This is a genomic window from Aliterella sp. E5.1, from assembly GCF_057473825.1.
The window spans coordinates 1-57,323 of sequence record NZ_JBYCCV010000021.1; the positions used below are offsets into that span (position 1 = coordinate 1).

The window sequence follows — 57,323 nt, forward strand, 5'->3', positions numbered from 1 at the left end:
TCCCACAACTACAGCAGAAGTTAACTGATGCACTCCTTGCCATCACTCCTGAGACGATTGCTTCTCTCACTTCTTACAATTTCATCCTTGAAGCTTTATTTAGCGCAGCTTCATAAAGAATTGGTATTAGTTATTCCTGAACGAGCTTTTGTATATAACCCTTTGACATCTCTTTGTTCGCATACTTCCAAAGGGGCATTAACATACACCTCAATAAAGTTGCCGATGCACTGGCGGATTTCATTGCGAATTTCTCTGTAAGCTAAAACAATTACCTGATTGCTAGGCAATAAGTTGGCAACAAACCCAATGCGCCAGATATTTTCATTGTCGTCTTCTCGACTAAGTTCTAAGCCTTTAGTCAAGTTTTGGCGTACTACGTCTCCATCCAAAGTTTCAACTTTATAACTCGGCGCGATCGCAGTTCTTTTTCTACTGCTTGACTAATTGTAGTTTTACCTGCACCACTTAAGCCTGTAAACCACAATGTCACACCAATTTGTCCCCGACTCATTGAAAAACTCTTAGTTATATATTTGAACATTACAATTATCAGTCAAATAATTATGCTTTATGGCAGTGGAGAAAATAAATTAATAGCAAATTTATTTAGATAACTTTTTGGTGAAAAGGGGAACTAATTGTATAAACAAATCATCCAAATTAGTTAGATACATTGTGTAATTAGCTATGAAACCCTACTTAAAAATAAAAGCACTCTTAGTTTCTTTGGCTTTCTGTGGTGCAGTGCAATTTATGGCAACAGCCGAAGCTCATGAAGCCTCTGTAAGTAAAGGTGATTACTTAACTACAAGCGCAACAACCTTGTTAGCGCAAACCCGCTTAAATCGCTTGCGCGGAATCTGAAGTAAGAAATTTGTTAAATCGACTAGAGGCAAATACTCGTGATTTTTAAAAAAGTGTCGATCGCTCTCTAGATAACAGTCGTTTGAATGACTCCAACCGAGAAGATAAAATTAACGATTACCTCAAAGATTTTAGAAATTCTACCAAACGCCTGCGCGATCGCTATTCCCGCAACGATACTCTCTCTAGGGAAGATGTTCGAGAAGTCCTCAGTCGCGCTGCTAAAATAGATAATCTTCTTAGCAGAGGTAGAGGTCGCAATATTCATAGAAATAACAACAGAAATAATAACGAAAATTTAAGACAGCAGTGGCAGGATATTCGCGCCGATCTCAATATTTTAGCCCGTAGTTCTTACGGTAGAAGCTCAAATTACAATCGCCGCCAACAGTAATCACTACCAAATATAAAACTTGAGGAGAACTATAACTTAATAGTTCTCCTCAAGTTTTAGCCTACCAAAGACCGATAAGCTTTCAAAGTTTCTTTAGCCGTCCTTTCCCAAGAATACAATTTTGCTCGCTCTTTGCCTTTAATAATTAGCTCGTTACGCAACTTGCGATCGCTAATTACATTCAAAATCGCTTCAGCTAAACTGATAACATCGTTAGGATCGACCAAAATGGCAGCATCTCCAGCAACTTCAGGTAAAGATGAGGTGTTAGAAGTTACTACAGGAGCGCCTAACGTCATTGCTTCTAGTACGGGTAAGCCAAAGCCTTCGTAATAGGAAGGGTAAACAAAAACGTCGGCTTTTGAGTAAAATAAGGCGACTAATTCATCGGATAAGTAGTCTAAATGGTGAATGAAGTCTTGGTAAGGGGAAGATGCGATCGCCTGAAATATTGGTTCGTACTTCCAACCTTTTTGACCAATTAAAACTAGATTATGACTAATTTCATACTTCTGTTTTAAGTAGTTAAAGGCAGCAATTAGAGTAGTAATATTTTTTCTTGGCTCTAAAGTGCTGACAAAAAGTAGATAAGGATGGGAGAAATTATAATTAACTTCTTGTTTTAGTTGTTCGCCTAATTCACAATCTAAGCGATCGTTAACATAGCGACTAGCTAGAGGCGTAACATAAACTTTCTCTGGTTCTACATTTAAGTACTCGACAATATCTTTTTTAGAGCTTTCTGAAATAGTTAAAACTAAATCGGTCCATTGCAAACAATGCTTAACGCGATTTGTATAAGTTTGAACTACTGAATCAATATAGTCAGGATATTTGATGAAAGTTAGATCGTAAAGACTGATAACTTTCAAACTTTTTCTACATGGATACACTGTGTAATTAGTACCATGAAGTAAGTTAGGACATCCAAAGCATTTTTCAAAATAAGATAAACATAGTTGAAAATTACTATCTATTAATAAATTAGAAATTCTTACAGGAATTGGCAACAGATGAACTGGAGAATATTGTTGAAGAGACACAGGAACACTCCAGTCACACATCAACCATTTTTTCATTCCTGGTTGATAGACAACTCCTAACTCAAACTTTTCTTGTTCTTGTAGTAGAAATAAGGAAGAAATTAGATTATTGACATACAAACCAACACCACTTGGTTTTGGAGATACTGGAGTAGCATCAACTACAAACTTTAGCATAAAGTGAATTCTTAGGCTTTTTATATCATATAATTTAGTCGAAAGTTATTTTTATTGCTAAAATATTGGCATTGCCTAGCAAAAAATTTACTTTTGAACGTACTAATTTTTAGGTTTAACATTATTTTTTACAATTCAAACTTCCTCTTATTTGGAAGACAAACAACATCTATCCATTGAAAGTTTGTATTGTCGAATATTGCTTGTAGATCGTTAATCCCTTTCAATTTATTTAGACTATTGTCTAATTTAAGCCAATACATTGAATAGTCTAAATCACTAATAATTTGGTATAATTCTTGGTAATTTGCTGAGAAAAAGCGTTTGATAGTAACGGGATTGATTTCTAAAAAAATAACTGGCAAATGCTTCTTAATTGTTTTTATAGCACCTCTTAATACATGAAGTTCAGCACCTTCACAATCAATTTTTATCGCTGATATTTGCTGCTTTGGTGGATAATTTGATGTCAGACTATCAAGAGGTTTACAAGCAATAATTTGCTTTTCTCCCTCTCGAATTCCAGTAGTTGAAAAAAATGAACATCCAGCAACTTCCTCCACATAGGAAAATTCTAGTTCAGTATGTTCATCCCACAAGCCCACTTGTTCTGTCTTAACATTGGTACAATTATTAAGTTTGAGATTTTGCTTTAAATAAGAATGATTATTAGGAGATGCTTCATAGCAGTAAACTTGCCCAGATGCTCCTACTAGCTTAGACATTAATATACTATGTACGCCTATATTTGCTCCTATGTCTATGCATACATCTCCATCGGATATAAATTTCATTAAAGATATTTGTAAATGTGGCTCGTATGAACTGTTTACTTTAATATGCTGTATTAAGCTTTTATCAAATTTTGAGCCTATTATTTCAAAATTTAATTGTTCAATCTTCACAGCAACTGCTTTGGGAAGCTTTAAAGTTACTGATTCTCGTTTGTTTAATTTATTATCTAGCATTATTCTGCTAATTATTTCGGCGTATAAATTAGCTGTCATTTCATAGGAAGAATAATTAGCGGTAAAAAAAGCTGCATTTTTACCTAGCTGCTTACGTGCTGCGGGATTACGCATTAATTCTTCTAAATAAGCTATTAATTGTGGTACTTCCAAATCATTTATGTCTGCTTTCCAACAGACAGAATTTGATAATTCAGCAAATTGTTGATAGTTACTCACAATACAAGCTTTACCATAGCTCAATGCTTTCATTAATGCACCAGAAGATTCTCCTAAGCTTGGGTATCTGAGATTGAGAACAATATCGCTCATTTTAATGCACTGCTCGAAATCTTCATCGCTCAAATAACCACTGATGATGATATTGTTTGCAATTCCTAACGATTTAATTCTCTCTTCTATTTTTAGTGATGAATCTATTAGCTCTCCACCTATAAAAAACTGTATGGGGTAGCCGCGCTCGATGAGCGTACTCATAGCTTCTAAAATAGTAGGTATGCGTTTAAGTACATTAACAAAACCAAAAGTAGAAACTAAAAAATGATTATCTAAAATTCCAAATCGCTTTTTCAACGCGCTTAAATCGCTATCTACATTTACCGATGTCTTGTCAACAGAGCCATGAGGAACAACAAAAACATTATTATTTTCTTGCAGTTGACTTTTTACCCACTGACTATGAACGATAATAGCAAGACTTCGCTTTACCAAAGCATGGGACATAGGAAATTTCCATATTTCAGGAGGAATGCTTTTATCTTTTATATCTTTGTAGCTTGTTACTCCTTGCTCTTGATACCCCTTCTTTAAAGCATCTGCATATAAATATTCATTTTCGGTATTTAAAAATGATTCTGCTAAAAACGGATGAATATTAAACTCGTGAAGTACAACAATACCTGGATATTGCCATGCTATTTTATAAATTTCTTTATGGAATTTAATATTATTTCCGATGTGGTAAATAATACAATCATATTTTTTTATTTCTTCCGGTAATACAGAAAGATTCTTAATTACTAAGTTAAAACTATCCTGACTACAGTCTTTAAAACTTTCTACATAAAGAGTAATATCTACATACTCTTTGAGATAACTAACAATTTCATAGCTATAGTTAGCTATACCCGATCGCTGAGGTAACCAAGGCGATACATAAGCAATTTTATAACGATTTAGATGTTTTGAATTATGCGCATTGCATAGCGTATTAGTAAATACCCTAAAATAGTTTGCACCAGTTTTAGCCCATGTAAATTCTCTAGCGCGCGAGATATATTCTTGTCGCCTGATACGACCGCTAATTCCATCGCCAAGCGCTTTTCTCAAAGCAGTAGCCATATCTTTAGGATCGTCGGACGAACAGTAATAGGCTAAATCTCCTACAATTTCTGGAATTGATGAAACTTTTGTAGTAACAACGGGTAATCCACAAGCCAAAGCCTCTAATACAGGTAATCCGAAGCCTTCATAGCGTGAGGGGAAGAAAAAGACACTAGCTCCACGATAAAGAGAAACTAGTTTATCCTCGTCTACATAACCTGTGAGTACAAGTCGATCTAAAACGCCTAGTTTAGCCGCTAAGTTTTCATAGTTTTGTCTGTCTTCATCAGCACAGGCACATATTACATAAAACTTAAGATTGGCAACTTCTTGAGATTTGTCTTTGACTAGATATGCAAATGCTTCTAGAGCCGCATTCATATTTTTTCTGGGATCGAAACCGCCAGTAAATAAAATATAAGGCTCTTGAGAATTGTTTTTAGGGGCGAGTAATGACCAGAATTTTGTATGGTCTACTGCTAAAGGGATGGCTACTGATTTACTAGCGACGCGAGGCTCTATTTTTTCAAAATCACGTTTAGCACTTTCAGAAATAAATATTAATTTGTCTGCCCAAATAGGAAGTATTTCAATCCGCCGCTTGTACTCTACTTTAATAGGTTCTGACCATTTAGCAAGATAGAGATTGGGCATTAATAGCGGTATCAGATCATATACAGTTGCAAAGATAGTAACGTTACATAAGTCTGTTGGCAAAACAACATTCATCATTAACGGATTGGGCATCCAGTAAGCATCAACTTCTAATTCAGTTACTACTTTGTTTAATAATTGACTGTAAGATTGTGTTTGTTTAATATAAGTATCTTGAGCCAAAGCTTCGCCAACTAAAATAGGTACAAGTCGAGTTCGTACTTCTGAACTTAAGTACCTCAAGTCTGAAATATCGCGAATAGCAATAAACCACTCTTTACTAATATCGTTAAGGACTAATTCTGCTAAAACACGCTGAAAAACTACGCCAATCCCACGATTAATCTCTGGTGTAGATAAAGTTTGCCCATCAATCAAAAATTTCATCTTTGATACACGCCTTTCAAAAAACGCTCTATGACACAATCCCAAGAATAGTTAGACTGGACGTAATCATTGCCATGTTTAGCTAATATTTTGTTGCTATTTTTATTTTTTAAAATATTTAAAGCTGCTTGGAACTCTTCACTTGAGGTAATAGGAATTCCTCCCTGGCTATCTAAACAATGTCTAGTAGTAACTGGGCATTCTTGATGAACGATAACAGGTATTTCGCACAGCCAAGCTTCCATCAATACTATAGAGAAGCTTTCATTTTTTGATAAGTTAATTAATCCCTGTGATTGGGCAACGATCGCATATTTATCTTCTTCTGGCAAAAATCCTAAATCGATGAATCCATCTTCCTTTGGTACGAGATTAGGATCTCCACCTCCTAAAAAGACTAGGCTATTTTGGCTTTCGTTAGCACGATATTCTTTGAAGTAATCGATTAAAGCTACAATATTTTTGCCAACATCTTTTCGTCCAACGTACACAAAATAATTTTTTGGAAGTTGATATTGAAGCCTAATATCTTTTGTTTGCGTTGTATTATTCCAGTCGAGTAAATTTTTAATATTATCGGGCAATTCCACTCCAACCCCAATTGATTGGCTTTCTACGAGGTTGCGACCGAGTAAGCGCCCAAAATGTTTAATTGCTAAAGTTTTTTCTTCTTCGGTCAAAAAGAAAATTTGCCGACTGAGAGCAAACATCTCTGCTGTAGTTATCCATTTAAGTTGACGCTCATCATGTAGACAAGGCATAATACCTGCTTTGTAACCTAAAGCTTGAACTAAGGAATAAGTTAAACCTTGAATATATGGTAGAGCAATAACCAGATGCCCTTCTGTATGAGCGCAGGCATAATCGATTAGTGCTTGACTGTTGATGCTATTTTCAACAAATTGGCGCTGATGTTTTTCCTCTATTTCCATCCCATAAACAAGTCGATAGTTAGCTTCATGATAGAGCGCTTCGCCTTGAGTGTTGACAGGAAAACGTCGCACTATTATGCCGTTGATGTCCTCGACACCTGACGGCAGAGTATTTTGCCACCAATTATCAAAAGGAGAGCGGCAACAAGTTGTTAAAACTTGAACGAAAAATCCTCTTTTGACTAATTGTTCAGCTAGCGATCGCGCTGCTACTTCTGCTCCCCCTGCAAAGTAACCGTACCAGGGAATTACAAAGGTAATTTGAATATCACTCATTAAGCTTTTTTTGCAATCACTGCAAAGTCTGGGGCTGCATAGAAGTTGAATTTGGCTATTTCAATTAAGGGATTCAGTTTAGACGCTATAGGATCGTCTGATTCAATCAATTGCAGTGGGTCTTCAAGTCTATGTTCTCTAAGACGCAATAATTGTACGTCCAAAAATCCCCTTTGCTCAAATAAAAACTGGATTGTTAGCGGATATAGTGGATTGCGATGAGTAGGATCTGAGTAAAAATTACACGCACCAACAATTAGGTTTTCTGGGTTCGGTGACTCAAATATTGCTAAACCATCCTTGCTAAGGACTCTGAAGGTTTCATCAATTAGGTTAATTAAATCAGAAAATGGCAAATGTTCAATAATATGAAAACCAGTCACGGCTCCTAGACTAGAATCTGGTAGAGATTTTAGATGAGCGATAACATCTGACTCGATCGCCTCAAGCCCTTGAGCGTGACATTGCTCTAGCATTACTCTGTTGATATCTATTCCTCTGGCTGTAAAACCCGAATCTCTTAGTAACTCCAGCCACTCTCCACGCCCACAACCCACATCTAGTATCGGAGAGTCGGCTGTACCTACCTTTGCTGCCTCAAGGGAGGGCAGGTACACTTTTAATCTAGCGCGGATACCTTCGCGGCTGCCTCGAAACCGATCTTCAAATGCGACATAAAAAGCATCGAGTGAATGTTTCCCTTCTTCAACAAAAGTTTGTAACTGTTCCGAGTTAAACGGTTCTGGCAATCTTTGTTGTGCCTGTTCAATAAATAAATTAATCAAACGTTTTTGCTGAATTAGGTCGTTTTTGAGGTAACTGTCGTTTCTAATATGACGATCGTCTATTTCTTGTACTTGTTTTTTTAGGACTCCCCAGTGTTCTTGCACCTCAGTTGTCCAACCACTTATTTGCGGCTCGATGATATTAAGCTTTTCAGCCAACGCTTGGATGCGATTATCCATAACCTTAAGACGTTCGTTTTCCTCTCGAACGCTTTCTACTTGGCTATCTATATCAACTAAACTCTTTTCTAGTTTGGTTTCTAAAGTTTCTATTTGCGATCGCAAAGTTGTTATTTCTGTAGTTAGCTCTCGATTGAGCGTTAAAGATTCTTTTAAAGAACTGATTAGATTTAGATTAACTTCGCGTTGATCCTTAAACATAAAATTTATTAATTCTAAAGCTAGTTTTTGTACTCCTTTGCTTAAATTAAAAGGAAATCGATTTAATTTATCGGGCCATTTAGTACGAATATAAGCTCTAGCTTCTGCATTTTTAAGCAACGCATCAATATGATTAATCGTCAAATTCTTTGTTAATGGTTCAGTTTTGGAGTTTGAAAAGAATGATGGCTGAGATTGATTGTTGCGTTTAGCCACTTCCTCTCGGATCTTTTGCATTAATTCATTAACATTAATTTCTGGATTATTAGCTTCAATCATAATTAACTTATATTTCTTGAGTTATTGCATAACATTTTTATTCACCAATTTTGATCGCAGATTGTAAATCTACTATTCCTTCACAAAGTATACTATTATTTACTTCAAAAACAATTAGCTCATCTATCCAGTCATAGCTGATACCTTCTTCTGAGTGAATACCTGTTGTCAAGGTATAAACTCCCTTGTTTAGATAGCAAGAAATTTGAAAATATACAGTTAATTGTTGACCCAATTTAAGTTTTGGTAGCTCGACTTGCATTAAATAAGTATTCGTTCCATAAATTACCAAACCCATTAAGTTTCTTATAGAAATTCCTACAACTAAATCTGACAATTCTGCTTTTGCTTCTAAACAAGCTATAACCTGAAAAGTCGAACCTGTTCCTACATTTTTGATTTCTTTGTTATTTGAGTCTGTAATTTTAACGCTATTAATCACAGCAAGTTGATTTCCGTGTCTGTGCAGAGAGTTTTTTGATTCCTCATCGACAAGGAAATCATCTTGATTTTCATCTGCTCTTATTTTTTCATCTGTAATTTCAGGGCGCTCGGAACTTAATAAAGCAATATAATGATTAACAACTTCTTTGGGGTTCCCTACCTCCAATATTCTTCCGCGATTTATTAGCACCGCAGTTTTACATAACATTTTGACACTGGAAGAATCATGAGAGACAAATAAAATAGTTACGCCTTGTTCTTTCATCCGGCGAATACGCTTCATGCAACGTGCCTGAAATTTAGCATCTCCGACAGCCAAAGCTTCATCTACAATCAAAACGCTTGGTTCAGTATTAGCAATAACGGCAAATGCCAACCTTACTACCATACCGCTAGAGTAAGTTTTGACTGGCTGCTCAATGAATTCTCCTATTTCAGCAAAAGCAGCAATTTCATCAAATTTAGTTTCAATCTCTTCTTGGCTTAATCCTAATATTTGCCCGTTAAAAAATACATTTTGCCGTCCAGTAAATTCTGGATTAAAACCGCTACCAAGCTCTAATAATGCTGAAACTCGTCCATTAACAGTTACTTCACCACTAGTTGGTGTTAAAGTTCCAGCAATAATTTGTAATAGCGTGCTTTTACCAGAACCATTTTGACCGATGATACCTACAGTATCTCCTTTGAGTATTTCTAAGCTAATATCTCGCAATGCCCAAAACTCTTGAGCGCGATTTTTACCTGGCAACAAAATTTCTCTAAGTCTATCTGTTGGTCTGTCATAGCGCCTGTAACATTTCGAGACATCTTTTAGAGAAATTGCAATTTCATTCATTACTCTGCCGTTAATTATAAGCAACTACAATACATCTGCAAAAGCTGGGCGTAATTTTTTATATACCCAAAAACCGCCACAGAAAACGATCGCAGATACTAAAAAAGTTACTCCCCATTCGCCCCAATGCTTAACTTCTCCTACTAATATTAGGTCGCGGTAAACTTCTGCTATAGCTGTCATTGGATTCAACCAAAATATCCAAGTTCGCCATGCTTCAGGAATTGCTGAAGCTGGATAAACAATTGGAGTTAAATATAACCAAAGATTTAAAACGACACTTAATGTCTGGGGAATATCGCGTAAAAACACGGTAAGTCCCGCCGTCAAATAACCTAACCCAGCGGTTAGTAACAATTGCGTTATCCATACCAACGGCAGAAGTGCCAAACTTGGATGTAGAGTGTGAGTAGTAACTGCCACTAATAAAATCAACGCCATCAAACCAAAAGAACTTTCAATAAACGCTGAAAAAATTGTCACTAATGGCAATAAAGCAAGTGGAAAAACTACTTTCTTAACTAAATTGGGTTGTCCAACAACTGAATTTGCTGCTTGAGTTAAACCACTTGAAAAAGCAATCCAGGGGAGCAAACCTGCAAAAAGCCACAATCCAAAGGTTAAATTATTTTCTGGTAATCCTCTTAGACTTAACTTGACCTTTAGCACAATTGAGAATACATAAGTATAAATCAATAATTGCGATAACTGATTTAATAGGGGCCACAAATTACCCAAGACAGAGCCTTTATATCGCGCTTCTAAATCTCGTCGTACTAGCGTCCTCAGCAGATCGTATTTCGCCCAGAATTTTTCTTCAAATGGCAGAAATCGCCTTAATTTAGCTGCTTTTCGCGCTACAGAGCGTACAGTTGATAACAAGTTTCACTTCCTTACTCTCTCGATCGCACACCTCATTTTTTTTGCATGAAGCCAATCGATTGTTTATATTCCCTTCGATAATAGTGATCGCTAACGAATAATTCCTAACGAGCTTTACTTTATCTATTAGTTTTGAAAATTATACAATATGAGGCTGCTAAATCAGATATAGCTCGCGATTAAGTAGAAGAACGCGGATTCCGCTACACTGGGGAATGGTTTATTACATTATTTTAAGTGGGCATGGAAATAGGACAACAAGTAAAAGTTTGCCGTCTCCGAGATCGAGTACCAGCGACGGTTGTAAAACGCCTAGGAGAAGTTGGGATTGTTAAAGGCTTCAAAGTTCTAGACGGTATGAACTTAGGCGTAGTGGTTCAGTTTAAAGACGAATTTGCTACCTGGTTTTTTGAAGACGAATTAAGAGCGGTGTAGTAATAACAAAGTTGAGGGTATCTCTTAGTGGGTAGCCTCAACTATCCGTTGAAGAATTACCCTTTTAGATAGACTTAACCACAAAGAACCGCAATGTCACTCATATTAACCTTTTTGGGTAAAGGCGGCAGTGGTCGCACAACAATTGCGATCGCTGCGGCGAAGAAATTAGCAAGCCACGGTAAGCGCGTACTTTTGGCGCTGCAAGATACAGGTATAGCTCTAGAATTGCTGCTAGAAACCCCGGTAACGTCTGAAGTTCAGCAAATAGCTCCGAACCTCGACGCGGTACAGTTTAAAGCCTCAGCGCTGTTAGAACGCAACTGGGAAGAAGTAAAAAAGCTAGAAGCCCAATACCTGCGGACACCAGTAATTAAAGATGTTTACGGGCAAGAATTGGTAGTATTGCCAGGAATGGATAAAGCCCTAGAACTCAACGCGCTGCGTGAGTACGATGCTAGCGGCAAGTACGATACGATCGTTTATGACGGCAGTGGCGATAGTACAACGTTGCGAATGTTGGGAATGCCCGAAAGTCTTAGCTGGTATAGCCGTCGCTTTGGTAAGTTGATTACCGAATCGGACTTAGTTAAAACAGTTTCGCCTTTTCTTCAACCTTTGATTGCGACGGTGTTTAATGTGGGTTGGACGGGGGATAATTTCGCCGCGCCTACGAGCCAAGCTACAAATATTTTAGAACAAGGTAAAGCTGCTTTAGCTGACCCCAAACGCCTGATCGCTTATTTGGTTACGACAGATAATCCAATGGCGATCGCAACTGCTACTTATTTGTGGGGTAGCGCCCAGCAAGTTGGGTTAAATGTTGGCGGCGTATTATTTAACCAAACGGATAGTACACCGACAACCGAGGAATTCGATCCTTTGACTATTAGCGCTATTCCTAGCAGCCCAGTAGGTAGTTGGCAACCGTTAATTGATGCCTTGCCTGATTTTACGCAAACACCAATGGTTCCGAAGCCAATTGAGTTTGATGTCGCAAATCGTCAAGTGCGGCTATTTTTGCCGGGATTTGATAAAAAGCAAGTAAAACTTACTCAATCAGGACCTGAAGTAACGATCGAAGCTGGCGATCAACGGCGTAATATATTTTTACCACCCGGATTGAGTGGTAGAACTGTAACTGGGGCAAAATTTCAGCAGGGTTACTTGATAATTTCGTTTTAATTAGAGCAATATAGGGGTAGAGCTTAAGTTTCTGCCCCGAACTAATAATTACGCTACTACCATTAAATTAGGGAATTGCCTGCACTAACAAGTATGGGCTATAAATCTACTTAAAAAATTATGTCTGAACAAACTCAATCGTTTCCTGAAGCTAATTCAGAACAATTAGAATTTCTCGAACCTGAGACTAAAACACCTGTGGATGTGCAACCAAGTACCGATGCGCCGTTAGTGAGCGATCGCTCTGGCAAAACTCGGCAAATGTTAGGAATGAAAGGGGCTTCTAGCGGGGAAACATCCATTTGGAAAATCCGCTTGCAGTTAACAAAGCCGATTACCTGGATTCCGTTAATTTGGGGTGTACTATGCGGTACAGCGTCTTCGGGTAACTTTACTTGGTCGCTAGAGAACGTGCTAAAAGTAGCCACTTGTATGTTGCTAGCAGGTCCCTTACTAACTGGTTATACCCAAACAGTCAACGATTACTCCGATCGCGATATTGACGCAATAAACGAACCCTATCGCCCGATTCCTTCTGGTGCAATCACGACACCGCAAGTAATTACCCAAATTTTGGTGTTGTTATTATCGGGAATTGCGATCGCTTTTATCCTCGATAAATGGGCAGATCATCAATTTCCCACCATTACCGCCCTCGCTCTTGGCGGCTCATTTTTGGCATATATTTACGGCGCGCCACCTCTCAAACTCAAGCGCAATGGTTGGTTGAGCGGTTATGCTTTGGGTGCAAGTTATATTGCTTTACCTTGGTGTACGGGTCATGCTTTATTTGGCGATCTCAATTGGACAATTGTGATTTTAACGCTCATTTACAGTATGGCAGGGTTGGGAATTGCCGTAGTTAATGACTTCAAAAGTGTAGAGGGCGATCGCCAATTTGGTTTGCAGTCTCTCCCCGTTATGTTTGGAGTCAATACCGCAGCTTGGATTTGTGTTGTCATGATTGACTTATTTCAAGCCGGAATTGGCGCTTATTTGCTGAGTCTGCATGAAAACGTTTATGGTGCGATCGTTTTATTGCTAATTGTGCCGCAAATAGTTTTCCAAAAGATTTATTTTCTTCCCGATCCTCTTAATAACGATGTCAAGTATCAAGCCAGCGCTCAACCTTTTTTAGTTTTGGGAATGCTGCTTACAGGGATCGCGTTAGGTCATGCAGGGGTTTAAGTTTGTGCAGACAGATTAATCTTCTTGCAAAAAATCTAGATATGCCCCATTGATTTGTTTGAAAATCATCCTAACTCGCCTAGGGTTAAAACCCACTTGCTTATAGCTAAAGTCGGCTTAAGCCGACTAATAAATCTTCTGTACATGGATGTATCAACTTAACTGATGAAATACATTAACATGGCTAATAACGAGTTGTTAGTCTACCTAAAAATACCGTGTTTCAACTGCTGCAAGTCTTAATCCATTTCGTCCAGCCGATGCTAATGCCGATTTGTTTTTTGTCTGCTTGGTCTTTAACTTTTCTGTTCTGTTGGACTTTGTGGAATGCTATTCAAGATAGTGCCACTACTACGCAGAAAATGCACCAAATTCCTTGCTCGGGTTGTCAGTTTTTCACTAATGACTACCGTTTAAAATGCACCGTACAGCCTTCAATCGCTAATACCGAGGATGCGATTTCCTGCATGGATTATCAGCCAAAAACGAATCCGATGCTCTACTAAACTTGTAATTATCAAATGCTGATTCAAAAACTTCTAGATTGCGATGAATTTGTGGCTGGGGACAATACCTTGTTGCGGGAGTTGCTACACCCCGATAAACAGGCGATTGCTTTGCGCTACAGTTTGGCTCATGCGACGCTACCTGTAGGCAAAACTTCCCAGCCTCATTCCTTAACTACATCGGAGGTTTACTACATCCTCAGTGGTAAAGGAGAAATGCACATCGATTCGGAAGTTCAAATTGTTGTAGCGGGGGATGCGGTGTACATTCCCCCCAATGCAAAGCAATTTATCTATAATTGCGGCGACGAAGCGCTGGTATTTATCTGCATTGTCGATCCAGCTTGGCGCAAAGAGGATGAAACTGTTTACTAAGCGTCTGTTTCTGTTGCCATTATTTGCTATTTCGGCGATCGCCATTTGGTTGGTTGCTGTACCTGCTTACACGCAAGCAGTAAATGATTGTCGTCCGCAAATAGTCTTACCACCACAAGTTACCGCTATAAGCGGTGCGGGTTCGATTGGCAATTTTAAAGAGTGTATAGGCTCCAAAAAGCGGATAATTACGCGATCGCAACTTACAGCGCAATTAGCACCAGCAAAAATTGTTTACTTAGGCGAAACTCACGACAGCGCAGAAGATCATCGGCTGCAACTAGAGATTATTGGGCAATTACAGAAGAAAAATAGCAAGCTTGCGATCGCTTTAGAAATGTTCCAGCGTCCTTATCAAGGTGTTGTAAATGATTATCTAGCAGGAAAGATTGACGAGCAAGAATTGCTAGAAAAAAGCGAATATAAACAGCGCTGGGGTTATCCTTGGCAATACTACGCTCCAATTGTTCAATTTGCCAAAGCCAAAAAGTTGCCAGTTTTAGCTTTAAATACGCCCACAGAGATTACGCGCCTAGTTGCCAAAAATGGTTTAGATAGTCTCACCCCACAAAGTAAGTTTATTCCTCCTCTTGCAGAAATTCGTACAGATAATCCTGAGTATCGTCAGCTAATGCTGGGTATTTTTCAGCAACACCAAGCCGATGCTAAGGGTAATAGTCCCGATTTTGAGCGGTTTTTTCAAGCACAAGTATTATGGGATGAAACTATGGCGGAAGGAATTGCTAAGTTCATTCAAACTCATCCAGGCTACCAAGTTGTGGTTTTAGTTGGACAAGGACATATTGTCTATAACTACGGTATTCCTAGCCGCGTAGCGCGACGATTGAAAAACTTGCGGCTTACTCAACGTTCGATATTACTCAGCAACGATTTAGATCAAAAAGGTGCTAGTAATACGCCTATTTCTGACTTCGTTTTTTGGCAAGAAAGCAATTAAGTTTTTGTGAGTGATCGCATTGTAAAGAAAGGTTTAAAGTGCTTGCTAAAAGCTTGACTTCTGGTTAAAATATTTTATAATTGAAATCTATGCAGCGACAAAAATTTTTTTTAATATCTCAATTATAAGATTATTTTAAAATAAAGCAAGGTAAAAGTCAAGAAAAACCCTGAAAAAAAGCGATTTTTTATTAAAGTTTTATTAAGTTTACGAAAGGTTGAAAAATAGGTAATAAATCGGGGCGACTGACAAGGAGAGTCGGGAAAGAAAAACTACCGTAATCTTTGCCAGGAGTTAGAGGAAACATTGGTCGAGGATTTAACGACACCCAATTGCAACCCGCCGCTTGAGCAATCACCCAAACCGCCGCAATATCCCAAATTTTGGGCGTAGACTCTACAGCGCCAAGAGTAGCCGCATTAGCAACAGTAAGTAGATTGTAACTTGCAACCCCCAGCATTCGAATTTTGGCAGGAAAGCCTTTGATTGGGAAGCTTTGCAAAGTGCGAGTACAGATGCTAAAAAAGTGATTGCCCGTTAGTTGTTCCGAGCTAGAGTGGATAGATAATCCATTACAAAAAGCGCCTTTAGGTGGTGGAGATAGTTCAAAATCGTCGCACCAATAGCCGTGAAAAGCTTGATTAATCGGCGGAAAATAGACGTAACCAAAAACCGGAGTACCTCGATATAGTAAGCCGAGAGAAATGCCCCAAATCGGAATACCCCTAGCAAAATTGGTAGTACCATCTACAGGATCGATAATCCAACACCATTCGGTATCGGGGAAAGTATGCGATCCTTCTTCCGTTAAAATGCCGTGAGTGGGAAAATGAGATGCGATCGCATTTTGAATTTCTAAGTCTGCCCATTTATCTGAGCGTGTAACTAAGCTACCATCGGCTTTTTCATCGGCGGAAACTTGCCCAAAATCTTTAAGTAACTGTTCCCCTACTCTACGCGCGGTAGCTTGGGCAAAATCAAAAACTTGCTGCCAAAAATCTGTATTCAATCTAATTCACCTTTTAAAACCGATGCGATCGCGCTTCTTGTCTTTGTTTGAAATTCTGCCACATTAACGCGCCGCAGACACACTACAGCAAGTAGCATTCCCACCGCTTGCAACCCAAATACTAAGCCATAAGATAACACTGGTGCAGTAAATATTGATTTACCTAATTGCAACACCGCACCGCCAGTCACAGTTGCAATCCCCCGCGCCATTGCTTGCGACAAACCCCAAGCACCGATAAAAGTACCCGCCGTTTCCGCCGCCGTTAGATCTAACATTAAGCTAATCGCGCCTGTGGTAGTTACGCCAGAAGCCAAGCCAAATATTAATAGCGCACCGTGAAGCATCTGGGGATTAGCCGTTAAACCCGCTAAAATTATCAACCCAAAAGTTGCCGCTACAGCAATACAACCAATTTGAGCCGTTTTTTGTTTACCCAAACGCGGCACAATTAAAAAGCCCGTCGTACTCATGCCTAACAGCGTACCTGTACCCCAAAAAGCGTTTAATTTTGTAGTTTGAGCGATCGTCATGCCAAAAACCTCACCACCGTAGGGTTCTAATACAGCTTCCTGCATAAATAAGCTAATGGTCATTACCAGCAGAAAAGTAAAAAATATCCCTGTTTGACGGTTAGCCGTCAAAACTCGTAGCGCTTTGCCGAGAGTAATACTATCTTCTCGGTTTACTAGCTGCGATCGCACTGCGTACTGAGAATACTTTTTCTCTACACCTACCGTAGCGATAAAAGCTAATCCCACAACGGCGGCAGGAACAATTAAAAACAGCCGATTTATAGAAGATTGCAACAATTCTAACGGTGCATCTAGAGCAATTTGCTTCAATAAGCTGCTGCTAATAATTGCGCCGACAATGATACCCACCATCAGCATCGACCAAACAATTCCTACTAGCTTCGAGCGATTATCTTCCTCGGAAACATCTACCAGTAGCGCCGCAAAAGGAGTAGAACTTGCACTAATTGCTAAACCATAAATAGCAAAAATTAACCCTAATAGTCCTACTAAGCCGTAGGTTTGCATTGTCCAGCCCGATCGCAAACTTGAGCCAAGTTGCCAAATTACCTGTACTGCGAGGAAAGATGCGATCGCAAATAATACCGCTCCCGTCCACACATAACCAGTACGATGATAGCCATACAAAGGCTTAGAATCGGACATTTGCCCAAACCACACTCGCGCCGGAGCAATAAATTGGTGCATAGCGATCGCTCCCGCCGCCACGAGAGCGGGTACTTTTAGTTCGTCAATCATCACCCGATTGAGTACGCCCAAGGTGAGGACTGCCATAATCCCCAATCCCATCTGGAACAAGCCCAGCCGGAACATAGTTAAAAGTGTCAGCTTAGGAGTAGTTAGATTGAGGTGCGAATCAAATAAATCGCTGCTTGCCATAGTTTTATTAAATAAAATTAGTATTTAGGCGATCGCCAAATTAATTGTAAACTTCTTGGGCTGGGCAACCGAAAACTAGAGTATCGGGCGTACTATACTTCAAAGATAAGCATAGATATTGGCGTAACGCCTAGGCACGCCGTTTATTTTTTTACTTTTTAAGAAAAGCTATGTTCCCAAATCATCGCCCTCGCCGTTTAAGAACTCATCCCCAATTGCGCCGCATGGTGCGCGAAACTGTTTTAAATACTAATGATTTAATTTATCCTTTGTTCGCCGTCCCTGGCGAGGGAGTTGCTAAAGAAGTTAAATCAATGCCCGGAGTCTACCAGCTATCGGTAGATAAAATTGTTGAGGAAGCCAAAGAAGTTTACGATCTGGGCATTCCCGGAATTATTTTATTTGGCATCCCGGAAGATAAAGACACTGATGCAACAGGCGCTTGGCACGATTGTGGCATTGTCCAAAAAGCTGCTACAGCAGTTAAAGCCGCCGTTCCCGATTTATTAGTAATTGCGGATACTTGTCTGTGCGAGTACACTACTCACGGACACTGTGGCTACTTGCAAGTAGGCGACTTAACTGGAAAAGTTTTAAACGATCCGACGCTGGAATTGTTAGGAAAAACTGCCGTTTCTCAAGCCAAGGCGGGCGCAGATATTATTGCCCCTTCTGGGATGATGGATGGATTTGTGCAAGCAATTCGCAGCGCTTTGGATGCGGCGGGGTATCAAGATACGCCGATTATGTCTTACGCGGCTAAGTACGCCTCGGCTTACTATGGACCCTTTCGCGATGCTGCAGATTCTTCGCCGCAATTTGGCGATCGCAGGACTTACCAAATGGACCCCGGAAACGCCCGCGAAGCCTTGAAAGAGATTGGTTTAGATATAGCAGAAGGTGCAGATATGCTGATGGTTAAGCCAGCTTTGGCTTACATGGATATTATTTGGCGCGTTAAGGAAGCCAGCAATTTGCCTGTAGCTGCTTACAATGTCTCTGGTGAGTATGCAATGGTAAAGGCGGCGGCGCTGAATGGTTGGATTGACGAGGAGCGAGTTGTCATGGAAACCCTGACTGGATTCAAACGCTCTGGTGCAGATTTAATTTTGACCTACCATGCTAAAGATGCGGCGCGTTGGTTGGGGTAAGTTGAGTTTAGAGACGTACCAATAAGTTGCGTCTCTACTAAATAAGTTTTTTTAGACATACGATAGTTTTTAGCGTTAGTAACGCTTGCTTAGAAGCGAGAAACTTAACTAAATCTATATTTTTGATTAAAATTCAATGACTAAGTATTTAAAGATTTTGCAATTTAATTGGGAACATAGTTGAAATCAATTCATCGGAAGATTTGTTCAACGAGCTTAATGAATTTAAGAATAAAAAGACCTGGTTATTTAGAGGGCAACGAGATCAAGCATGGTCTTTGCTCCCGAAAGCAGGTAGGGAAGAATATGTATCAATATATAAGCTTGGCTGGAGTGAGAAAGCTATTTTAGATGCTTGGAAACGTTATGCAGTCCAGTTTTTAGGACATATTCCAGTTGATGAGTGGGACTGGCTAACATTAGCTCAACATCATGGTCTAGCAACCAGGTTGCTCGATTGGACAAAAAATCCTCTAAATGCTGCTTTCTTTGCAGTTAATGGTAATACGAATAAGGATGCGGCAATTTTTGCATTCCAGATTGATCAAAAAGATATAAACATTGAAACTAAGCCTTTTAGTGTACAAGATTTTAGCGTTTATTTTCCTAAAGGATTATCTGCCCGTGTTGTTAGTCAAAGAGGCATATTCACTATCAGTAACTCACCGACAACTCCTTTAGAAGATCACCTTGAAAATAGATTGCATAAGCTAATTATATCTAGTTCAGCAACTAGAGATATAAAGGAAACACTTGACTTTTTTGGTATAAATAAGCTTTCTATCTATCAAGACTTAGATCGTCTTTCCGAGTATCTTAATGAGTATAATGCCTCTACTGATTACGAGACTTTTATTAGTGATGAGATAGTTTTCGGATAAAGGATATCATGATAGTCCGAGCAAAACTTACGCGATGTCTTCAGGAATTATGAAAGCTAACGTAACGTGAAAGCATTGAGGGAGTTGGCACAAACCTTTAATTTATTACTTTAGGACTTGCCGGAAGTAGTAAAAACTAAGCGCGATCGCATTATTGGGTAAGCGCGATCGCATTATAATCATTCCCAAAACGCTAAAATTTTAGACTAACAAGCAAAATAACTATTGAGCTAATGGCAGAAACATTATTTTTTAACGCCCTCAATCAGGCTATAGATGAAGAAATGGCGAGAGATTCTACGGTACTCGTGCTAGGCGAAGATGTAGGTCACTACGGCGGTTCTTACAAAGTCACTAAAGACTTACATGGAAAATACGGCGATATGCGCGTATTGGATACACCAATTGCCGAAAATAGTTTTACAGGTATGGCAGTCGGCGCAGCAATGACAGGCTTAAGACCGATCATTGAGGGCATGAATATGGGGTTTTTGCTCTTAGCCTTCAATCAAATATCCAATAATGCCGGGATGCTGCGCTATACCTCTGGCGGAAATTTTACGATTCCTATGGTAATTCGCGGACCTGGGGGTGTAGGTAGACAACTTGGTGCAGAACACTCCCAGCGACTAGAAGCATATTTTCAAGCGGTTCCAGGGATAAAAATTGTTGCTTGTTCTACGCCCTACAATGCCAAAGGACTGTTAAAGTCGGCAATTCGGGATAATAACCCCGTCTTATTTTTTGAACACGTTTTGCTTTACAACTTAAAAGAAAACTTGCCTGACGAAGAATATTTACTTCCTTTAGATAAAGCTGAAGTAGTCCGCAAAGGTAAAGACGTAACGATTCTCACCTACTCGCGGATGCGCCACCACGTTATGCAAGCGGTGAAGCCCTTAGAAAAAGATGGCTACGATCCAGAAGTAATCGATCTAATTTCCTTAAAACCTCTAGACTTTGAGACTATTGGTGCTTCAATTGCCAAAACTCACCGCGTCATAATTGTAGAGGAGTGCATGAGAACTGGCGGCATTGGCGCAGAATTAACGGCTTCGATCAACGATCGCTTATTTGACGAATTGGACGCACCTGTATTGCGACTATCTTCTCAAGATATTCCTACGCCTTATAATGGCAAGTTAGAGCGGTTAACAATTGTGCAGCCAGAGCAAATTGTAGAAGCCGTCCAAAAAATGGTAGCTTTGCGTGTTTAGCGGTAAGTAATGGGTTTTCTGCTACGACCCGTTCAAAACCGATTATCATACATTTGTTTAGGAGCGGGTCATGGTATGCAGAAACAGCGAGGGGTATTAGCTTTAATTTTGGTATTGATCGTTGGAGCGATTTTTACGATTTTCACGATTGATATTCCTTTGGGGTTGGATTTACAAGGAGGTTCTCAGCTAACAATTCAAGTAAAACCAACCGCAGAAATTAAGCAAATTACCCAACAACAGCTAGAAGACGTACAAAAGGTAATTGAAAATCGGGTTAACGGTTTAGGCGTGTCTGAACCTGTAGTACAAACGGTAGGACAAGATCAAATTTTGGTGCAACTGCCCGGAGTCAGCAACCCCGAACAAGCAGAAAAGGTACTAGGCGGTACAGCGCAGTTAGAATTTAAAGCCCAAAAACCCGGTACAGAAGCGCAATTATTTGCGTATCAACAATCTCAGCAAGAACTATTAGCCAAGCAAGCAGAGCTAAGGAAAACTGGAGATAAAGCTGCAATAGAGAAAAATCTTGCCGACTTACAAAATAATTATCAAGCGATCGCCGAATTATTTGAAAGTAAGGGCTTAGGAGGCAGAAATCTTAGAGATGCCTTTGGCGAACCTACTCAAGCCAGCAATAATTGGAATGTAGCTATCCGCTTCGATGATGAAGGCGGCAAATTATTTGCAGACTTGACAAAAAGCCTTGCGGGGACTGGGCGCAGTATCGGAATTTTCTTAGACAATAGACTAATTAGCGCTCCTAATGTCGGGGTAGAATTTGCTGCTACAGGAATTACCGGAGGTGCGGCGGTAATTACTGGACGCTTTACACCCCAAGAAGCAAATGATTTAAGCGTCCAATTGCGCGGCGGTGCTTTACCTGTACCCGTTGAAATTGTCGAAAACCGCACGGTGGGTGCAACTTTGGGACGCGATAGCATTCAACGCAGCATTTACGCTGGGGTGGGTGGTTTGCTTTTAGTTTTAATTTTTATGGTGGTTTACTACCGCTTACCCGGACTAATTGCTGACATCGCCTTAATTATTTATTCTCTGCTGACTTGGGCTACTTTTGCTCTCTTGGGCGTAACACTGACACTTCCAGGTATTGCTGGGTTTATTCTTAGTATCGGCATGGCGGTAGATGCCAATGTCTTAATTTTTGAACGGACGCGGGAAGAATTACGCGCGGGTAAAACGCTTTATCGTTCAGTTGAATCAGGCTTTTTTCGCGCTTTTTCCAGCATTTTGGATGGTAATGTTACTACTGTAATTGCTTGTGCGGCGCTATTTTGGCTGGGTTCGGGTTTGGTGCGAGGCTTTGCTCTAACTTTAGCTTTGGGCGTAGCAATGAGTATGTTTACTGCGCTTACTTGTAGTCGGACATTGATGTTTATTGCTATTAGTTTCCCTGCTTTGCGGAAGCCAGAACTATTTTGTCCAAATCTACCAGCCGCTAAAAAGGCATCGGGGGCAGTATGAAGTTTAGTGTTAATAAAAAAAGAAATCTCTGGTGGAGTATCTCTCTTGCCCTGATCCTAACAAGTTTGATTTCTATGCTAGTTTCTTGGCAACAAATTAATGCACCATTGCGCCCTAGCTTAGATTTTATCGGTGGTACGCGGCTGCAACTAGAGCGCGATTGCTCTATACCAGGAAATTGTGATCGCCAAATCGACTTGGCGGCGGTACGTCAGATTGCAGCAGAGCAAGGATTGGGTAATAGTACAATTCAGCTTGTTGATAAAGGGGGCAATTCTAACAACCAAATTTTATCTATTCGCACCAAAAATTTAAGCGGTGAAGAACGGACAAAGTTGCAAGATGCTTTAAGTCAAGAGATTGGTCAATTGGACTTAGAAGCAAGTCAAAATGACACTGTTGGTCCTACCATTGGCAGACAGTTACTTACTTCGGGCTTACTTGCGTTAATTGTTTCTTTTGCTGGCATCATTATCTACTTAAGCTTTCGCTTTGAGTTTGATTATGCGCTGTTTGCAATTGTTGCCCTATTTCACGATGTCTTGATTACAGCAGGTGCTTTCTCAATTCTAGGATTGGTTCAAGGGGTAGAAGTAGATAGTCTATTTATCGTTTCTTTGCTGACGATTACAGGTTTTTCTGTTAACGATACTGTGGTAATTTACGATCGCATTCGGGAAGTAGTTAAGCTCAATCCCGACAGACCAATTCAAGAAATTGTCGATGATGCGGTCAATCAAACTTTGACTCGTTCTATCAATACTACTTTGACGGTGCTATTAACTCTGTTTTCGATCTTCCTGTTTGGTGGCGAAACTCTCAAGAACTTTGCTTTAGCATTAATTATTGGTTTTACCCTAGGGGCATATTCCAGCATTTTTATTGCAAGTACGTTGTTGTCGTTGTGGCGAGAAAAAACTGCTCAACCGAAGTCGGTAGAAGTGCTTGAGTAGTTAAAAATCTCTGTTTAAGTCTCCTAATAGATCCCCCTCAATCCCCCTTAAAAAGGGGGAAGAATAAATATTTCTCCCCCTTTTTAAGGGGGCTAGGGAGGATATCTGTCATTGGTAAACCACAGAATGATTTTGCAAACATCCTCATAAAAAGCAGGTAATATGCCTGCTTTTTTATTGGCAAATACCATACCCGACAAAATAAGTCGGGTATGTTTGACGTACAAAATAGCCCGTGTTAGTATCAAGCGACTGACGGAAAACAGAGGGTATATAGTCAATGACCAAAGCGATCGCAAACCAAAAAACATCTTTATCAGCCACATTTAGCGCTTTGAAGTGTAAGGAATGTAGCGCTGAGTACGAACTGAAAGCTATTCACGTTTGTGAAGAATGCTTTGGTCCATTGGAAGTAACCTACGACTACGATGCTTTGCGTCGCACTGTTACCCGTGAAAGTATCCAAGCTGGACCAAATTCAATTTGGCGCTACCGTGCTTTTTTGCCTGTAGCTACCGATAACCCGATTGATGTCGGTACGGGAATGACCCCTTTAGTACAGGCGAACCGCTTAGCGCGGCGCTTGGGGTTGAAAAAGCTATTTATCAAAAACGATGCTGTAAATATGCCCACCTTGAGCTTTAAAGATCGGGTAGTTTCTGTAGCCCTTACCCGCGCCAAGGAATTAGGCTTTACAACAGTTTCTTGCGCCAGTACCGGAAACTTGGCAAACTCTACCGCCGCGATCGCTGCTAGTGCGGGTTTGGACTGCTGCGTATTTATTCCGGCAGACTTAGAAGCTGGGAAAATCTTAGGGACGCTCATTTATGGTCCTACAGTAATGGCTGTGGAAGGCAACTACGACCAAGTAAATCGCCTCTGCTGTGAAGTAGCCAATACCCACGATTGGGGATTTGTCAATATTAATTTACGTCCTTACTACTCCGAAGGCTCAAAAACTTTAGGCTATGAAGTCGCCGAACAATTAGGCTGGCAACTACCAGATCATATCGTTGCGCCTCTTGCTTCTGGTTCGTTATTCACCAAAATCCACAAAGGTTTCCAAGAATTTATCAGCGTTGGCTTAGTAGAAGACAAAGACGTGCGTTTTAGTGGCGCGCAAGCAGAAGGTTGTTCGCCAATTGCCCAAGCTTTCCGAGAAGGGAGAGACTTTATTAAACCAGTCAAACCCAGCACGATCGCTAAATCTATGGCGATCGGAAATCCCGCCGATGGGGTATACGCTCTTGAAGTAGCGCGCAAAACGGGCGGTAGCATTGAATCAGTCAACGATGCAGAAATCATTGACGGCATCAAACTTCTCGCAGAAACGGAAGGTATATTTACAGAAACCGCCGGGGGAACAACCATTGCCGTTCTCAAAAAACTTGTAGAAGCAGGTAAGATTGACCCCGAAGAAACAACGGTAGTCTACATTACCGGGAACGGACTAAAAACCCAAGAAGCTGTCCAAGGTTACATTGGCGAACCGCTAACTATCGAAGCCAAGTTAGATAGCTTTGAACGAGCCTTAGAGCGATCGCGTACATTAGATCGTTTAGACTGGCAGCCCGTGCTAGTTTAAGAAAAAATAATTGTTGTATTTGTCCCCCTTGTTATTCCTTCCCCTATGTCCGTCAAAGTCCTGATTCCTACTCCCCTGCAAAAATTCACCAATGACCAAGCCACTCTAGAATGTGATGGTAAAACTATTGCTGAATTAATTGAAGCTTTAGAGCAAAATTGTCCTGGTATTAAAGCACGTCTTTGTGACGAACAAGGACAACCCCGACGCTTTTTGAATCTTTACGTCAACAGTGAAGATATCCGCTTTCTAGAAGGGACAGATACCCCGCTAAAAGAGGGTGATGAAGTGAGCATAGTTCCGGCGGTTGCTGGGGGCTAATCCACGTTAATAGTTATTTGTAAGTAGACTTGAGCAATTAATAGCTTAAGTCTACTTTTTAGTTTTAGACTGAGACTGACTTTACAATTACTCTTTCCGGTGGATATTTATCAATCCGTAGTTAGTCCAATTTTTTTCTCAGGCTTGAAAAGCGATCCTGAATGGTTGCAAAAGCAGACAATTAGTAACCTCGCCAGACTAGACAAAAGTAGAAATATTGTTTCTCAAGGAGTAAAAGCTCAATTAGCAAAGTCTTTAAGCTTTAGCCATGATTCCTTGCAACAAAAACTATGGGGATTAGAATTTTCCAATCCTGTAGGGTTAGCGGCGGGGTTTGATAAAGATGGGAGGGCGGCGGGAATTTGGTCAAGTTGTGGCTTCGGCTTTGCGGAAATTGGTACAGTCACTTGGCGATCGCAGCCGGGAAACTCCCAGCCGCGTTTATTTCGTTTACCTGTCGATAAAGCCGCGCTCAATCGCATGGGGTTTAATAATTGTGGTGCGGAAGCAATGGCGGCACAATTGGCAGATAGATTTAAAACGACTAAAAGTATAATTCCTATTGGTATCAATCTTGGTAAATCGAAAGTAACGCCTTTAGAAGACGCACCCGCCGATTATTTGGGTAGCTTTCGCGCTTTACAAGAGTGGGGAGATTATTTTGTAGTTAATGTATCTTCCCCTAATACTCCAGGATTACGCAGTCTGCAAGATGCGGCAAGTTTAAGCGCTATTTTGGATGCTTTGCAACAAGAAAACCAAGGACGAGTGCCAATACTCGTAAAAATCGCTCCAGATTTGGAATGGGATGCGATCACAAATATTCTGGCTATTACCAAAACTCAGCAAATAGCCGGAATTATTGCCACAAATACAACTATTAGTAGAGAAAACTTGCAAACTCAAGTTATCGCAGCAACAGGTAAGCCTGTACGCGAACAAGCAGGCGGGATTAGTGGATTGCCAGTACGCGATCGCTCAACCGAAGTTATCCGCTTTATTTATACCCAAACTAGAGGACAACTGCCGATTATTGGCGTTGGTGGTATATTTACCGTTGCTGATGCGTGGGAAAAAATTACTGCTGGCGCAAGTTTATTGCAAGTGTACACGGGATGGATTTATGAAGGACCATTAATGGTACGCCGAATTTTAATCGGTTTGCAGCAAAAGCTAGTGGAGCAAAATTTAACTACAATTTCTCAGGCTGTAGGTTTAAATGCTCGAATGTAGAGGTTTAGATAATATGATTTTCTTAGCAATTAAATCATCCTTGCGGATTTTGCCATAACTACCAAATTAGCCTTAATGTAGATAAACATCAAGTTGTTATCGATATTAATTAGAACTTGATTTAACTTACAAAAGAGGTAGTTAAGTGAGCTATGAATTATCTGAAAAACAACTTATTGTAAGCGAACATAATATTTTTTACTTAGAAGGAGGAACTTTAGCAGCTTCTAGCGTGCCAATTTTATTTATTCACGGTTGGGGCGTATCAATTGAACCTTATCAAGAGATTCTCAATAAATTATCTTCCCATCATCAAGTTATAGCACCTGTATTACCAGGTTTTGGTAAGTCTAGCAATTCACAATCCAATTGGGATTATCATGATTATGCCCAAGTTATAAAAGGTTTTTTAGATAATTTAAATATCTCTAAAGTTCACTTGATTGGGCATTCTTTGGGAGGAGGAATAGCTGCTACGTTAGCAGCCAAAATGCCAGCGCTTGTAGAAAGTTTAATACTAGTAGATAGTACAGGTATTCCTGTAGAGCCAATCTTTAACGTTTTATTTAAAAGATTTGTAGAAATGTCTGCTCAAGCTCCTCAGATTCAGTTTCCGCAGATTGTCCAAATTTTTCAAGCTTTTTCTTATAATTTGCTACTGAGAACGCAAACTACTTTCCAAGCATTATGGCTATCATTGACACAAGATTTGAGCCAATCTTTATCTCAAATTACCTCACCTTGTTTGATTGTATGGGGAGCTAACGATCTGACAACGCCTATTGATGCAGGTAGAGACTTTTTTCAACATATTAAGGGATCTAAGCTAGTAATAGTAGATAATGCATATCATGAATGGAGTATCTTTTTTGTAGAAAAATTTGCCAATATAGTTTTGAATTTTATTCAGGAAATAGAAGTTAAAAATAGAAAATAAAAGTAAAAACAATGAACTCATGGTTTACAGTTAACTGGCACGAACTTTTTGTTCCTAGCACGTCTATTCTTGAACTTTTTATTCGTGGTTCGATAGTTTATCTACTATTATTTTTTGTTTTACGTTTTATCCCTAGTCGGCAATTAGGGATGTTAGGAATAACAGATTTACTTGTAGTAGTCTTGTTTGCTGAAGCGGCTCAAAATGCTATGGCTACAACTTATACTTCAATTACGGAAGGGGTTGCGCTTGTAGGTACGGTAATTTTTTGGAGCTATTTAATTAACTGGCTGGGTTATAAATTTCCCAAACTGCAAAGATTCCTTAATCCACCCCCTTTATTACTGGTTAAAAATGGTCGATTAATAGAGCGTAGCTTAGAAAAAGAATTGATTACGGAAGAAGAATTGATGAGCCAATTACGTCAGCAAGGCGTAGAGTTAATTCAAGAGGTAAAGATAGCCTATATGGAAGCAGATGGAGGAATTAGTGTAATTCCCCAATCTAAAAAAAGTTCTATTACTGAGCAATAGATAAGTTAGTACCTAGGTTTTTGGTTTAGTTAATAAAAACTTGACCATTTTGTTGAATTCTGATTGCGCTCTGTTGCTCGTTTAAAGTTTTTCCTTCACTCAAGGAAACTTCTAATAATCCTGAATTAGCCGCCGAAGTAGCAGCGATTTGAACAAATCCATTATCTGGACGAACTAAAGTAAGGGTTACAGGAGCGGGTAAGTCTCTAAGTACAACTTCTCCTTTTGGAGCTAAAGTTCGGCGCTGGGTGTAGTCAATTGCTTCGTAAGTAATAGCTGTATTAGTAGTATTTTTTAATTTGACACTTACTTTGCCGTTGATTGGCGTTACAGTTGCGATCGCCTTAGTGCTTTCTTCGGGTAAAGGTGGTGACAAAGGAAGGCTGGGCTTAGTATTGTCATTAGTCGACGGGCGATTGCGGTTGTAAAGCCGTTCGTTAAATATACTTGGGTTAGGATTAAGAACTCTACTAGGTGTTGGCTGAGGAGTTTGTGCTATGGCGGTTAGAGGCATGGTAACAAATAGCAAGCTACCGCAAATTACACCTAATTTATTTTTGTTTTGGTTGAGTTTACGCATATTACCTAAGTTATTGTTTTTTCTATAGCTTATTAAAGCTATCTATTAACTTACATCTAACGTCAGGGATAAAATCATTTAATTATTCTAGGGAGTCTAAATAAAAATACTTGGCGGCGGGACTTCGATGGCAGCTTACTATCATCTATTGGTGGATAAATAGATGAATCCCGCCACAAAACTAAAGGAATGCTTAAGCTTCCTAAAATCGTTACTACGAGCGCCATAATCCAAACTAATAAGCGACTGGGGCGATAATTTCCCCGTTCGATTTGCCAAAAAACTTGGTTGTAGCGCCAAGCTGCTAAACCAATAACAATAATTCCAAAAATTACTAGAGTAACGCCCAAGTTTTCTGAGGTAAAAATTGGGTTAGTAGCTACGGGCTTTTGAGTAACTGCTACTTGGAGTTGACGCAAAAATAAGCCAAAACGTGCGATCGCCAATCCAAAACCAATTAAAGCAATTGATGTTCTTAGCCAAGCTAAAAAAGTCCGCTCGTTGGCTTGATGTTCCCGTTGGCGATCGATGACAGGTTTTACCATTAGTTGTCGCACCACTCCAAAATCCGATTCCACGCCCACCAACAGTCGGGATCTCTAGCCATTTCTTGACCTTCTTTGCTACTGATATAGCCTACATGACCGCCATGATCAGTTAGCACTAAGTCAATATGCGGATTTCCTTGACAGGCGGCTTGCAAGTCGGGAAGAATTGCTGGCGCAAACATTGGATCGTCGGCAGCATAAAGAATTAAAGTTGGTTTTTCTAGGTGCGGCAATATATGCAAGCCACTACTCGCCTCGTAATAAGCCTCTACGGTAGGAAAATCCAAGCGATCGATCACTAACTCGCGATCGAAACCCCAGATGCTAGTCGCCCTCTCAATTGCCGCTAAATCGATTTCTCCAGGGTGAGCGTGGTAAATTTTCATAGCAAGTTTTTTTAGTTCTTTTGCGATCGCTTGTTCCAAATACTTACCCCAAGGATCTTTAACTAAATAATTGAGCGATCGAATCGAGTCTAAGCTCGGACAAATTACCGCCGCGCCCCCAATTTCGGCAAGATCTAGCTCAATTTCCTTGTTTTTAATTAAATCTTGTGCTGCTTTTACCGCCCACAATGCCAATTGTCCGCCCAACGAAAAACCTGTAAACCAAAACTTGGCAGGACAACCCATGGATTTAGCTTGAGCCGCAATCCGCACAAAGTCTTCTCCTTCAAACAAACCATCAGAAGTCAGCGTTGGTGACAGCAAGGCGGTTTTGCCGTGCGCTCTCCAATCAAACAGCACCACTGCATAACCTTGAGCAAAGGCTTTGCGCCCCAAAAGTCGTAAAAACCATTGATTGTCTAACGATCCAGTAATCCCATAGGTTCCAACAATCGTACCGCGAGGATTTTTAGGGATGGCAACAGTACCAAAAATTGGTACTCCTTTAGCTCCAGCAAAAACTTTTTCTTGGTAGGGTGGCTCTGGGTGTACGGTTGTCTTTTCCCACTCTTGGCTTGCAACTAGGGCAGTATAAACAGTCATTAGCACGCCATTTTTTAGCCCCCAGGGGGGAGTATAGGCAACATTTGACATAGAGCAAATTCAAATTAAACACAATTATTTTATTATTTCGGCTTGTTGCTTAATATTTCTCTTTCTGTAGTTCATTTATTGATACATTTATTAAAATCTTTAGATTATATTTAGAATGCTCTTTATAATAATGAGAGCGATCTTTGTATCCCGCAAAGGTTCTTATTTATCCTTAATATCTGTAAAGATTTATTAGTAATGCCTCGGATACTTGTTATTGATGACGATCCAGCAATTTCAGAACTCGTAGCAGTCAATCTAGAAATGGCTGGGTACGAAGTTAGCCAAGCAGAAGATGGGATCAAAGGTCAAGCTTTAGCAATGCAACTATTGCCAGACTTAATTATGCTCGATTTGATGTTGCCTAGAGTTGATGGGTTTACGGTTTGCCAACGTTTGCGCCGCGACGAACGGACTGCCGAAATCCCCGTACTAATGTTAACGGCTCTAAGTCAAACTCAAAACAAGGTGGAAGGATTTAATGCTGGGGCGGATGATTATTTAACAAAGCCCTTTGAAGTAGAAGAATTACTAGCTAGAGTCCGAGCTTTGTTGCGCCGTACTGATCGCATTCCCCAAGCTGCCAAGCATAGCGAAATTCTTAACTACGGTTCATTAACCTTAGTACCAGAGCGGTTTGAGGCAATTTGGTTTACAAAAACAATCAAGCTAACTCACTTAGAATTTGAATTGCTTCATTGCTTGCTGCAACGCCACGGTCAAACGGTATCCCCCAGCGAGATCTTAAAAGAAGTTTGGGGCTACGATCCTAACGATGATATTGAAACAATCCGCGTCCACATCCGGCATTTGAGAACTAAACTAGAACCCGATCCCCGCCATCCTCGCTACATTAAGACAGTTTATGGTGCGGGCTACTGTTTGGAATTATCTGGGGTTGATTCCTCAGTCCAGCTTAATAACTTACCTCTAAGCGTTAGTCAAGAAAATTTGACTTAATCCTCAAAAAAAAGCCTCCCAAGTCTTGGGAGGCGAAGTCAAAATCAACATCAACAAATAATTTAACCAGCTACAGCTAAAGCGCCAGCAATTGCCGAACAAATAGCCGAAACTACTGCCGTTCCAGCTAGCCATGAAGCCGCCGTTGCAGCAGCTTTACGAGTTTCTTCCGCTTGCTTTTGAGCTTGATGCTTCACATCTTCCAAACGTCGTTGGGCTTCTTGCTGAATGCGCTCAGCCCGTTGCAAGACGCTATTACGCGCGCCCTCAATTTGGTCAATAATTCGGTTAGCATCAGCCTCGCTAATATCTTCGCGAGAACTCATCACCGCAACTAGAGTATCGCGGTTGAACGAACCTAGGCGATCGCGAATTGAATCAAAACCCGCTTGCGGATCGTCAAACAACTGTCGGACATCGCGTTTGATGCCATCGTAGTTGAGTTCGGGACGATCGAGAGCATTGAGGTAATGGCGAATTTGACTAAATACCCCTTCAATTGCATCTTGAATCCGCCGTTGCACGGCTCTAACTTGTTCGACAAATTGTTCGCGGACAGAAAGGATTTGATCGACGATTCGAGCCGCTTCCTCCTCCGACATATCGCCCCGCGCTTGCAGTAAAGTAACTACCGTATCGCGGTCAAAATGAGCCAATCTGTCGCTAAAGCTTTCTACTCCCGCCCGTGGATCGTTGATTAATAGCTGCAAATCGCGCTTAATCCCTTCAGGATTAAGTTCATCTTTGCCTGTATTTCGCAAGTAATCTTCAACATTTGCGCTGAAAGTTTGTACTCTTTGTTGAGTTCTTGCTGCTAGTCTTCTTGGACTGCGCACAATGTTGCGAATCGAGCTTTGTACTTGGTCAATGACTTGATTTACTTGCTCTTGGCTCAAATCTTGGCGTTGACTGAGCAATTGCACCAAAGTATCGCGATCGACTTGAGACAAGCGACGACGTAACGCCAAAGCTCCCTGTTGGGGATTTTCAAATAGTCTACTAAAGTCGCGCGCAATGCCTTCAGGGTTCAATTCATCTTTGCCTGTATTGCGCAAGTAATCAGCCAAAGTAGTTGTCACCGAGTCGTATTGCTCTTTAGCTAAAGCAGTAACGTTTTGCGGTGCGTGGCGGAGGCTACTCCAAACCGATTCTACTTGGTCGATGGTTTGATTGATTTGCTCCTCACTCAAGTCCTGACGCTGGTTTAGCAACTGTACCAAGGTATCGCGGTCAAAACGAGATACACGGGAGGCGATCGCACTCATGCCAGCTTGTGGGTCGTCCAACAGTTTCTTGAGGTCGCTAGCGATCGCATTGGGATTAAGTTCATCTTTCCCGGTATTGCGCAGGTAAGATTCCAAATTCAACCATAGCGATTCCGCTTGAACTCTAGCTTGTTCTGCCAAGTTTTGCGACTCTACCAATACGCGATCGCGCTGTGCTTCTAGTAAGCCCACAATTTCATCGGCTTCGGCTTCAGCAATATCATTGCGCTGAAGTAATACTTGGCGCATAGATTCTCGATCTAAAGCGGCTAGGCGAATACTCAAAGTTTCGTGGCTTGCTTCAGAGTCTTGGAGTAGTGGCTTAAAGGTGCGTTCAACTCCTTCTGTTGTCAATTCTGACTTACTTGTAACTAGCAAATAGCTCTCTACTGCCCGTTGCAAGTCTTGAGATGCTTCGCGCTCCTCTTGCGCTCTCGCGGTGGTGAGGACTTCCGTGCGGATACTTTCTAAGCGATCGGCAATATTGGCAATTTGCGATTGAGTCAGAATTCCGCGCTGTTGCAATAATTGCACAAAATCGTTGCGAGAAAGTTGTTCTAGTTGACGGCGCACGGCTCCAGGATCGGCAGCAGGATCGTACAAAACATCGTGAAATTCCTGAGCAATTTTCTCTTGGCTCATTTGCCAAGAATAAGTATTGAGCAGGTAGTTTTCTACATCAGCACGGATTGTACTGTAAGGCACAGGAGTTTTAATTCCTGTTTGCGTAGCAATCTTGTCTGCTTGCCCAGTAACTTTATCTTTGGCTGTAGTTAGCGATCCGATAATCTTCTCTACATCCAAATCCGATAAGTCCGTGCGCCCCATGACTAAACCTATTAGAGTATTGATGCCTGTTTGCACAATACCCGGAGCGTTTCCTTGAGTTGCTTTTTGGTCGGCAGATTTTGATTGACGCATTTCTGCCATCAAGCGATCGATTTTGGCATCAAGTTCGTCGGTTTTTGTTTGTCCCGGCGCAACAGACTTGAGATATTCAACCAATTCGCCCATGCGATCGCTTTGGGGTGCTTCTTGGCGATCGACAACTTGCTTCCATACGCTTTCTAGTTGATCGACAATCCGGTTCATATCTTTTTTAGATAGATCCGTGCGGCTGCCGACCAATTCAACAAACTTCTGCCTGTCAATATTGCGTAAATCGCTGCTACCTGCCACAGCTTTTAGCTGCGGATCGTTGAGTAATTTTTCAAATTCGCCCCTAATTTTGCTTAAGTCCAATTCTGGAGGACGCAGCATTTGCAAATAGTCTTCAACATTTTCCCGAATACTCATCGGGTCTATTCCCGATCCTAGCTCTCGGCGGATTGCTGTGGCTGCGGCTTCAGCCGTAGCTACTACTTGATTATTTACAGCTTTTGCTCCCAAGGCGGCGGCGGCGGTTCCCATCAATGCCTGCATCCCAGAAGTTGCTGTATTGATTAAGGAGCCAATGAGCGATCCTACACTACTTGAACCTACCCACACCAAGAGCAAGAAGTAAGCTGCCCAAATTACTAAACCAACGATTGCGCCAAGTCCCGCACTTTCAATCAAACTTAGTTTTACTGCCAAAAAACAAGCGATCGCTAAGGAAATGCTGACACTAATTAAGGTCGCTAACCCCAATGCTGTGCCAATTTTGCGAATAGTACCGCCAAAGCTTGTTGCTTCTTCATCGGTGTGATCGCTGTCGCTCTCGTCAGAACCACGCCCTAAAAGAAAAGCTACCCCAACATTAGTTAGTAGTAGCTGTACGGCAAAGGCAAGTACTACCCCGGCGATTAATGCCACAAAAAATTTTGGACCTGAAAACAAAAGTGCCGCATCTTCTGGAGTTTCTACTCCATTTTGTACTGGAATTTGCGCTAACCAAAATAGCGTTTTGTACAGTCCCAGTGTCATCCCAATATGTTCAAACATGGTATACCCTTCGTCAAAGCTTAACTCGACGTTGATTTATAAATTGTGTGAGGTAAAAACAGTGTATATCTTACAGTACTCAACATTGATGTCAGAATCGCTGCCTGTAGCAGTTTATAACATCCCCCCTTGGTCTGAAAGATATTCCTTTAGTAGGATGAGGCGCGATAATAGGGCAGCAAAGAAGCTAAGTAGGTTTGGGAAACGAGTATAAATTTAGCTATTCCTACCATCAATTTGAGTACCATACATTTCAAAATGTAAATTTTACTCTAACTATTGATATAGCTCTTTACAAAAAGACCGTTTTAAATCCGCCCTTGGAGTTGGTTAAGGTTTGTGTCTAAAGGCAGAAAGCAGCATCTAGTTTGCTGGCTAGAGTAGAGACATAAGACATAATTCTTTACACACTAAGCACATGGAAACCAAAACTCCAAACTTACCACCCGTTGCTACAGCCTACAATGGCAAAGACCGCAATACATTCTTATTTGGTTGGAATCCTCAAGCGGAATTATGGAATGGACGCTTGGCGATGATTGGCTTTTTAGCGTATCTACTTTGGGATTTGGCTGGTTACAGCGTAGTCCGCGACATATTACATTTAGTTGGTTAATCCAACTTAGTTGGGGAAAGGCGCGATTACTTTCCTTGGCAACTTAGCTAGTTTTAAAATCCCTCTCCCAGTATTTGGGAGAGGGATTTATAGTAGGGCGAAGTAGAACGATCAGTTTTATCGCTCCGCAATTCTTGAACTTCTCCATCAATAACACTTAGTATAGATTCATACTTCTGACGCATATCATCATTAAGACTTTTTGATTGATCGAGAATTTGTTGACGCAACTCGCGCTGTTTTTGGTTGCTTTGCTCGTCTAGTTGTCCAATTTTTCTCTCTAAAGATTTGGACGTATCTTTAAGTTCTTGAGCAATTTCTTTGGTTGTTTCATCTCTTTGCGACTGCTCAGTTTTTAGCCCGTCATTTAGCGCTTCTACTTCTTGTTTGATATACATTTCCAAGGAGTCTAAGCGCTTTTTCATATCATCTCGAATGCTGCTGCATTCTTTTATTAAACGGTCTTCTAAGCGATTAAATCTCTTTTCATAATCCGGCATTTACCCGCCAAAGAGGATATCGCGGACTTTATCTAAGTTACCGCCACCAGCTAAATCGGCAGCAGAAAGCTGAGATTTATTTAAGTTTTGCATCATTCCTGACTTTGATGGTTCAACAGCAATGTAAGTAATGTGTTCGTCTTCGGGATTATTCATAATTTTTACTTGTTTTTGAGTTGGTTCTCGTTCGGTATTTTGTTGTTATACCACCACATAAGTGATGTATTCATCGTCAGAATTATTCATGTATTTGAATCTCAGTTAAAGGTTTCTACTATTATTTTTAATCTCTTGCCACTCCTGTATTAGGGTATTATTTGAGACACTTGTTTTGAATATTTCTTGCTTGCAGAGCAATTTGAAAAAGCCAAGATCGCGTTGTCAACTAGAGTAGCCCATTCTAGAGAATTCTCTGTATTTTTACTACGCAAAAAACTTATATATATGTGACAAAATAAGTAACGATAAATTAAGTCTTTAACTTCTATTTAGGGCTTGACCCTTCAATCGGATTGAATAGTTCAAATTGTATTAATATTTACTTGATTGTCTAGGTTATTAAAAGATAAATGCTCCAAGTACAAACGTGGCAAAACTTTGTTTTGCCACGCATCGGTAATACTGCTGAAAACTTATTTTTCTAAGCTACGTTTTAAGCCTGTGGAATGAAGGCTGTGGGAGCAAAGCTGCCATGTAAACCGTAGGGAATATGATGTTTGAGGTGCAAACGCGCGATCGCGCCTTTATAGAGATCGAGAGCATCAAGGATAACTACATCCGAGCGATGGTGAGCGGAGTCATAGACTACTGTAAGCAGCCAGCCATCATCTTCACTTTTGCCATCAGGACGTTCCACAAAAATTGGTTCGCTGACAAAGCCGCGAGGCGCAACACTCCAAAGTTGGCGTTCTTTGGACTCTAGATCGATTTTCAAAATTGCCTGCAAAGGCGCGTTACCTGTTTCGCCATCTGCCGCACCCATGTACAAATATCGATAAGGATGCCCAACTTTTTGAGCATGAATAGTAGGAAACTCGCAGCAACGGCTTTCTATTAATTCCCGCGATACGTTTTTGTCGCTCAAATTAAGATGAAATCGCCACAATTGCCCAGGCTTGAGCGCATCAAAATCAACTTGACGAAAATCACTTTGGGGTTCTACTTCTGGAAACGATTCGTAGCAAATAGAATCAATGCAAATTTCCTCGCCTTGCTCAAAAGCATTGGCGTGGTGGAAAACAAACCCGGCATGAGTTTCAAGAACTTGTACAGATTTTTTGCTGTCGCGGGGAATAATCACGATCCGCGTAGGTTGATTGGGTTGAAACTTGATGCACTCTGCCGCCCCACGCATTCCTAAGACAAAAGGAATAGGATTGAAAGCTACGGGATTTTGAAAGAATATGCAGTAGTTGGGTGTAATTGCAAAATCGTGGATAAAGGCAAAACCCGGAACGCTATGAGCGTGTTTTCTGATGACTTCTCCGGCAGGATTTAGCTCAAAAATAGTAATAGTTGTGGATAATCCTGGCTTAATAGAAAAGTTGACTAAGCAAGGTTCGCCACGATCAAACTTGGAACTAGGATCGAAACGGGGATGGGCAGCAAAAGCTTCGCCATCAGCTAAAACGCCGTTAAAAGACTCTTTACCCAAAGTTTCTAGAGTAAAAGGATCGAGGCGATGAGGATCGGCAGCTTCCCACAAAGCCAGTAGTTTATCGCCCCAATAAATAACGTTAGTATTGGCGATATTTTTGAGGCGCAAATCGAAGGCATTTGCCAGCCAACCACCAGGTTTTTGAGTACCAAAAACACCGCGATATAGGATTTTTTTCGCTTTTTGTTCTTCGACGTAAGCAGTAGTGCGAATAAAGCGGTTGCGGAAATAAGCGCGACCATTAGAAAAAGCGATCGCGCTAATCATACCATCGCCATCAAAAGGATGATGGATGTGATGACCTTCAATGTCTAGTAAGCCGGGTCCATTGCGAAATAGAGTACCGTTGAGTTCTGGAGGGACTTCCCCTTCAATATCTTCTACCCAGTAATCTAGTTCGTGTTTAACCGATTCGTAACCTTTTTGCCAGTCTTGACGATCGTAGGAGTTGAGAGGGACGGTAGATGCTCGTTCGTGGAGTTGCATAGATTAGGTTTATGAATTTGAAAGTAGCTGTTAATCAACAGGTTTTTTAGCTGGCTCTTGAATTAAAGATTGGGGGACAAATTCTGGCATCCAATCAGGGATGATGCCTTTGTAGTTAGTGTCGCTGGCTAAAATTGGTGCGGTTGGTTCCGTTTCTTTATCTGGTAGCCAGTTGAGGAAAGGTAGAGGTAGCAAAGTTGAGAGATTGGCAATAATTACTAATATCCACAGGTTGTCAAAGTTGGTTTGAGCGATACCAAGGAGGTGCATTAAGGCAGCACCCAATTGATAGGAAACCATTGAAGCTAGGTTAGAGACGGACATTAGTAAAGCAAATAAAGTTGCTTCTACTCCTGGCGGACATAAACGCGCTGCTAGAACTAATACAGGCATATAAGCAATTTGTCCCATCACCGTCAGCACTAAGCTATCGCCCAAGCTAAACCAGCGATCACCTATCCCCAAACTGCGGTTAGCATGAGTTACAAGTAGTAGCATCGTCATACCCAATACTGCCGAGAGTAAGGTACTCCAGCCAAAGATGACTCGAAAGGGAACAGTTTTGAGGAAGCGCTGAAATATCCAAATCCCAACTATAGAGGCAATGCTTGTGACTAGGCGCACTCTACCTAAAAATTCGGGTTGAAAGCCTAACTCGTTGGTGGTGAAAAAGAAAAATGCCGCGTCTGCCGTTGGGGTAGCTTGCCAAATAAATACAAAGGCTGTAGGTAGCCAAATCGATTTTTGGGTAATAGCTTGGCGCAGTTGTTTAATTTGGTCTTTGACGTTTAACCAATTGTGGTTTGGAGATTCATCGACTTTTCTAATTGGAACTTCGGAGATAAACCAGGCGGCAGCAGAGACAATTAAGGGAAATAAAGCGGTAATTCCAAATACTGTGCGCGTTGTGAAATGCTCTAGAAGCAAGCCGCTAAAGTAGGCAGTGATTAAGCCTCCAACAGCAGTTGTTCCCCAGCAAAGAGCCTGCAAAGACCCGGCTTCTGCTTGGGATTCTACTCTAGCTCGTTCTACTACCAATGAATCCACAATCACATCACTAATGGCAACGGAAAGAGAACCAAGAGCGATCGCACAAGTGGCGGCAATGGGAGAGTGGACAACTGTCGCAAGAGCAATCCAGGATACTGTACCAATCAGTCCTGACAATACTAAGTATGGTCGCCGCCGATAGCCAAATATCGGCAACCCGTCGGACAAAAAACCAAACAGTGGTTTGATAATCCAAGGTAAGGCAACAATGCCAAATAAGGCGGATACGTTGGCTGGGCTTAAGCCTAATTCGTCTTTAAGAAAGAAGCTAACGGCTAACCGCGCTAATCCTAAAATACCTTGAACAAAATATACAGTAAGAATTGCGATTAACTCGGTGCTTGGTTCTTGACCGAAGAAAATTTTCTCTTTTACTGAGTCTTTGACCTTGGACAAGCCAGAGGAGGAAGTCAGCATTGATTAATATTTTTTAAGAATTATCGACTTTTATATCATATCTAACCTAGCCGAAAACCACTGCCAAAAGAGCGATATCTGGCATACAGTAGCGTTTTACACCATTTTGAGCCAATCAAATAGTTGTTCTGCGGTGAGGTCAAGGGGAACATCTTTAGGTACAGGAATGCGATCGCTATCTATGCACAATATGGGCGACTGGTTGGGTCGAAAAACTAAAATAGAGCGATCGTCGGGATCTATTAGCCAGCCTAGCTGACAACCATGCTGGAGGCAGTGGAGAATGTTTCCTGTGACGCGGTTTGAGCTTTGCTCTGGTGATAAAATCTCGATTGTCCAATCGGGGGCAATTTTTACATCGTCTATGGGTTCACCATTTTCATCAAATTCAATATTTTGCCATAATCGAACCACAACATCAGGAACAATTGAACGTCCGCCAAAGGTACAACGCAACTCTGGGAGAGCATAGGCAATCTTTGCTTTTGCCGTTAGATCATTAACCGCATTACAAGCTTGTAGTTGTAATAGGCTATGTTTGCTTTTGGGCATAGGTTTTTGAAAAATTTGACCTTTGATATATTCACTAGCAGGCTTTGTTTCTGGTAGCTGCAAAAATTCCTCAAGCGTAAGGAATTTAGTTGTAGTGGTCATAATGGTTTTATTTAAATTTGCTTGCTTTTAGTTTAAGTAGGGAATACCTAAGAAAAACCAAGATATGGGGGGTCTGCCCCCCAAACCCCCCATTGGGGACGAGTTGACTCCCAAGGCATTTTTCGGGGGAAGGATTCCTCCGAAAAGATACCGCCCAAGCCCCCTGCAAAAGTGTTTTATCTTAAAGTACGCAAGTTTCAGGCAATAGACCTCTATTCGGGTCTGACCACCAGATTTAACTTAATTAATATTTGTCTGGGAGTAATTACAAAACGCCTTTAGAGCTAGGAATTGCTCCGTTACGCCGGGGATCGATTTCCATTGCTAGGCGCAAGCTACGCGCAAAAGCTTTAAATGTTGCTTCAATAATATGGTGAGAATTAATGCCGTCAAGTTGGCGGATGTGCAACGTCATTTGACTGTGATTGACGATCGCTACAAAAAATTCTCGCACTAACTGAGTATCGTAAGTTCCTACTCTTTGCGTGGGAATTTGCAAGCCATAACTAAGATGGGGTCTTCCTGAGAAGTCTAACGCTACTTGGATTAAAGCCTCGTCTAAGGGCGCGAGAAAGTTGCCAAAACGTGCAATCCCTTGGCGATCGCCTAACGCTTTACCTAATGCTTGTCCTAGAGTGATACCAACATCTTCATTGGTATGATGATCGTCTATTTCTAGATCGCCTGTTGCTTGCACTTCTAAGTCAATTAGTCCGTGACTCGCTATTTGGTGCAGCATATGGTCTAGAAAAGGTACGCCTGTATTGGCATTGCATTTTCCCGTACCATCTAGATTGACACTAACTTCTATATCGGTTTCTTTGGTAGTACGACGAATAGAAGCCGTGCGGGTAGGAATGTTAGACAGAGATGATAGGATTTGGCGATCGCTTGTTTGCATAAAACTAACTTAGAACTATCTATTATTCAATCTTGACTGAAGATGCTAGTAGCTGCACGTTTTATCAAAAGATCCTTAGATAGTTAGCGCTGTTATGTCTTTACATTCCCATAATTTCGTAGCCTGCATCTACATACAAAATTTGCCCAGTAATTCCACTTGCTAAATCACTACACAAAAATGCGGCGGCATTTCCTACTTCTAGCTGCGTCACCGTGCGTCGCAATGGCGCAATTTCTTCCACATGATGAATCATATCTAAAATGCCTCCCACGGCGGAAGATGCCAAAGTCCGAATTGGACCTGCGGAGATGGCATTTACTCGAATGTTTTGCGTCCCTAATTCGGCGGCTAAATAACGCACGCTCATTTCTAAGCCTGCTTTGGCAATGCCCATCACGTTGTAGTTTGGTACAACGCGATCGCCTCCTAAATAAGTTAGAGTCACAATACTACCGCCTTCGCTCATCAATGGTTTGGCTGCACCGCTTAACTGAACTAACGAATAGGTACTAATTTCTAAGGCTTGATTAAAACCAGGACGCGAGGTGTTGCTGAAGTTACCAGTCAAGTCTTCTTTATTGGCAAAAGCTAGACAGTGAATGAGAATATCTAATTTGCCCCACTTATCTGCGATCGCTGCAAACATTTCCTTAATCTGCTCGTCACTTTGGACGTTACAAGGCACAAATAAGCTGGGATTGAGTGGTTTTACAAGTTCTGCGACTTTATTTTCCATCTTGCCACGCTCGTCGGGCAGATAGCTAATGCCGATGTTTGCTCCAGCTTTGTGTAGTTGTTGAGCAATACCCCAAGCAATCGAGCGATTGTTGGCAATTCCAGTTACTAAGGCGTTTTTTCCCGTTAAATTAAGCATAAATTAATATTTTTGAGCTACTAAACAATAAGTTTTCAGTTAAAAATATTCTCAACTAGGAGCATACCCGAATTTGGGCATCTAGTTTTTGTTGCACTTCAATACGTAAATTTTTTACAAAAATAATTTTCTCTTAAAAATTATGTAGTCGATAATACAAAAAAACAGTTTAAAGTCATATTAAGTGATGTAGTGATACAAAACTACTGAGTTTTGTATAGGTTGTAGGATATCAGTTAGGGCAGGAATATGATCGTGATGCAAGATAAACCGCTAGCGGCGGTATTTCGTCAAATAGGAACAGGATCGTTTCCCCCAGTTGTCGAAGTCTGCGAACGGGGTAAAACAATATTTTTTCCAGGCGACCCAGCAGAACGAGTATATTTTTTGCTCAAGGGTGCAGTTAAACTTTCTAGAGTTTACGAGGCTGGAGAAGAAATAACTGTAGCATTGCTCAGAGAAAATAGCGTGTTTGGGGTACTGTCGCTGCTTACTGGGCAACGCTCGGATAGATTTTATCATGCGGTAGCATTTACGCCTGTAGAACTACTTTCTGCACCCATAGAACAAGTAGAACAATCTTTAAAAAGCAATCCAGAATTGTCGATGTTGATGCTAAAAGGCTTATCATCGCGGATTTTGCAAACAGAAATGATGATTGAAACTTTGGCGCACCGCGATATGGGTTCGAGATTAGTAAGTTTTTTACTAATTTTGTGCCGAGATTTTGGCGTACCAACAACGGAAGGAATTACCATCGATCTGAAGCTATCCCACCAAGCGATCGCTGAAGCAATTGGATCTACTCGCGTTACTGTAACTCGGCTTTTGGGAGATTTGCGGACTGATGAGATGATTTCCATTCACAAAAAAAAGATTACTCTCCACAACCCGGTAGCTTTAAGCCAGCAGTTTACCTAATAAAGGCACATTCTCTCCCGTTGCATAAATTGCCGGAAGTCACCAAAAGCTAGGCGGTTGCAGTAGGCTGTATCTGAGTGGGCAAAGGTGGATGACTGAACATGACCACAGGGATAATCCTGATTGCGGCAATTTTGATTTTGGGTGGTGTAATCGCGACTGTAGGCGATCGCATTGGCACGCGGGTAGGAAAAGCTCGACTGAGCTTATTTAAGCTCCGCCCGCGCAAAACTGCGGTTTTAGTGACAATCTTTACAGGTAGCCTCATTTCAGCATCAACCTTAGCAATTTTATTTGCGGCAGATAAAAGCTTGCGGACGGGAGTATTTGAATTAGAGAAAATTCAAACAGACCTTAGTACCAAGCGCCAGCAGGTAGAAGCTACAACTAAAGAACTAGAAGCCACAAGAATCCAAAAAAGCAGTGTAGAAAAAGACTTGCAGCAATCTAGAATTGAACAAAAAGCCGCCGAAAAAAGGCAAGCCCAAGCTCAAAGACGTTTGCAAGCAACGAATGAATCGTTACAGGCGGTAATTGCCAAACAAACGCAGACTCAAGCCCAACTAAGCCGCACTCAAGCAAAGCAAGCCCAAACTCAAGCCCAACTAAGCCGCACTCAAGCAAAGCAAGCCCAAACTCAAGCTCAACTAAGCCGCAACCAAACCCAGCTAAGTAAAATTACAACTAGATTTATTGAGGCTAGAAATTTACTGCAAAAAGTCTCCCAGCAAGCAAAGTCATTGCAAGCAGAAATTCAAAAACTTCAAAATGAACGCCAACAAATTGGCAAACAGCTAGAGGAAGTCAGAAGTCAAATTGCAGATCGCGATAACGCGATTTCTAAGCTTGACCAGGAGATTGCAGAGCGCGATCGCGTCATCGCAGGTAGAGAAAATCTGCTCAAACAGTTAGAGAGTCAACGGGAATATCTGGAACAAGAAGTTGCCAAACTCGAAGGTTATTATCAAGATTATCAAGTTCTGCGCCAGGGAAATGTTGCCCTAGAAAGCGGTCGAGTCTTAGCGGCGGGGGTTGTACGTATACAGCAAACAGTAGCTGCGCGTCAAGCTATTGAACAACTGTTGCGCGAAGCAAATCGGGTAGCAATAGAACTAACTCAACCCGGAACCGATCCCGATAATGAACTAGCCGTACAGATATCCAAAACCCAAGTTGAGCAAGTAATTGCCCAAATTGATGATGGTCGAGATTATGTAGTGCGAGTTATTTCGGCGGGAAACTACCTTTTGGGAGAAAGAAATGTTCAAGCCGCGATCGATGTCGCTGAAAATAAGGTAGTTTTTTCTAAAGGTGATGTATTGGCGGCGATTCCTGCCGCTCCCTCGACCGCAGGTCAAGAAATACGTCAAAAGGTAGGACTATTACTAAGTGCGGCAAAGTTTCGCGCCCGTCGTGCAGGGATATTGGGAGATGCGATTGAAATTGGCGATGGGAGGTTAGAAACTCTAGTAGGCTTTATTGAGCAAGTAAGGCAGTACAATCAGCCCGTAGAAATCAAAGCTATTGCCGCAGATGATATTTATACGGCGGGCCCTTCTCAAGTGCAATTAGTTGCCGTCAAAAATGGACAAGTGGTTTTTGGCACAAGAAAGCTAATTGGCAACCAATTAAGAGATGCGCTTAATCCTGCACCGATAAAAAGCAGGCAAAGCAACCAAGGAGGAACAAAATAAACTCTAAATTAATAGGAAAACTGTGAGGCAACAAATGATTTTGGGCTTCGATCCCGGTCGAGATAAGTGCGGATTGGCGGTAATGGGCGAAGATTTGCAACTGCATTACCATCAAGTTGTATCGGCAGAGGAGGCGACTTCAGTTATGCAATCAATCCTCCAAAAATTTCCCATATCTATAGTAGTGATGGGCGATCGCACTACCTCTAAACAATGGCAAAAGCAGCTTAAGACACAATTGCCCTCTACAGTAGCGATTTTTATGGTAGACGAACACAACAGCACGTTGGAAGCGCGCGATCGCTATTGGCAGATGTACCCGCCTCAAGGATTAACTAAACTTCTCCCCCAGGGCTTGAGAGAGCCACCAAGACCTATAGACGATCTAGTTGCCATTTTATTGATTGAAAGATACCTAAAGGCTACAAATCGGCGCGAATTGTAAAGTCATAATCGCCCCCAGCTTCTAGCTGATAATCTCGTTGTTCTAAAAAGCGACCTAGGGGTTCTTTAATTAAGGCACGACCAGAGGAAGGCTTGACAGACAATTCTCCTCGGCGAAAACACCATTGAAAATGCCATTCAAACTCTCCGGCTTTTACATCCCCTTCCAGCAAGCCTTGTTGCCAAGATTGCCGTGTAATCCTGACATAGGCGGTTGTTTCTGGCAAATACTTCCCACTCACGATAAATATTGATGGCACTGAGGCTAAGTAATTTCTTAATTATTACCAAAAGATGTTGATTGACACAAAAGCACAAAGACATAGGGCGATCGCGATCTTAAACCTGTCTAAGGTATAAGAATAGGTTTAAATCTTTGGCGTTTTTTTAACTATTTTGCCCGATTAAGTCGCTAGGATCGAAAAGCAAAAGATATATTTTGAGGAGCGCTACCCTTGAGCTACAACTTGCCTGAACCTACCCCTCCTTTGCCGGATTCCTCTACTGATGCAGATTTGGATAATGCGATTTGGAGTTTTGGCGATATTCAGGCGCAGTTGAATTACACACAAGCTCAAACCGCTTTACAAGATTTGATTAATAAACTTGACTTGACACCCCAAGAGCGCCGCCCTTTAGAGACAGAAATTGCTCAATTGGAGACGATGTTAGACAACTTAGAGCGTCAAGTAGTCCAAATTGCCGCCTTTGGCATGGTAGGAAGGGGTAAGTCTTCTTTGCTGAATGCTTTATTAGGGCAAAAAGTATTTGATACAGGGGTACTGCACGGCGTTACTCGTACCGCCGCCAAAGCTGCTTGGAAAATTGACGAGCAATTTATCGGCGATGGTGAATCTCGCACAGTCATGGTGACGCTACCGGGGGCGGGTAATTCGCAAGTGGAGTTGATTGATACTCCAGGCTTGGATGAAGTAGATGGCGAAACTCGCGCTTTGTTGGCTAAAGAGATAGCTCAACAAACCGATCTAATTTTGTTTGTAATTGCTGGTGATATGACCAAGGTAGAGCAGGTTGCCTTGTCGCAACTGCGGAATGCTGGTAAGCCGATTTTACTTGTATTTAACAAAATCGATCAGTACCCCCAAGCCGATCGCTTGGCAATTTATCACAAAATCCGCGATGAACGAGTAAAAGAGCTACTTTCCCCCGATGAAATTGTGATGGCGGCAGGTTCTCCGCTAGTTACTAAAGCGATTGTGCGCCCCGATGGCAGCCGTTTTGTGCAACGTAGCCCTGGAGAACCGCAAATTCAGGAGATGAAGCTAAAAATATTAGAGATTTTGCACCGAGAAGGTAAAGCTTTAGTTGCCCTCAACACCATGCTGTACGCTGACAATGTAAACGAGCGCTTGTTAGCGCGAAAACTAGAAATTAGAGAACTGAGCGCGAATAAGTTGATTTGGCGGGGAGTAATGACCAAATCATTAGCGATCGCTCTTAACCCGGTTACAGTAGTCGATCTCTTTAGCGGCGCAGTTATTGACATAACTTTGATCGTGACTTTATCTAAGTTATATGGGATTGAGATGACCAAAGCAGGTGCGATCGCTCTATTACAAAAAATTGCCCTGAGTATGGGCGGAATTAGTGCAAGCGAACTTTTGGCAAATTTAGGTTTGAGTTCCCTTAAAGGTTTACTTGGTTTGTCTGCGCCCGCTACCGGGGGCGCTACGTTGGGTGCTTATGTATCCGTAGCTGTGACGCAAGCGGCGGTAGCGGGGGTTTCTTCCTACGGGATTGGGCAAGTAGCCAAAGTTTACTTAGCTAATGGAGCTTCTTGGGGTACAGAAAGCCCGAAAGCGGTAGTCAGCCGGATTTTAGAATCTTTGGATGAAGCTTCGATCATGAACCGGATTAAAGATGAGATAGCAAGTAAGTTGGGAATAGCAGACGTGAAAGGCAAGAAACAAGAAGTTGGATAACGTGCGATCCGGTGAGCTTCCCCCTAGCCCACGGCAATAAAGCGGGAAGAAGCGCAAACTTTGTGGGGGAGGTTTCCTTCCACAAAAGTTTGCAAGAGAGAGCCATACCCGCTTTTTGCCTCCCCTTAAAAAGGGGGAAAATATTAAAGTTCCCTTTTTAGGGGGAGCCAGTATGCTGGAAAGGTTTTCCCCTTGAAGGATCTAGCGTGGATTCAGGGGGAGCTAGATCCTTTGCAACTAACAGCCTAAACTCGTGGTGGCTGGTTGCGTTGTTGCTTGAACGAGTCTAGTAATTCTCTAGTTTGCTCTTTAGCAATATCGCGTCCACCCAAGCCAAAGGCAAGAGCTAAAGCCACCGCCAAAGCCCCTAATAGCAAACCAAAGGCTAGATTAACAATATCGCTGGCAATGCCGATTTGATTTAGCGCCAAAGCTGACACAAAAGCAATAATTGCAATCCGGGCAACTTGAGCCAAAATTTGCGCTTGGCGATCGCCAGAGCTGCTAATAATGTTAAACACCAAGTTCGCCAAAAACAAACCAACGCCAAATACTACCAATCCGGCAAGAATGCGCCCTAAGATCAGGACTAATCCGCCTACCAACGCTGTTAGGGCGGGAATATTTAAAATATTCACCGCCGCTAAAGTCGCAAATAGCATAATTCCCACTAGGGTAATAATGCCGACAAGTTCTGAGGGGGTTCTAGTTGCCAACTGCTGGGCGGCGTTAGTAGAATCTGGCTGAAGAACGGTTTGCGATCCTGTACTTGGCGGCGGGATAACTACAACTGACGGTGTTGAAGGCGGCGGAACAGCCCTTTGTCTGGTAGGTGACGGTAATCCTAGCACTGAGAAAATGCTATTGAATCCCAGACTGGTGAGGATGCTTGTAACCAAGTCTGCCAAAAAACGCCCGATAAAATAAGCAGCAATCAAAATCAATGCGGCGGTGAATATTCCTGGTAAAGCATTGAGGATTTGTTGCAACATCGCGATCGCCGGAACCGAGATCGCCGCAATTTGTAAAGCATTAAGCGCTGCGATCGCCACCGGAATCAAAATCAACACGTAAGTAATTGTGCCAATAATTCCTGACAGGGTTTGCCCTCCTGCCGTCCGACGCAAGCCAAACCTTACTCCTGCTTGGTCGATTCCTGTAGTTGCAAGTAAGTTGGTTACAATCCGGCGTACTACTTGCGCCAACAACCAACCTACCCCAGCAATTAGCACGGCGGCTAAGATATTGGGCAAAATTGAGAGAATCTCATCAACCAAGTTTTCTACAGGCTGCAACGCTTGCTGCAAACCTAAAGTATCTAAAATTGGAATTAGAAACAGTAAAAAGATGAACCAATACAGGGCATTGCCAATAGTATCGCTAAGAGATAAACGATCTGCCTGTGGAGGAGTACCCTCTGGTTGTTGATTTACGCGCTCATCTAACCTAACTGCCTGCAATCCACGGGTAGTTATGAGTTTGACTACGGTTGCTACTAGCCAGGCAACACCCAGAAATATTAACGCTCCTAGCAATCTCGGTAAAAATCCAATTAGCTGATTGAGGAACGTACCAAGGGGTCTTGAAACTACTTCTAGCTGTAGCGTTTGTAAAACTGCTACTACGGTAAACAGAATGACAGTCCAAAAAGCAACACTGCCGATGAATTCTTCGACCTTGAGCAAGTCGCCGCGATCGCTACGACCCATTATACTAGCGGCAATGCGATTATCTATGTTAGTACGCTTAAGAAGTCCTTTGATTATGGCTTTGGCGATGTAGGCAACAATTAAGCCAACTAGCAAAATTGCTACGGCTGCAAGCAAGTTAGGGATAAATGCTATTAGCTGTTGAAAAATATTTTGTGCGTAATCAACACTATTTTCAACCGCTTGCCTTGGTTGAGTTACGTCTATTCCTGGCGCTGGTGTAATTTGCGCTAAAAACTTTTGAGTATTTACTGATACATTAATACCTGTTGCTGGTATTATTTCTTGCCAAGTTACATTCATGATTTTTGTAAATTAAGGTTAGACACCACTGAAAAAAGTACGATCATTGTTTTTACAAATAACTCCTTAATACGCCCACTAATAAATCTTATCCGACTACTTGTACTTGCTCTTTAGTCATAAGTTGACCTATAAAACACCACAATGTATCTCTATACAGAGTTATTATGAAAAATACTATTACACATCTACCTTTGTGGAGAATTACAGTTAAAACGTCAGTAATTTCATAATTTTTGGTGATTTAGGTAACTTTCAAAAAGTTATTAATATCCAAGCATCTAAATTAGTTGAGTCAGTATTTGTTACTAAAAATACGAGTAATTATTGTTAGCTGCTATGTCATCTCAGCAATTTGAGCAATCAATAGAAATTAATGCAAGCCCCAAGGTAGTCGAGCATTGTATAAGCGATCGCGTTTTAATGCACAAATGGTTAAACCCATTGTTAAGATGCGAACCTGTGGGCGGCTGGAGTACGGAGCTAGGTAGTTGCAGCCGTTTTATAATTATGATCCCTATCATCAAACCAACTCTTGAAGCAGTGGTTAAGGAGCGAAAACCAGGATTGATTGTATGGAGTTTTGAGGGATTTTTTCAAGGCAGCGACTTGTGGGAATGCAAGCCTACATCACACGGGACGCTTCTAGTCAATTGTTTTCAGTTTGAGATTCCTAACCTCGTTATTCGCTGGGGTTTTAAGATCTTTGCCTCGTATTTAACCAAAGCAGATATGCAAAGTCAATTGCAACGTCTCAAACGTGTCGCTGAAAATGTGCAACAAGGCTATGAAACCTGATTTAAACATAAAGTTAGCGCATTATCAACAGCAGCAACCAAAATTGTTTATCGCTAATGCTCTAAGAGCAAAAACCCGCCTTCTCAAGAAAGCGGATAGAGCAATATAGTAATAATTTATTAACTATCTGTATATGCCTCCATGGGCAGACAAGAACAAACAAAATTGCGATCGCCAAAAGCATTATCTATGCGACTAACTGCCGTCCAAAACTTATATTCTCGCGTCCACGGTGCAGGGTAAGCAGCACTCTGGCGGCTATAAGAATGTTTCCACTCGTCACTCATCAATACTTCCGCCGTGTGGGGGGCATTTTTCAAGACATTATCTTGCATATCTGCGTTGCCTTGCTCAATTTCGCCAATTTCTTGACGAATTAAAGTCATTGCCGCACAAAAACGATCTAATTCGGCTTTCGATTCGCTTTCCGTCGGCTCTACCATAATTGTCCCAGCCACGGGCCAAGAAACTGTCGGGGCATGAAAGCCGTAATCCATCAAGCGTTTGGCAATATCATCTACTTCGATACTGGCGCTTTTTTTTAGGCTCCGTAAGTCCAAAATACACTCATGAGCTACAAGTCCAGCTTTGCCTTTATACAACACAGGGTAATGAGCCTGAAGTTGATGAGCGATATAGTTGGCATTGAGAATTGCTACTTTAGTTGCTTGAGTTAAACCCTCAGCGCCCATCATGGCGATGTACATCCATGAAATGGTCAAAATACTGGCACTACCCCAAGGAGCCGCCGCTACGGCTCCAATTCCTTGTTCGCCGCCCATGGAAACTACCGAGTGTCTCGGCAAAAATGGCACTAAATGAGCCATTACCCCAATTGGTCCCATTCCTGGGCCACCGCCGCCATGAGGAATACAAAAAGTTTTGTGTAAGTTCAAATGACAAACATCCGCGCCAATGTCTCCCGGACGGCATAAACCTACTTGGGCGTTCATATTTGCCCCGTCCATGTACACTTGTCCGCCGTGACTGTGAACTATCGCGCAGATATCCTTAATTTCTTCCTCAAAAACACCGTGAGTAGAAGGATAAGTAACCATTAATGCTGCAAGTTCGTTACTATGCTTTTGGGCTTTGGCTTGCAAATCAGCTAAGTCTACATTACCTTGCTCGTCACAAGCAACGGGAACTACTTTCATCCCGCACATCACCGCACTAGCGGGGTTTGTACCGTGGGCGGAAGTAGGAATCAAACACACATTGCGATGTGCTTCGCCACGTGTTTCGTGGTACTGACGAATTACAAGTAAGCCTGTATATTCTCCTTGAGATCCAGCGTTTGGCTGGAGCGAAATACCTGCAAAACCAGTAATTTCTCCAAGCCAGGTTTCAAGTTGAGCAAATAATTCTTGATAACCTTTGGTTTGACTTTGCGGTGCAAAGGGGTGAATATTACCAAATTCTGCCCAAGTTACAGGCATCATTTCCGCCGTTGCGTTTAACTTCATCGTGCATGAACCCAAAGGAATCATGGAGGTAGTTAACGATAAATCTTTAGATTGCAAGCGGTACAGGTAACGTAAAAGCTCGGTTTCGCTCTTGTAGCTGTTGAATACCGGATGAGTCAAGTAGCTGCTAGTACGTTTTAAATTGGGTTGAGTTGCTGCAACTTGACTTGCTAATTCTGCAACAGTAAAAGGCAAAGAATTATTTGGAGCAAAAATCTCTAACAGTTCTTGAACGTCTTGAATTGTAGTAGTTTCATCTAAAGAAATGCCGATAGATTTATTGCTCAAAGTCCGGAAATTAATTTTTCGTTTTTGGGCGGCAGTGAGGATGTCGTTAGAATTTAGGCGAAGTCCCAAATCTACCCTAACTGTATCAAAAAACTCTGTACTACCCAGCTTGTAGCCCAGCTTTTGCAAGCCTGTTGCTAAAACTGACGTTAAATCGTGAATATTTTGAGCAATGTTTTTTAGCCCCTCAGCGCCATGATACACCGCATACATTCCCGCCATTACCGCGAGTAAAACTTGGGCTGTACAAATGTTGCTAGTGGCTTTGTCTCGTCTAATATGTTGTTCCCTTGTTTGCAATGCTAGACGCAACGCCGTTTTACCCTGTACGTCTTTAGAAACCCCGACAATTCGCCCTGGTACTTGCCGTTTGTACTCCTCCTTGGTGGCAAAATATGCCGCATGAGGTCCGCCGTAACCAAGGGGAATGCCAAAGCGCTGAGTGCTACCTACGGCTATATCTGCGCCAAATTCCCCTGGAGGCAATAACAAAGTCAAACTCAATATATCGGCAGCTACTGTCACCAAAGCACCCTGGGCGTGGGCTTTTTCTCCAAAAGCGCGGTAATCGTAAATTGTGCCGTCGGTGGCTGGATATTGGAGCAATACGCCAAAAACTGGCTGCTCAAAATTAAAATTTTGATGGTTGCCAACAATTACATCAATAGCTAATGGTTGGGCGCGAGTTTGGATAACTTCAATAGTTTGGGGATGACAACTATCGCTGACAAAAAAGATCTTAGATTTATTTTTGCTAATTCCGTAGCTCATGGTCATTGCTTCCGCCGCCGCCGTTGCTTCATCTAACAAGGAAGCATTGGCAATTTCTAACCCCGTCAAGTCAATGATCGCTGTTTGGAAGTTGAGTAGCGCCTCTAGTCGTCCTTGGGCAATTTCGGGCTGATAGGGAGTATAAGCCGTGTACCAGCCGGGATTTTCAAGAATATTTCTTTGAATTACGGGCGGCGTAATGCAATTATGGTAGCCCATACCTATGTATGAGCGAAATACCTCATTTTTGACAGCAATTGCTTTTAATTTGGCTAAAGCTGCTTGTTCGTTCAATGGTGCGGGTAGATTTAGCTGTTTATTTTGCCTAATTGACTGCGGTACAGTTTTATCTATCAAGTCATCTAAGCTTGCTAGTCCCAGTATCTCTAGCATTTGTTGGATTTGGGCGGCGTTCGATCCGATATGCCGTTGCAGAAAATCGGGCGATCGCTCGATTAATTGCTTTTCATCTACTGCCTGAGTACGAAGACTAACTACCACTAAACGGCTCTCCAGACGTGACTTTATACATATTCTGCAACATTTTTTTTGCAAATGGGGACTAGATTCTTAATAATTTTTAGTAAAAATTTATACTTCTCTAGCCCCTAATTGACTATTAGTGACCTTCTACTGAAGCGCGATATTCTGAAGCTGTTAAAGCATCATCAGCTTCGCTCGGATCTTCAACGCGCACTTTGAGCAACCAGCCTTCACCATAGGGGTCTTCAGCAACTTGTTCGGGGGCTTCGATCACCGCCTCATTGCGTTCAATGACTGTACCGCTAACGGCGGGATACAAGTCTTCCACAGCTTTTACAGATTCTACTGAACCAAAAGTTTCGCCTTTGGTAACAAGTTCTCCCACATCAGGCAATTCTAAAAAGACAATATCGCCCAATTGATCTACAGCAAAAGCACTAATGCCAAGAGTTGCAATATTGCCATCGAAGCGCACATACTCGTGAGAGTCTAGATATTTCAAATCGTCTGGGTATTCTAAAGCCATAATAATTTTTACTCTTTTTGCTCCTATGCTGACTTGCTGGCGCGATCGCCCTAGCTAAAAATAGCAATAACATGGATCGAATTGACAGAGTAGGGCAATTTATCTCTTTTAGCAATTTTGTTAGAAAACCTCTAATTCTCTTGTACTGATCGCCGCGTTTGTTTGGGCGATCGCGCTTCCTAACATTAAACCCGCCATAACTAATTGCATTGATGTTGAAGACGAGCAAGAGCTATAAAAGTAAAAATGATTTATATCTTTATCTCCCATCTTTTTGGAAGGACTTTAACTAGAAAAATCCAGATAATAAGGCATATAGGAAACTTTTCTGTATAACACCCCCATACAGGATGGATATACGGAAAATTTCTTCTTATCATGCCTATGAAATGACTAGGATGTATGTATGTTGTGGTTTAGTAAAGGATTATACGGAAAGTTTCAGTACAATAAATAGTTAGCAGGCTTCATTTCTAGGTTGTCTTTGGGAAGTTCGGTGTTAGGTTAGTCTAGTCCCTCATCAACGAATTACAGACTAATGGATGAAGTTGTCATCGTTGAATACGATCCAAACTGGGTATTTCTTTTTGGACAGGAAGCTGCACGCATTAGGGCGGTTTTAGATGGCGGTTTCATCACTCGTATTGAGCATTTTGGCAGCACCGCAGTTCCAGGATTGGCTGCAAAACCTATTATTGATTTATTGGCAGGGGTACGCTCACTTGCAGAAGCAAAACAAGTTGCAGTTTCTCAGCTAGAACACTTGGGCTATGCTTATTGGTTTGATAATCCCGACCCTCAACGGATGTTTTTTGTAAAAGGGTTGCCACCTAATAATCCACGCACTCATCATATCCATATGGTTGAGCCAGACAGCGTATTGTGGGAGCGTTTGTTGTTTCGGGACTACCTTCGCGGGCATTCAGACGAAGCAGCACATTATGCACAAGTGAAGTACAATTTTGCTCAACGCTTTTCGAGTGATCGAGAAGCATATACAATGAGCAAAGCAGAGTACATAGAGTCTGTCATGCAAAAAGCTCGACAACAGCCAGCCAGCTAACACGGTGTTGGAGCGGATCGACGAAAGATATTGGTGCTGGGTTCGAGGTCATCTGCGACCGCTCAACTGTGCCGTTATACCGAACCCATGCGCCCGTTGAGATTATCTGTTTTTAGCCAAGATTAAACAAGCAAAAATGATCGGCTACGTTGTTGAGTTCAGAGAAGTTATTGACGATCGCCCTAGCTCTAAAAATAGCAATAACATGGATCGAATTGACAGTAGTAGAAGTTGTCAAAGGCTAGAATTTTTCTTTAACTTGAGATTTTGAGGATTTTTTTGCATCACGCCAAAAGTATCAGTTCCGCTAGAAGTCAACCAATTTCGCCTATTAAGAAAGAAAGTCTCTACAGTTACCGCATCAACGGGCTTAGAGAAAAAATATCCTTGTCCATACTCACAGCCCAACTTTTTGAGTTTTTGCAGTTGCTCTACTTTTTCTATGCCTTCGGCTGTAACGTTCATCCCCAAATTGTGAGCTAAGGTAATAATTGCCTGAACGATCGCTGGAGTTTCGCTTTCTAGCTCCATAAGATTAATAAAAGAACGGTCAATTTTTAACCTTTCAATCGGAAAACGATGCAGGTAACTTAAGGAAGAATAACCCGTGCCAAAGTCATCCATATACAACTGAACTTTCATTGCTTTAATTTGCTGGAGAATCGCAATGGTAGATTCAGCATTTTCCATCAGGATGCTTTCAGTTAGCTCTAACTTCAAGCTACTAGCATCTAGTCCAGTCTCTTGCAAAACTTGACTAATTTGATGATTGAGATCCGGCTCAGAAAACTGTTTAGCCGAAATATTGACACTAATACTTAGCGGTGGATGGAAGGGAAACTGTTTTTGCCATTGGCTCATTTGATGACAGGCGGTACGCAGAACCCATTTACCGATGGGAACGATCGCCCCGGTTTCTTCAGCTACAGCAATAAACTCTGTCGGGAAAATCAGTCCTTTTTGGGGGTGTTGCCAGCGAATTAAAGCTTCAAAGCCGTTGAGCCAACCAGTTGCCAGCGAAACAATCGGTTGATAGTACAAACAAAACTCGTTGCGTTCGATGGCTAGGCGCAGATCGGTTTCTAACTGAAGTCGGGCGATCGCGCGATCGTGCATATTGACTTTAAATATCACACAACGCGCTTTTCCTAAAGCTTTAGCGCGGTACATAGCAATATCAGCATGGCGTAATATATCTTCGGCACGAGCGCACTCCGCACCACCAAGAGCAATACCAATGCTGGCAGTTGTAAATATCTCTTGCCCCTTGCCTAAATCAAAACTTAGTTGCAATTGTGATTGAATTTGTTCGCCAACTTGCAGGGCATCGCTAACATCTTTAATTCCTTCTAGTAAAATTGTAAATTCGTCACCGCCAAAACGCGCTACGGTGTCTCCAGGGCGCAGACAGAGGTTAAAACGACTGGCGATCGCTATTAGTAAGCGATCGCCTAAAGTATGTCCTAAGCTGTCATTAATAACTTTAAAGCGATCTACATCAATAAATAAAACCGCAAATTGATAGTTTTCGTGACCTTTGGCGTGTTCTACTGCCCGCCCTAGCCGATCCATAAATAAAGCCCGATTTGGCAAACCTGTTAAGGGATCGTGAAAAGCATTGTGAAGTAGTTGGGCTTCTGCCCGCTTGCGCTCAGTAATATCATGAGTATTGATTGCCATCCCTCTAACCGACGGATCGTCAATCAAGTTTGTTACCGTTGATTCGAGATAGCACCAAGAACCATCTTGATGTCGGAAGCGATACTCTACACACAAAGTATGGCTGGTATCTTGCATTGCCTGAGTAAAAACATCTAGGGTGCTGTTTACATCTTCCGGGTGAATAAAATCAAAAGCGTTCTTACCCATCAAATAGCTAGGTGGGTAGCCCAAAAGTCTTTCATGGGATGGGCTAGAATACTGTATTAATCCATCTGGTTCGAGAATGCAGATCATATCTGAACTATTTTGAATCAACGAACGGAATTTAGCTTCAGTATTAGCTAGTAGTTCTTCAGTCTGCTTGCGTTTAGTAACGTCATGAATTACCAATACAGCGCTAGTTTGCTGCTGTTTGAATTGAACGCTGGTCCAGGATATTTCTAGAAATAAATCACGATCGCCTTGTTTGTATTCATAAATTTCTGACCCCTGTTTTTGCTCGTTCAATACCCGGCTGAGGGGGTGCGCTGCGTAACTTACAACTTGACCTTGTTGCTTTAAAGGTAGTAAATGTAATAAATTTGCTGCCAAGACTTGAAATCGTTGCCGCTCAACTAAACGATCGAAAGTAGCATTTGACCATTGAATTTTGCCTTCGCTATCTGTCCAGGCGATCGCTTCGCCAATGACTCCAAGCGCTACTTCCATTTTTCCTAACGTCGTGCGCAACTGACCAATTAAACTAGCTGAGTTATCTGTCATAAAATTCTAGTCGAGCCAGGCTACTAAATACTACGAATGGAGGGGACGAAGGGTAGCGGCAAACATCCATTGTCCCTGTTGCTGCTCGGCAATAATAAAATGCTCTGATTCAATTTCTCTGCCATCTTTAGTTACGGCCATCAGCTTGAGTGGATGATTGAGTACAGTTGGTTGCTCAGTCATTGCAAAACGAGAAAAACCAAGATGATGGGAATCGTGATAGCTGTGAGGGATTACAGATTCTAAGCTGTGACCCAGGATTTCGTCAGTTTGCCAGCCAAAAACTAAGTTAAAAGGTTCGTTGGCATAGACAATTAAGCCTTGGCAATCAGCAATTAAAACTGGTAACTCATTTTCATGCTTGATCTGGTCAATTGTTTGCATATATAAATTGGAACTTTAAGTTACTTAGTTTTGTCCGCTTCACCATTTCAGCACCACTCCTCAAAATATGAAACAGCTACTTGTTGTGAGGAAAGTTGGATTGAGCTAATTTAAAGCAATTATTGTTGATTATCAGTTGTAATCTTTAACAAAAGTTTAAGCGGCACAATCTTTATATCTATCGAGCTTGGGCATAAATTTATAAAATTGAACATAAATCTAAAATAAGTTATTTCTCTAAGTTTTTTTGCTGTTGATAATACGGAACTTAATGTAATACTAAGTTGTGGTCAGAGGTAGTAGAGTATTAAATAGAGAGAACTTTGGCAAAGATAAATGTACAGGAGTCAAGTAACGCAAGCCTGTCCTCATCTAGACCTAGAGACAGTCAAGCAGAGAGTAAAGTTAGCGTCATCCCATTGGGAAAAACAAAAATGGCTGGTGATATACAATGCACTAGCAGACCCTAGAACTTCCTCAGAGATTGCAAAACATCTAGGAGTATCCCAAGGGTTTGTCAGAAAAGTAATTCAGCAATATAATCGCACCGGAGAAATCGGAGTATCTAGTCCAGGGAAAGGGGGTAGGCGGAACTGCTATTTAAGTTGGGACTCGGAAAAGCAACTGATAGATTC

At 41.5% G+C, this 57,323-nt stretch carries 52 protein-coding genes and 1 pseudogene; 27 read left to right on the top strand and 26 right to left on the bottom strand.

The genetic code is table 11. The annotated features are described in order from the left end of the window. Positions 1-134: 134 nt before the first annotated feature. Positions 135-514: pseudogene (gene cysC, locus AC2VE5_RS09885) on the bottom strand (adenylyl-sulfate kinase); the annotation flags it as partial. A 176-nt stretch (positions 515-690) separates the two neighbouring features. Here cysC and AC2VE5_RS09890 point away from each other — a divergent pair. After that, entirely contained in the window at positions 691-867 is a 177-nt protein-coding gene (locus AC2VE5_RS09890; protein ID WP_486887584.1) for a hypothetical protein, read from the top strand. An 82-nt stretch (positions 868-949) separates the two neighbouring features. After that, a complete protein-coding gene (locus AC2VE5_RS09895) occupies positions 950-1,261 on the top strand; it encodes a hypothetical protein (RefSeq protein ID WP_486887585.1) in 312 nt (103 codons plus the stop codon). A gap of 56 nt (positions 1,262-1,317) precedes the next feature. On the opposite strand, the gene AC2VE5_RS09900 is transcribed toward AC2VE5_RS09895, so the two are convergent. From AC2VE5_RS09900 to AC2VE5_RS09925, 6 genes are all read right to left on the bottom strand, one after another. Further along, positions 1,318-2,481: a glycosyltransferase family 4 protein gene (locus AC2VE5_RS09900; RefSeq protein ID WP_486887586.1), complete on the bottom strand. Its 1,164-nt coding sequence runs from the start codon at positions 2,479-2,481 to the stop codon at positions 1,318-1,320. A gap of 128 nt (positions 2,482-2,609) precedes the next feature. Further along, a complete protein-coding gene (locus AC2VE5_RS09905; protein ID WP_486887587.1) occupies positions 2,610-5,813 on the bottom strand; it encodes an FkbM family methyltransferase in 3,204 nt (1,067 codons plus the stop codon). Then, positions 5,810-7,021: a glycosyltransferase family 4 protein gene (locus AC2VE5_RS09910; RefSeq protein ID WP_486887588.1), complete on the bottom strand. Its 1,212-nt coding sequence runs from the start codon at positions 7,019-7,021 to the stop codon at positions 5,810-5,812. The genes AC2VE5_RS09905 and AC2VE5_RS09910 overlap by 4 nt, the downstream gene beginning before the upstream one ends. Continuing rightward, positions 7,021-8,466, bottom strand: coding sequence for a class I SAM-dependent methyltransferase (locus AC2VE5_RS09915; RefSeq protein WP_486887589.1), 1,446 nt, complete (start codon positions 8,464-8,466; stop codon positions 7,021-7,023). The genes AC2VE5_RS09910 and AC2VE5_RS09915 overlap by 1 nt, the downstream gene beginning before the upstream one ends. Positions 8,467-8,503: 37 nt before the next feature. Continuing rightward, positions 8,504-9,748, bottom strand: a complete 1,245-nt coding sequence (locus AC2VE5_RS09920) for an ABC transporter ATP-binding protein (protein ID WP_486887590.1) — start codon at positions 9,746-9,748, stop codon at positions 8,504-8,506. 24 nt (positions 9,749-9,772) lie between these two features. After that, positions 9,773-10,630 carry an ABC transporter permease gene (locus AC2VE5_RS09925; RefSeq protein ID WP_486887591.1) on the bottom strand — a complete coding sequence of 286 codons (858 nt, stop codon included), beginning with the start codon at positions 10,628-10,630 and terminating at the stop codon, positions 9,773-9,775. Positions 10,631-10,873: 243 nt separating this feature from the next. Here AC2VE5_RS09925 and petP point away from each other — a divergent pair, with 243 nt between their 5' ends. The 6 genes from petP (at position 10,874) to AC2VE5_RS09955 (ending at position 15,277) form a co-directional block, all read left to right on the top strand. Further along, entirely contained in the window at positions 10,874-11,065 is a 192-nt protein-coding gene (petP, locus tag AC2VE5_RS09930) for a cytochrome b6f subunit PetP (RefSeq protein WP_486887592.1), read from the top strand. Between the two features lie 93 nt (positions 11,066-11,158). Further along, on the top strand, positions 11,159-12,250 hold the full coding sequence (locus tag AC2VE5_RS09935; RefSeq protein WP_486887593.1) for a Get3/ArsA fold putative tail anchor-mediating ATPase NosAFP: 1,092 nt from the start codon (positions 11,159-11,161) through the stop codon (positions 12,248-12,250). Between the two features lie 120 nt (positions 12,251-12,370). After that, positions 12,371-13,438 (top strand): chlorophyll synthase ChlG, encoded by a 1,068-nt coding sequence (gene chlG, locus AC2VE5_RS09940; protein ID WP_486887594.1) that lies wholly within the window; start codon positions 12,371-12,373, stop codon positions 13,436-13,438. Between the two features lie 218 nt (positions 13,439-13,656). Next, positions 13,657-13,944: a hypothetical protein gene (locus AC2VE5_RS09945; RefSeq protein ID WP_486887595.1), complete on the top strand. Its 288-nt coding sequence runs from the start codon at positions 13,657-13,659 to the stop codon at positions 13,942-13,944. Between the two features lie 15 nt (positions 13,945-13,959). After that, positions 13,960-14,319, top strand: a complete 360-nt coding sequence (locus AC2VE5_RS09950; protein WP_486887596.1) for a cupin domain-containing protein — start codon at positions 13,960-13,962, stop codon at positions 14,317-14,319. Further along, positions 14,303-15,277 carry a ChaN family lipoprotein gene (locus AC2VE5_RS09955; protein WP_486887597.1) on the top strand — a complete coding sequence of 325 codons (975 nt, stop codon included), beginning with the start codon at positions 14,303-14,305 and terminating at the stop codon, positions 15,275-15,277. The genes AC2VE5_RS09950 and AC2VE5_RS09955 overlap by 17 nt, the downstream gene beginning before the upstream one ends. 190 nt (positions 15,278-15,467) lie before the next feature. On the opposite strand, the gene AC2VE5_RS09960 is transcribed toward AC2VE5_RS09955, so the two are convergent. Both AC2VE5_RS09960 and AC2VE5_RS09965 read right to left on the bottom strand, forming a co-directional pair. Continuing rightward, positions 15,468-16,286: an inositol monophosphatase family protein gene (locus AC2VE5_RS09960; RefSeq protein WP_486887598.1), complete on the bottom strand. Its 819-nt coding sequence runs from the start codon at positions 16,284-16,286 to the stop codon at positions 15,468-15,470. Then, entirely contained in the window at positions 16,283-17,701 is a 1,419-nt protein-coding gene (locus AC2VE5_RS09965) for a BCD family MFS transporter (protein ID WP_486887599.1), read from the bottom strand. The genes AC2VE5_RS09960 and AC2VE5_RS09965 overlap by 4 nt, the downstream gene beginning before the upstream one ends. Before the next feature lie 170 nt (positions 17,702-17,871). Between AC2VE5_RS09965 and hemB the strand changes: the two genes are divergently transcribed. The 10 genes from hemB to AC2VE5_RS10015 all read left to right on the top strand — a co-directional run bounded on the left by hemB (position 17,872) and on the right by AC2VE5_RS10015 (position 27,997). Next, a complete protein-coding gene (gene hemB / locus AC2VE5_RS09970) occupies positions 17,872-18,852 on the top strand; it encodes a porphobilinogen synthase (RefSeq protein WP_486887600.1) in 981 nt (326 codons plus the stop codon). A 203-nt stretch (positions 18,853-19,055) separates the two neighbouring features. Next, entirely contained in the window at positions 19,056-19,733 is a 678-nt protein-coding gene (locus AC2VE5_RS09975) for an FRG domain-containing protein (RefSeq protein WP_486887601.1), read from the top strand. 233 nt (positions 19,734-19,966) lie between these two features. Continuing rightward, on the top strand, positions 19,967-20,950 hold the full coding sequence (locus AC2VE5_RS09980; RefSeq protein ID WP_486887602.1) for a pyruvate dehydrogenase complex E1 component subunit beta: 984 nt from the start codon (positions 19,967-19,969) through the stop codon (positions 20,948-20,950). A gap of 75 nt (positions 20,951-21,025) precedes the next feature. Then, the gene (secD, locus tag AC2VE5_RS09985) at positions 21,026-22,435 is read left to right on the top strand and encodes a protein translocase subunit SecD (protein WP_486887603.1); all 1,410 of its coding nucleotides are present in this window, start codon (positions 21,026-21,028) and stop codon (positions 22,433-22,435) included. Then, positions 22,432-23,388 carry a protein translocase subunit SecF gene (gene secF, locus AC2VE5_RS09990; protein ID WP_486887604.1) on the top strand — a complete coding sequence of 319 codons (957 nt, stop codon included), beginning with the start codon at positions 22,432-22,434 and terminating at the stop codon, positions 23,386-23,388. The genes secD and secF overlap by 4 nt, the downstream gene beginning before the upstream one ends. A 280-nt stretch (positions 23,389-23,668) precedes the next feature. Further along, complete coding sequence (gene thrC / locus AC2VE5_RS09995; RefSeq protein ID WP_486887605.1) at positions 23,669-24,973, top strand: threonine synthase; 1,305 nt, start codon at positions 23,669-23,671, stop codon at positions 24,971-24,973. A 45-nt stretch (positions 24,974-25,018) separates the two neighbouring features. Beyond that, on the top strand, positions 25,019-25,294 hold the full coding sequence (locus tag AC2VE5_RS10000) for a MoaD/ThiS family protein (RefSeq protein ID WP_486887606.1): 276 nt from the start codon (positions 25,019-25,021) through the stop codon (positions 25,292-25,294). A gap of 99 nt (positions 25,295-25,393) precedes the next feature. Further along, a complete protein-coding gene (locus AC2VE5_RS10005; RefSeq protein WP_486887607.1) occupies positions 25,394-26,527 on the top strand; it encodes a quinone-dependent dihydroorotate dehydrogenase in 1,134 nt (377 codons plus the stop codon). Positions 26,528-26,672: 145 nt separating this feature from the next. Then, the gene (locus tag AC2VE5_RS10010) at positions 26,673-27,464 is read left to right on the top strand and encodes an alpha/beta fold hydrolase (RefSeq protein ID WP_486887608.1); all 792 of its coding nucleotides are present in this window, start codon (positions 26,673-26,675) and stop codon (positions 27,462-27,464) included. A gap of 11 nt (positions 27,465-27,475) precedes the next feature. Beyond that, positions 27,476-27,997 carry a DUF421 domain-containing protein gene (locus tag AC2VE5_RS10015; protein WP_486887609.1) on the top strand — a complete coding sequence of 174 codons (522 nt, stop codon included), beginning with the start codon at positions 27,476-27,478 and terminating at the stop codon, positions 27,995-27,997. A gap of 25 nt (positions 27,998-28,022) precedes the next feature. Here the strand turns inward: AC2VE5_RS10015 and AC2VE5_RS10020 are convergent, their stop codons facing one another. The 3 genes from AC2VE5_RS10020 to AC2VE5_RS10030 form a co-directional block, all read right to left on the bottom strand. Further along, positions 28,023-28,577, bottom strand: a complete 555-nt coding sequence (locus AC2VE5_RS10020; RefSeq protein WP_486887610.1) for a hypothetical protein — start codon at positions 28,575-28,577, stop codon at positions 28,023-28,025. A gap of 74 nt (positions 28,578-28,651) precedes the next feature. Next, the gene (locus tag AC2VE5_RS10025; protein WP_486887611.1) at positions 28,652-29,122 is read right to left on the bottom strand and encodes a YidH family protein; all 471 of its coding nucleotides are present in this window, start codon (positions 29,120-29,122) and stop codon (positions 28,652-28,654) included. After that, positions 29,122-30,165 carry a YheT family hydrolase gene (locus tag AC2VE5_RS10030; RefSeq protein WP_486887612.1) on the bottom strand — a complete coding sequence of 348 codons (1,044 nt, stop codon included), beginning with the start codon at positions 30,163-30,165 and terminating at the stop codon, positions 29,122-29,124. Before AC2VE5_RS10030 ends, AC2VE5_RS10025 begins: the two co-directional genes overlap by 1 nt. 198 nt (positions 30,166-30,363) lie before the next feature. Here AC2VE5_RS10030 and AC2VE5_RS10035 point away from each other — a divergent pair, with 198 nt between their 5' ends. Then, entirely contained in the window at positions 30,364-31,125 is a 762-nt protein-coding gene (locus AC2VE5_RS10035) for a response regulator transcription factor (RefSeq protein ID WP_486887613.1), read from the top strand. A 62-nt stretch (positions 31,126-31,187) separates the two neighbouring features. Here AC2VE5_RS10035 and AC2VE5_RS10040 read toward each other — a convergent pair whose 3' ends face one another. Next, positions 31,188-34,313 carry an MFS transporter gene (locus AC2VE5_RS10040; RefSeq protein WP_486887614.1) on the bottom strand — a complete coding sequence of 1,042 codons (3,126 nt, stop codon included), beginning with the start codon at positions 34,311-34,313 and terminating at the stop codon, positions 31,188-31,190. A gap of 418 nt (positions 34,314-34,731) precedes the next feature. Between AC2VE5_RS10040 and AC2VE5_RS10045 the strand changes: the two genes are divergently transcribed. Beyond that, positions 34,732-34,929, top strand: a complete 198-nt coding sequence (locus AC2VE5_RS10045) for a high light inducible protein (protein WP_486887615.1) — start codon at positions 34,732-34,734, stop codon at positions 34,927-34,929. 53 nt (positions 34,930-34,982) lie between these two features. Here the strand turns inward: AC2VE5_RS10045 and AC2VE5_RS10050 are convergent, their stop codons facing one another. The 7 genes from AC2VE5_RS10050 to fabI form a co-directional block, all read right to left on the bottom strand. Further along, positions 34,983-35,429 carry a hypothetical protein gene (locus AC2VE5_RS10050; protein WP_486887616.1) on the bottom strand — a complete coding sequence of 149 codons (447 nt, stop codon included), beginning with the start codon at positions 35,427-35,429 and terminating at the stop codon, positions 34,983-34,985. Further along, entirely contained in the window at positions 35,430-35,585 is a 156-nt protein-coding gene (locus AC2VE5_RS10055; protein ID WP_486887617.1) for a hypothetical protein, read from the bottom strand. A gap of 496 nt (positions 35,586-36,081) precedes the next feature. Next, the gene (locus AC2VE5_RS10060; protein ID WP_486887618.1) at positions 36,082-37,572 is read right to left on the bottom strand and encodes a carotenoid oxygenase family protein; all 1,491 of its coding nucleotides are present in this window, start codon (positions 37,570-37,572) and stop codon (positions 36,082-36,084) included. Between the two features lie 30 nt (positions 37,573-37,602). Beyond that, positions 37,603-39,039: a folate/biopterin family MFS transporter gene (locus AC2VE5_RS10065; RefSeq protein ID WP_486887619.1), complete on the bottom strand. Its 1,437-nt coding sequence runs from the start codon at positions 39,037-39,039 to the stop codon at positions 37,603-37,605. A gap of 96 nt (positions 39,040-39,135) precedes the next feature. Then, positions 39,136-39,693: a Uma2 family endonuclease gene (locus AC2VE5_RS10070; RefSeq protein WP_486887620.1), complete on the bottom strand. Its 558-nt coding sequence runs from the start codon at positions 39,691-39,693 to the stop codon at positions 39,136-39,138. Between the two features lie 265 nt (positions 39,694-39,958). Further along, the gene (gene hisB / locus AC2VE5_RS10075; RefSeq protein WP_486887621.1) at positions 39,959-40,594 is read right to left on the bottom strand and encodes an imidazoleglycerol-phosphate dehydratase HisB; all 636 of its coding nucleotides are present in this window, start codon (positions 40,592-40,594) and stop codon (positions 39,959-39,961) included. A 100-nt stretch (positions 40,595-40,694) separates the two neighbouring features. Further along, positions 40,695-41,471: an enoyl-ACP reductase FabI gene (gene fabI, locus AC2VE5_RS10080; RefSeq protein WP_486887622.1), complete on the bottom strand. Its 777-nt coding sequence runs from the start codon at positions 41,469-41,471 to the stop codon at positions 40,695-40,697. 249 nt (positions 41,472-41,720) lie between these two features. On the opposite strand from fabI, the gene ntcA reads away from it, so the two are divergent. From ntcA to AC2VE5_RS10095, 3 genes are all read left to right on the top strand, one after another. Next, the gene (gene ntcA, locus AC2VE5_RS10085) at positions 41,721-42,392 is read left to right on the top strand and encodes a global nitrogen regulator NtcA (protein ID WP_486887623.1); all 672 of its coding nucleotides are present in this window, start codon (positions 41,721-41,723) and stop codon (positions 42,390-42,392) included. Positions 42,393-42,493: 101 nt separating this feature from the next. Further along, complete coding sequence (locus AC2VE5_RS10090) at positions 42,494-44,086, top strand: DUF3084 domain-containing protein (RefSeq protein WP_486887624.1); 1,593 nt, start codon at positions 42,494-42,496, stop codon at positions 44,084-44,086. A 34-nt stretch (positions 44,087-44,120) separates the two neighbouring features. Beyond that, positions 44,121-44,531, top strand: coding sequence for a RuvC family protein (locus AC2VE5_RS10095; protein WP_486887634.1), 411 nt, complete (start codon positions 44,121-44,123; stop codon positions 44,529-44,531). Here the strand turns inward: AC2VE5_RS10095 and AC2VE5_RS10100 are convergent. Continuing rightward, a complete protein-coding gene (locus tag AC2VE5_RS10100; RefSeq protein ID WP_486887635.1) occupies positions 44,509-44,772 on the bottom strand; it encodes a DUF3146 family protein in 264 nt (87 codons plus the stop codon). The two genes, AC2VE5_RS10095 and AC2VE5_RS10100, sit on opposite strands and share 23 nt — an antisense overlap. A 213-nt stretch (positions 44,773-44,985) precedes the next feature. Here AC2VE5_RS10100 and AC2VE5_RS10105 point away from each other — a divergent pair, with 213 nt between their 5' ends. After that, positions 44,986-46,473, top strand: a complete 1,488-nt coding sequence (locus AC2VE5_RS10105; RefSeq protein ID WP_486887625.1) for a GTP-binding protein — start codon at positions 44,986-44,988, stop codon at positions 46,471-46,473. Positions 46,474-46,718: 245 nt separating this feature from the next. Here AC2VE5_RS10105 and AC2VE5_RS10110 read toward each other — a convergent pair whose 3' ends face one another. After that, the gene (locus AC2VE5_RS10110) at positions 46,719-48,485 is read right to left on the bottom strand and encodes a mechanosensitive ion channel (RefSeq protein WP_486887626.1); all 1,767 of its coding nucleotides are present in this window, start codon (positions 48,483-48,485) and stop codon (positions 46,719-46,721) included. Between the two features lie 339 nt (positions 48,486-48,824). Between AC2VE5_RS10110 and AC2VE5_RS10115 the strand changes: the two genes are divergently transcribed. Then, the gene (locus tag AC2VE5_RS10115) at positions 48,825-49,283 is read left to right on the top strand and encodes an SRPBCC family protein (protein ID WP_486887627.1); all 459 of its coding nucleotides are present in this window, start codon (positions 48,825-48,827) and stop codon (positions 49,281-49,283) included. Between the two features lie 119 nt (positions 49,284-49,402). On the opposite strand, the gene gcvP is transcribed toward AC2VE5_RS10115, so the two are convergent. Further along, positions 49,403-52,309 (bottom strand): aminomethyl-transferring glycine dehydrogenase, encoded by a 2,907-nt coding sequence (gene gcvP, locus AC2VE5_RS10120; protein WP_486887628.1) that lies wholly within the window; start codon positions 52,307-52,309, stop codon positions 49,403-49,405. Between the two features lie 118 nt (positions 52,310-52,427). Further along, a complete protein-coding gene (gene gcvH, locus AC2VE5_RS10125) occupies positions 52,428-52,817 on the bottom strand; it encodes a glycine cleavage system protein GcvH (RefSeq protein WP_486887629.1) in 390 nt (129 codons plus the stop codon). A 538-nt stretch (positions 52,818-53,355) separates the two neighbouring features. On the opposite strand from gcvH, the gene AC2VE5_RS10130 reads away from it, so the two are divergent. After that, positions 53,356-53,880, top strand: coding sequence for a GrpB family protein (locus tag AC2VE5_RS10130; RefSeq protein WP_486887630.1), 525 nt, complete (start codon positions 53,356-53,358; stop codon positions 53,878-53,880). A gap of 234 nt (positions 53,881-54,114) precedes the next feature. Here the strand turns inward: AC2VE5_RS10130 and AC2VE5_RS10135 are convergent, their stop codons facing one another. Beyond that, positions 54,115-56,304: a putative bifunctional diguanylate cyclase/phosphodiesterase gene (locus AC2VE5_RS10135; RefSeq protein WP_486887631.1), complete on the bottom strand. Its 2,190-nt coding sequence runs from the start codon at positions 56,302-56,304 to the stop codon at positions 54,115-54,117. Positions 56,305-56,334: 30 nt separating this feature from the next. Continuing rightward, positions 56,335-56,688 carry a PAS domain S-box protein gene (locus tag AC2VE5_RS10140; RefSeq protein ID WP_486887632.1) on the bottom strand — a complete coding sequence of 118 codons (354 nt, stop codon included), beginning with the start codon at positions 56,686-56,688 and terminating at the stop codon, positions 56,335-56,337. A gap of 336 nt (positions 56,689-57,024) precedes the next feature. Between AC2VE5_RS10140 and AC2VE5_RS10145 the strand changes: the two genes are divergently transcribed. Beyond that, on the top strand, positions 57,025-57,323 hold a 299-nt coding region (locus AC2VE5_RS10145), incomplete at its 3' end, for a helix-turn-helix domain-containing protein (protein ID WP_486887633.1).

Excerpts from the sequence above, each read along its gene's own strand:
- AC2VE5_RS09890 (WP_486887584.1), top strand. The coding sequence starts at position 691 with ATGAAACCCTACTTAAAAATAAAAGCACTCTTAGTTTCTTTGGCTTTC.
- AC2VE5_RS09900 (WP_486887586.1), bottom strand. The coding sequence starts at position 2,481 with ATGCTAAAGTTTGTAGTTGATGCTACTCCAGTATCTCCAAAACCAAGT.
- AC2VE5_RS09905 (WP_486887587.1), bottom strand. The coding sequence starts at position 5,813 with ATGAAATTTTTGATTGATGGGCAAACTTTATCTACACCAGAGATTAAT.
- AC2VE5_RS09910 (WP_486887588.1), bottom strand. The coding sequence starts at position 7,021 with ATGAGTGATATTCAAATTACCTTTGTAATTCCCTGGTACGGTTACTTT.
- AC2VE5_RS09915 (WP_486887589.1), bottom strand. The coding sequence starts at position 8,466 with ATGATTGAAGCTAATAATCCAGAAATTAATGTTAATGAATTAATGCAA.
- AC2VE5_RS09920 (WP_486887590.1), bottom strand. The coding sequence starts at position 9,748 with ATGAATGAAATTGCAATTTCTCTAAAAGATGTCTCGAAATGTTACAGG.
- petP (WP_486887592.1), top strand. The coding sequence starts at position 10,874 with ATGGAAATAGGACAACAAGTAAAAGTTTGCCGTCTCCGAGATCGAGTA.
- AC2VE5_RS09935 (WP_486887593.1), top strand. The coding sequence starts at position 11,159 with ATGTCACTCATATTAACCTTTTTGGGTAAAGGCGGCAGTGGTCGCACA.
- chlG (WP_486887594.1), top strand. The coding sequence starts at position 12,371 with ATGTCTGAACAAACTCAATCGTTTCCTGAAGCTAATTCAGAACAATTA.
- AC2VE5_RS09950 (WP_486887596.1), top strand. The coding sequence starts at position 13,960 with ATGCTGATTCAAAAACTTCTAGATTGCGATGAATTTGTGGCTGGGGAC.
- AC2VE5_RS09955 (WP_486887597.1), top strand. The coding sequence starts at position 14,303 with ATGAAACTGTTTACTAAGCGTCTGTTTCTGTTGCCATTATTTGCTATT.
- AC2VE5_RS09965 (WP_486887599.1), bottom strand. The coding sequence starts at position 17,701 with ATGGCAAGCAGCGATTTATTTGATTCGCACCTCAATCTAACTACTCCT.
- hemB (WP_486887600.1), top strand. The coding sequence starts at position 17,872 with ATGTTCCCAAATCATCGCCCTCGCCGTTTAAGAACTCATCCCCAATTG.
- AC2VE5_RS09980 (WP_486887602.1), top strand. The coding sequence starts at position 19,967 with ATGGCAGAAACATTATTTTTTAACGCCCTCAATCAGGCTATAGATGAA.
- secD (WP_486887603.1), top strand. The coding sequence starts at position 21,026 with ATGCAGAAACAGCGAGGGGTATTAGCTTTAATTTTGGTATTGATCGTT.
- secF (WP_486887604.1), top strand. The coding sequence starts at position 22,432 with ATGAAGTTTAGTGTTAATAAAAAAAGAAATCTCTGGTGGAGTATCTCT.
- thrC (WP_486887605.1), top strand. The coding sequence starts at position 23,669 with ATGACCAAAGCGATCGCAAACCAAAAAACATCTTTATCAGCCACATTT.
- AC2VE5_RS10000 (WP_486887606.1), top strand. The coding sequence starts at position 25,019 with ATGTCCGTCAAAGTCCTGATTCCTACTCCCCTGCAAAAATTCACCAAT.
- AC2VE5_RS10015 (WP_486887609.1), top strand. The coding sequence starts at position 27,476 with ATGAACTCATGGTTTACAGTTAACTGGCACGAACTTTTTGTTCCTAGC.
- AC2VE5_RS10020 (WP_486887610.1), bottom strand. The coding sequence starts at position 28,577 with ATGCGTAAACTCAACCAAAACAAAAATAAATTAGGTGTAATTTGCGGT.
- AC2VE5_RS10025 (WP_486887611.1), bottom strand. The coding sequence starts at position 29,122 with ATGGTAAAACCTGTCATCGATCGCCAACGGGAACATCAAGCCAACGAG.
- AC2VE5_RS10030 (WP_486887612.1), bottom strand. The coding sequence starts at position 30,165 with ATGTCAAATGTTGCCTATACTCCCCCCTGGGGGCTAAAAAATGGCGTG.
- AC2VE5_RS10035 (WP_486887613.1), top strand. The coding sequence starts at position 30,364 with ATGCCTCGGATACTTGTTATTGATGACGATCCAGCAATTTCAGAACTC.
- AC2VE5_RS10040 (WP_486887614.1), bottom strand. The coding sequence starts at position 34,313 with ATGTTTGAACATATTGGGATGACACTGGGACTGTACAAAACGCTATTT.
- AC2VE5_RS10045 (WP_486887615.1), top strand. The coding sequence starts at position 34,732 with ATGGAAACCAAAACTCCAAACTTACCACCCGTTGCTACAGCCTACAAT.
- AC2VE5_RS10050 (WP_486887616.1), bottom strand. The coding sequence starts at position 35,429 with ATGCCGGATTATGAAAAGAGATTTAATCGCTTAGAAGACCGTTTAATA.
- AC2VE5_RS10055 (WP_486887617.1), bottom strand. The coding sequence starts at position 35,585 with ATGAATAATCCCGAAGACGAACACATTACTTACATTGCTGTTGAACCA.
- AC2VE5_RS10060 (WP_486887618.1), bottom strand. The coding sequence starts at position 37,572 with ATGCAACTCCACGAACGAGCATCTACCGTCCCTCTCAACTCCTACGAT.
- AC2VE5_RS10065 (WP_486887619.1), bottom strand. The coding sequence starts at position 39,039 with ATGCTGACTTCCTCCTCTGGCTTGTCCAAGGTCAAAGACTCAGTAAAA.
- AC2VE5_RS10070 (WP_486887620.1), bottom strand. The coding sequence starts at position 39,693 with ATGACCACTACAACTAAATTCCTTACGCTTGAGGAATTTTTGCAGCTA.
- hisB (WP_486887621.1), bottom strand. The coding sequence starts at position 40,594 with ATGCAAACAAGCGATCGCCAAATCCTATCATCTCTGTCTAACATTCCT.
- fabI (WP_486887622.1), bottom strand. The coding sequence starts at position 41,471 with ATGCTTAATTTAACGGGAAAAAACGCCTTAGTAACTGGAATTGCCAAC.
- ntcA (WP_486887623.1), top strand. The coding sequence starts at position 41,721 with ATGATCGTGATGCAAGATAAACCGCTAGCGGCGGTATTTCGTCAAATA.
- AC2VE5_RS10090 (WP_486887624.1), top strand. The coding sequence starts at position 42,494 with ATGACCACAGGGATAATCCTGATTGCGGCAATTTTGATTTTGGGTGGT.
- AC2VE5_RS10095 (WP_486887634.1), top strand. The coding sequence starts at position 44,121 with ATGATTTTGGGCTTCGATCCCGGTCGAGATAAGTGCGGATTGGCGGTA.
- AC2VE5_RS10110 (WP_486887626.1), bottom strand. The coding sequence starts at position 48,485 with ATGAATGTAACTTGGCAAGAAATAATACCAGCAACAGGTATTAATGTA.
- AC2VE5_RS10115 (WP_486887627.1), top strand. The coding sequence starts at position 48,825 with ATGTCATCTCAGCAATTTGAGCAATCAATAGAAATTAATGCAAGCCCC.
- gcvH (WP_486887629.1), bottom strand. The coding sequence starts at position 52,817 with ATGGCTTTAGAATACCCAGACGATTTGAAATATCTAGACTCTCACGAG.
- AC2VE5_RS10130 (WP_486887630.1), top strand. The coding sequence starts at position 53,356 with ATGGATGAAGTTGTCATCGTTGAATACGATCCAAACTGGGTATTTCTT.
- AC2VE5_RS10135 (WP_486887631.1), bottom strand. The coding sequence starts at position 56,304 with ATGACAGATAACTCAGCTAGTTTAATTGGTCAGTTGCGCACGACGTTA.
- AC2VE5_RS10140 (WP_486887632.1), bottom strand. The coding sequence starts at position 56,688 with ATGCAAACAATTGACCAGATCAAGCATGAAAATGAGTTACCAGTTTTA.